At 38.3% G+C, this 57,671-nt stretch carries 61 protein-coding genes (2 of these 61 cut by a window edge); 9 read left to right on the forward strand and 52 right to left on the reverse strand.

Annotation, left to right across the window (positions count from 1 at the left end):
* From P7D84_RS03825 to thmT, 3 genes are all read right to left on the reverse strand, one after another.
* Positions 1–687 carry the start of a penicillin-binding transpeptidase domain-containing protein gene (locus P7D84_RS03825; protein WP_311800131.1) on the reverse strand. It extends 1,431 nt beyond the left edge of the window, so only the first 687 of its 2,118 coding nucleotides appear in the window; its start codon is at positions 685–687; its stop codon lies beyond the left edge, outside the window.
* Positions 688–1,043: 356 nt separating this feature from the next.
* Positions 1,044–2,981 (reverse strand): threonine--tRNA ligase, encoded by a 1,938-nt coding sequence (thrS, locus tag P7D84_RS03830; RefSeq protein WP_311805087.1) that lies wholly within the window; start codon positions 2,979–2,981, stop codon positions 1,044–1,046.
* A 315-nt stretch (positions 2,982–3,296) separates the two neighbouring features.
* Positions 3,297–3,473 (reverse strand): 2-hydroxymuconate tautomerase, encoded by a 177-nt coding sequence (gene thmT, locus P7D84_RS03835; protein ID WP_137609361.1) that lies wholly within the window; start codon positions 3,471–3,473, stop codon positions 3,297–3,299.
* A 195-nt stretch (positions 3,474–3,668) separates the two neighbouring features.
* Here thmT and P7D84_RS03840 point away from each other — a divergent pair, with 195 nt between their 5' ends.
* The 3 genes from P7D84_RS03840 to helD all read left to right on the forward strand — a co-directional run bounded on the left by P7D84_RS03840 (position 3,669) and on the right by helD (position 7,378).
* Positions 3,669–4,076, forward strand: a complete 408-nt coding sequence (locus P7D84_RS03840) for a VOC family protein (RefSeq protein ID WP_311800133.1) — start codon at positions 3,669–3,671, stop codon at positions 4,074–4,076.
* Between the two features lie 17 nt (positions 4,077–4,093).
* A complete protein-coding gene (locus tag P7D84_RS03845) occupies positions 4,094–4,969 on the forward strand; it encodes a VOC family protein (RefSeq protein ID WP_311800134.1) in 876 nt (291 codons plus the stop codon).
* 126 nt (positions 4,970–5,095) lie between these two features.
* Positions 5,096–7,378 carry an RNA polymerase recycling motor HelD gene (helD, locus tag P7D84_RS03850; RefSeq protein ID WP_311805089.1) on the forward strand — a complete coding sequence of 761 codons (2,283 nt, stop codon included), beginning with the start codon at positions 5,096–5,098 and terminating at the stop codon, positions 7,376–7,378.
* Between the two features lie 58 nt (positions 7,379–7,436).
* Here helD and P7D84_RS03855 read toward each other — a convergent pair whose 3' ends face one another.
* From P7D84_RS03855 to P7D84_RS04005, 31 genes are all read right to left on the reverse strand, one after another.
* On the reverse strand, positions 7,437–8,156 hold the full coding sequence (locus P7D84_RS03855; RefSeq protein WP_311800136.1) for a YebC/PmpR family DNA-binding transcriptional regulator: 720 nt from the start codon (positions 8,154–8,156) through the stop codon (positions 7,437–7,439).
* A 72-nt stretch (positions 8,157–8,228) separates the two neighbouring features.
* Complete coding sequence (locus tag P7D84_RS03860) at positions 8,229–9,368, reverse strand: nucleotidyltransferase (protein ID WP_311800137.1); 1,140 nt, start codon at positions 9,366–9,368, stop codon at positions 8,229–8,231.
* Positions 9,369–9,413: 45 nt separating this feature from the next.
* Entirely contained in the window at positions 9,414–10,142 is a 729-nt protein-coding gene (locus P7D84_RS03865) for a class I SAM-dependent DNA methyltransferase (protein WP_311805090.1), read from the reverse strand.
* Positions 10,142–10,498 (reverse strand): ribosome silencing factor, encoded by a 357-nt coding sequence (gene rsfS / locus P7D84_RS03870; protein ID WP_311800254.1) that lies wholly within the window; start codon positions 10,496–10,498, stop codon positions 10,142–10,144. Before rsfS ends, P7D84_RS03865 begins: the two co-directional genes overlap by 1 nt.
* An 81-nt stretch (positions 10,499–10,579) precedes the next feature.
* Positions 10,580–11,176 (reverse strand): bis(5'-nucleosyl)-tetraphosphatase (symmetrical) YqeK, encoded by a 597-nt coding sequence (yqeK, locus tag P7D84_RS03875; protein ID WP_311800255.1) that lies wholly within the window; start codon positions 11,174–11,176, stop codon positions 10,580–10,582.
* Positions 11,166–11,801 carry a nicotinate-nucleotide adenylyltransferase gene (locus P7D84_RS03880; RefSeq protein WP_376713392.1) on the reverse strand — a complete coding sequence of 212 codons (636 nt, stop codon included), beginning with the start codon at positions 11,799–11,801 and terminating at the stop codon, positions 11,166–11,168. The genes yqeK and P7D84_RS03880 overlap by 11 nt, the downstream gene beginning before the upstream one ends.
* Before the next feature lie 29 nt (positions 11,802–11,830).
* Positions 11,831–12,142, reverse strand: a complete 312-nt coding sequence (yhbY, locus tag P7D84_RS03885) for a ribosome assembly RNA-binding protein YhbY (RefSeq protein WP_311800139.1) — start codon at positions 12,140–12,142, stop codon at positions 11,831–11,833.
* A 28-nt stretch (positions 12,143–12,170) separates the two neighbouring features.
* Positions 12,171–13,280: a ribosome biogenesis GTPase YqeH gene (gene yqeH, locus P7D84_RS03890; RefSeq protein WP_311805092.1), complete on the reverse strand. Its 1,110-nt coding sequence runs from the start codon at positions 13,278–13,280 to the stop codon at positions 12,171–12,173.
* On the reverse strand, positions 13,281–13,805 hold the full coding sequence (locus P7D84_RS03895; RefSeq protein WP_311800141.1) for a YqeG family HAD IIIA-type phosphatase: 525 nt from the start codon (positions 13,803–13,805) through the stop codon (positions 13,281–13,283).
* A 127-nt stretch (positions 13,806–13,932) separates the two neighbouring features.
* Positions 13,933–14,667, reverse strand: coding sequence for an amino acid ABC transporter ATP-binding protein (locus tag P7D84_RS03900; protein WP_311800142.1), 735 nt, complete (start codon positions 14,665–14,667; stop codon positions 13,933–13,935).
* Between the two features lie 18 nt (positions 14,668–14,685).
* On the reverse strand, positions 14,686–15,375 hold the full coding sequence (locus P7D84_RS03905) for an amino acid ABC transporter permease (protein WP_311800143.1): 690 nt from the start codon (positions 15,373–15,375) through the stop codon (positions 14,686–14,688).
* Between the two features lie 12 nt (positions 15,376–15,387).
* Positions 15,388–16,227, reverse strand: coding sequence for a transporter substrate-binding domain-containing protein (locus P7D84_RS03910; protein WP_311800144.1), 840 nt, complete (start codon positions 16,225–16,227; stop codon positions 15,388–15,390).
* Between the two features lie 249 nt (positions 16,228–16,476).
* The gene (locus P7D84_RS03915; protein WP_311805094.1) at positions 16,477–17,268 is read right to left on the reverse strand and encodes a transporter substrate-binding domain-containing protein; all 792 of its coding nucleotides are present in this window, start codon (positions 17,266–17,268) and stop codon (positions 16,477–16,479) included.
* Between the two features lie 131 nt (positions 17,269–17,399).
* Positions 17,400–18,185 carry an acetyl-CoA carboxylase carboxyl transferase subunit alpha gene (locus P7D84_RS03920; protein WP_311805095.1) on the reverse strand — a complete coding sequence of 262 codons (786 nt, stop codon included), beginning with the start codon at positions 18,183–18,185 and terminating at the stop codon, positions 17,400–17,402.
* Complete coding sequence (gene accD / locus P7D84_RS03925; protein ID WP_311805096.1) at positions 18,185–19,051, reverse strand: acetyl-CoA carboxylase, carboxyltransferase subunit beta; 867 nt, start codon at positions 19,049–19,051, stop codon at positions 18,185–18,187. The genes P7D84_RS03920 and accD overlap by 1 nt, the downstream gene beginning before the upstream one ends.
* 11 nt (positions 19,052–19,062) lie before the next feature.
* Positions 19,063–20,427 carry an acetyl-CoA carboxylase biotin carboxylase subunit gene (locus P7D84_RS03930; protein WP_311805097.1) on the reverse strand — a complete coding sequence of 455 codons (1,365 nt, stop codon included), beginning with the start codon at positions 20,425–20,427 and terminating at the stop codon, positions 19,063–19,065.
* Between the two features lie 6 nt (positions 20,428–20,433).
* Positions 20,434–20,856 carry a 3-hydroxyacyl-ACP dehydratase FabZ gene (gene fabZ, locus P7D84_RS03935; RefSeq protein WP_311805098.1) on the reverse strand — a complete coding sequence of 141 codons (423 nt, stop codon included), beginning with the start codon at positions 20,854–20,856 and terminating at the stop codon, positions 20,434–20,436.
* Positions 20,857–20,900: 44 nt separating this feature from the next.
* Positions 20,901–21,365 (reverse strand): acetyl-CoA carboxylase biotin carboxyl carrier protein, encoded by a 465-nt coding sequence (accB, locus tag P7D84_RS03940; RefSeq protein ID WP_311805099.1) that lies wholly within the window; start codon positions 21,363–21,365, stop codon positions 20,901–20,903.
* Positions 21,366–21,367: 2 nt separating this feature from the next.
* The gene (gene fabF, locus P7D84_RS03945; protein WP_311805100.1) at positions 21,368–22,594 is read right to left on the reverse strand and encodes a beta-ketoacyl-ACP synthase II; all 1,227 of its coding nucleotides are present in this window, start codon (positions 22,592–22,594) and stop codon (positions 21,368–21,370) included.
* Positions 22,595–22,611: 17 nt separating this feature from the next.
* Entirely contained in the window at positions 22,612–23,343 is a 732-nt protein-coding gene (gene fabG / locus P7D84_RS03950) for a 3-oxoacyl-[acyl-carrier-protein] reductase (RefSeq protein ID WP_311805102.1), read from the reverse strand.
* A gap of 54 nt (positions 23,344–23,397) precedes the next feature.
* The gene (gene fabD, locus P7D84_RS03955) at positions 23,398–24,315 is read right to left on the reverse strand and encodes an ACP S-malonyltransferase (RefSeq protein WP_311805104.1); all 918 of its coding nucleotides are present in this window, start codon (positions 24,313–24,315) and stop codon (positions 23,398–23,400) included.
* A gap of 64 nt (positions 24,316–24,379) precedes the next feature.
* Positions 24,380–24,607: an acyl carrier protein gene (locus P7D84_RS03960; protein ID WP_311800155.1), complete on the reverse strand. Its 228-nt coding sequence runs from the start codon at positions 24,605–24,607 to the stop codon at positions 24,380–24,382.
* A 50-nt stretch (positions 24,608–24,657) separates the two neighbouring features.
* Complete coding sequence (locus tag P7D84_RS03965; RefSeq protein ID WP_311805106.1) at positions 24,658–25,620, reverse strand: beta-ketoacyl-ACP synthase III; 963 nt, start codon at positions 25,618–25,620, stop codon at positions 24,658–24,660.
* Positions 25,617–26,057, reverse strand: a complete 441-nt coding sequence (gene fabT, locus P7D84_RS03970; RefSeq protein ID WP_311800158.1) for a fatty acid biosynthesis transcriptional regulator FabT — start codon at positions 26,055–26,057, stop codon at positions 25,617–25,619. The genes P7D84_RS03965 and fabT overlap by 4 nt, the downstream gene beginning before the upstream one ends.
* Positions 26,058–26,255: 198 nt before the next feature.
* On the reverse strand, positions 26,256–27,419 hold the full coding sequence (locus tag P7D84_RS03975) for a class I SAM-dependent methyltransferase (protein WP_311805108.1): 1,164 nt from the start codon (positions 27,417–27,419) through the stop codon (positions 26,256–26,258).
* A gap of 161 nt (positions 27,420–27,580) precedes the next feature.
* On the reverse strand, positions 27,581–27,811 hold the full coding sequence (locus tag P7D84_RS03980; RefSeq protein WP_010740403.1) for a YkuJ family protein: 231 nt from the start codon (positions 27,809–27,811) through the stop codon (positions 27,581–27,583).
* 104 nt (positions 27,812–27,915) lie between these two features.
* Complete coding sequence (locus tag P7D84_RS03985; RefSeq protein WP_311805161.1) at positions 27,916–28,824, reverse strand: NAD(P)-dependent oxidoreductase; 909 nt, start codon at positions 28,822–28,824, stop codon at positions 27,916–27,918.
* Positions 28,825–28,843: 19 nt separating this feature from the next.
* Positions 28,844–30,082 (reverse strand): glycosyltransferase family 4 protein, encoded by a 1,239-nt coding sequence (locus tag P7D84_RS03990; RefSeq protein WP_311800160.1) that lies wholly within the window; start codon positions 30,080–30,082, stop codon positions 28,844–28,846.
* A gap of 15 nt (positions 30,083–30,097) precedes the next feature.
* Entirely contained in the window at positions 30,098–31,141 is a 1,044-nt protein-coding gene (locus P7D84_RS03995) for an LTA glycolipid anchor biosynthesis glycosyltransferase, IagA/BgsA family (RefSeq protein WP_311805109.1), read from the reverse strand.
* A 153-nt stretch (positions 31,142–31,294) separates the two neighbouring features.
* Entirely contained in the window at positions 31,295–33,022 is a 1,728-nt protein-coding gene (ptsP, locus tag P7D84_RS04000) for a phosphoenolpyruvate--protein phosphotransferase (protein ID WP_311800162.1), read from the reverse strand.
* Entirely contained in the window at positions 33,022–33,288 is a 267-nt protein-coding gene (locus tag P7D84_RS04005) for a phosphocarrier protein HPr (protein ID WP_137609395.1), read from the reverse strand. The genes ptsP and P7D84_RS04005 overlap by 1 nt, the downstream gene beginning before the upstream one ends.
* A 435-nt stretch (positions 33,289–33,723) precedes the next feature.
* Between P7D84_RS04005 and P7D84_RS04010 the strand changes: the two genes are divergently transcribed.
* Both P7D84_RS04010 and P7D84_RS04015 read left to right on the forward strand, forming a co-directional pair.
* Positions 33,724–35,949 (forward strand): ATP-dependent Clp protease ATP-binding subunit, encoded by a 2,226-nt coding sequence (locus tag P7D84_RS04010; protein ID WP_311805111.1) that lies wholly within the window; start codon positions 33,724–33,726, stop codon positions 35,947–35,949.
* 153 nt (positions 35,950–36,102) lie between these two features.
* Positions 36,103–36,399 (forward strand): DUF1827 family protein, encoded by a 297-nt coding sequence (locus P7D84_RS04015; protein WP_311805113.1) that lies wholly within the window; start codon positions 36,103–36,105, stop codon positions 36,397–36,399.
* A 73-nt stretch (positions 36,400–36,472) separates the two neighbouring features.
* On the opposite strand, the gene P7D84_RS04020 is transcribed toward P7D84_RS04015, so the two are convergent.
* The 3 genes from P7D84_RS04020 to P7D84_RS04030 all read right to left on the reverse strand — a co-directional run bounded on the left by P7D84_RS04020 (position 36,473) and on the right by P7D84_RS04030 (position 40,872).
* Positions 36,473–38,050, reverse strand: a complete 1,578-nt coding sequence (locus P7D84_RS04020; RefSeq protein WP_311800165.1) for a peptide chain release factor 3 — start codon at positions 38,048–38,050, stop codon at positions 36,473–36,475.
* Positions 38,051–38,259: 209 nt separating this feature from the next.
* On the reverse strand, positions 38,260–39,636 hold the full coding sequence (locus P7D84_RS04025; protein WP_311800166.1) for a hemolysin family protein: 1,377 nt from the start codon (positions 39,634–39,636) through the stop codon (positions 38,260–38,262).
* Positions 39,637–39,747: 111 nt separating this feature from the next.
* Positions 39,748–40,872 (reverse strand): AI-2E family transporter, encoded by a 1,125-nt coding sequence (locus P7D84_RS04030; protein WP_311800167.1) that lies wholly within the window; start codon positions 40,870–40,872, stop codon positions 39,748–39,750.
* A 76-nt stretch (positions 40,873–40,948) separates the two neighbouring features.
* On the opposite strand from P7D84_RS04030, the gene P7D84_RS04035 reads away from it, so the two are divergent.
* Complete coding sequence (locus P7D84_RS04035) at positions 40,949–41,383, forward strand: GNAT family N-acetyltransferase (RefSeq protein ID WP_311805115.1); 435 nt, start codon at positions 40,949–40,951, stop codon at positions 41,381–41,383.
* Between the two features lie 79 nt (positions 41,384–41,462).
* Here P7D84_RS04035 and ntdP read toward each other — a convergent pair whose 3' ends face one another.
* The 3 genes from ntdP to recX all read right to left on the reverse strand — a co-directional run bounded on the left by ntdP (position 41,463) and on the right by recX (position 44,036).
* Positions 41,463–41,996, reverse strand: coding sequence for a nucleoside tri-diphosphate phosphatase (gene ntdP, locus P7D84_RS04040; protein WP_311800169.1), 534 nt, complete (start codon positions 41,994–41,996; stop codon positions 41,463–41,465).
* A 98-nt stretch (positions 41,997–42,094) separates the two neighbouring features.
* On the reverse strand, positions 42,095–43,246 hold the full coding sequence (gene mutY, locus P7D84_RS04045) for an A/G-specific adenine glycosylase (RefSeq protein ID WP_311805117.1): 1,152 nt from the start codon (positions 43,244–43,246) through the stop codon (positions 42,095–42,097).
* On the reverse strand, positions 43,239–44,036 hold the full coding sequence (gene recX, locus P7D84_RS04050) for a recombination regulator RecX (protein WP_311805119.1): 798 nt from the start codon (positions 44,034–44,036) through the stop codon (positions 43,239–43,241). Before recX ends, mutY begins: the two co-directional genes overlap by 8 nt.
* A 143-nt stretch (positions 44,037–44,179) precedes the next feature.
* On the opposite strand from recX, the gene rlmD reads away from it, so the two are divergent.
* A complete protein-coding gene (gene rlmD, locus P7D84_RS04055; RefSeq protein ID WP_311805121.1) occupies positions 44,180–45,553 on the forward strand; it encodes a 23S rRNA (uracil(1939)-C(5))-methyltransferase RlmD in 1,374 nt (457 codons plus the stop codon).
* A gap of 108 nt (positions 45,554–45,661) precedes the next feature.
* On the opposite strand, the gene P7D84_RS04060 is transcribed toward rlmD, so the two are convergent.
* The 3 genes from P7D84_RS04060 to P7D84_RS04070 all read right to left on the reverse strand — a co-directional run bounded on the left by P7D84_RS04060 (position 45,662) and on the right by P7D84_RS04070 (position 48,225).
* On the reverse strand, positions 45,662–46,843 hold the full coding sequence (locus P7D84_RS04060; protein WP_311805123.1) for an LCP family glycopolymer transferase: 1,182 nt from the start codon (positions 46,841–46,843) through the stop codon (positions 45,662–45,664).
* A gap of 233 nt (positions 46,844–47,076) precedes the next feature.
* On the reverse strand, positions 47,077–47,685 hold the full coding sequence (locus tag P7D84_RS04065) for a superoxide dismutase (protein ID WP_311803213.1): 609 nt from the start codon (positions 47,683–47,685) through the stop codon (positions 47,077–47,079).
* 72 nt (positions 47,686–47,757) lie between these two features.
* On the reverse strand, positions 47,758–48,225 hold the full coding sequence (locus tag P7D84_RS04070; protein WP_311800176.1) for a GtrA family protein: 468 nt from the start codon (positions 48,223–48,225) through the stop codon (positions 47,758–47,760).
* Between the two features lie 162 nt (positions 48,226–48,387).
* Here P7D84_RS04070 and P7D84_RS04075 point away from each other — a divergent pair, with 162 nt between their 5' ends.
* Entirely contained in the window at positions 48,388–49,203 is an 816-nt protein-coding gene (locus P7D84_RS04075; RefSeq protein WP_311805125.1) for a DUF1189 domain-containing protein, read from the forward strand.
* 91 nt (positions 49,204–49,294) lie between these two features.
* Complete coding sequence (locus P7D84_RS04080; protein ID WP_311805127.1) at positions 49,295–50,242, forward strand: phosphoglycerate dehydrogenase; 948 nt, start codon at positions 49,295–49,297, stop codon at positions 50,240–50,242.
* 14 nt (positions 50,243–50,256) lie between these two features.
* Here P7D84_RS04080 and P7D84_RS04085 read toward each other — a convergent pair whose 3' ends face one another.
* The 9 genes from P7D84_RS04085 to P7D84_RS04125 all read right to left on the reverse strand — a co-directional run.
* Positions 50,257–51,189 (reverse strand): glycosyltransferase family 2 protein, encoded by a 933-nt coding sequence (locus P7D84_RS04085; RefSeq protein WP_311805129.1) that lies wholly within the window; start codon positions 51,187–51,189, stop codon positions 50,257–50,259.
* 11 nt (positions 51,190–51,200) lie between these two features.
* The gene (locus tag P7D84_RS04090) at positions 51,201–51,494 is read right to left on the reverse strand and encodes a HesB/YadR/YfhF family protein (protein WP_311805131.1); all 294 of its coding nucleotides are present in this window, start codon (positions 51,492–51,494) and stop codon (positions 51,201–51,203) included.
* Positions 51,495–51,505: 11 nt separating this feature from the next.
* A complete protein-coding gene (locus P7D84_RS04095) occupies positions 51,506–52,171 on the reverse strand; it encodes a potassium channel family protein (RefSeq protein ID WP_311800182.1) in 666 nt (221 codons plus the stop codon).
* A gap of 142 nt (positions 52,172–52,313) precedes the next feature.
* A complete protein-coding gene (locus tag P7D84_RS04100; protein ID WP_311800183.1) occupies positions 52,314–52,946 on the reverse strand; it encodes a response regulator transcription factor in 633 nt (210 codons plus the stop codon).
* A gap of 70 nt (positions 52,947–53,016) precedes the next feature.
* Positions 53,017–54,099, reverse strand: coding sequence for a sensor histidine kinase (locus P7D84_RS04105; RefSeq protein WP_311800184.1), 1,083 nt, complete (start codon positions 54,097–54,099; stop codon positions 53,017–53,019).
* The gene (gene liaF, locus P7D84_RS04110) at positions 54,096–54,818 is read right to left on the reverse strand and encodes a cell wall-active antibiotics response protein LiaF (protein WP_311805132.1); all 723 of its coding nucleotides are present in this window, start codon (positions 54,816–54,818) and stop codon (positions 54,096–54,098) included. The genes P7D84_RS04105 and liaF overlap by 4 nt, the downstream gene beginning before the upstream one ends.
* A gap of 162 nt (positions 54,819–54,980) precedes the next feature.
* Positions 54,981–55,460, reverse strand: coding sequence for a transcription elongation factor GreA (gene greA, locus P7D84_RS04115; protein ID WP_311800186.1), 480 nt, complete (start codon positions 55,458–55,460; stop codon positions 54,981–54,983).
* Between the two features lie 95 nt (positions 55,461–55,555).
* The gene (mltG, locus tag P7D84_RS04120) at positions 55,556–56,698 is read right to left on the reverse strand and encodes an endolytic transglycosylase MltG (protein WP_311800258.1); all 1,143 of its coding nucleotides are present in this window, start codon (positions 56,696–56,698) and stop codon (positions 55,556–55,558) included.
* A 651-nt stretch (positions 56,699–57,349) separates the two neighbouring features.
* A protein-coding gene (locus P7D84_RS04125; protein WP_311805134.1) for a DUF6020 family protein crosses the window boundary here: on the reverse strand, positions 57,350–57,671 show its 3' end. 1,454 nt of this gene lie beyond the right edge of the window; the window shows 322 of its 1,776 coding nt (coding positions 1,455–1,776); its start codon lies off the right edge, out of view; its stop codon occupies positions 57,350–57,352.

Consider the following 57,671-nt stretch of genomic DNA (forward strand, 5'->3'; position numbering starts at 1 on the left):
ACCCGGCAGATCAGAGGCATGTTCTGCAACTACAGCCAATTCTTCATCCGTCACGCCTTCATTTTTCACAAAAACAGTACTAAGCGCAGACGCTCCATTCATCCGTTTAAAGATTGTTGCCACTTTCAACTGATTTTCATCAAGTTGGATCTCACTATCTTTGACTTTATCGACTAATTTTTGATACTCATCTGTAGTATCTAGATTTTTCTCTTTAAAGGATAAACGATCTTCGGCTTCTTTCAAATGCTCTTTATCTGCTAACCAATAATCTTTTTTATCCCGTGTCGTCAGATTTTCATCTGCTGGGACATCGATCAACGTGTTGAGTTCATTTGCTAATTTCAAAATATCAGACGCTTCCATCGCATTTCCGCGGGTAAACGTGATAGCTGGATTCGCAACATTATTGACTAAAGCAGTTCCATCAGCATCATAAATGACTCCTCGAGGGGCATTCTCTTTTACAGTAATGACCGTTGAGGCCTTCATCTCTGCCTTCATTTTGTCCCCTTCAACGATTTGAAGATACCCCAATCGCGTGACTAAAATGACGAACAAACCAAAGATGACAAAAAATAAAAAGTTCAATCGAAATGGGACGTGACTTTTATTTTGATTGCGGCCATTTTCATCAGCCAGTCGTAATTTTTCAAAAAGTTTCTTAAATGGATTCGTTAGTTTCATTCATCTGTTCCTTCCACTTTGACAGTTACTTGTCTTATTGTAGCTGAAAAAGTGTTTTTTCAAAAGGATTATTCCTACTTCCTTTAACTTCGTTTAAAAACTTTAATTTTTTCTTTCTAAAAGTCTAAGTTGTTTCACGGCCATATGATAGAATTTTTAATTGACAGTTTTTTTCGTGTAAAATACGGATTGTTTATTAACAAAAGACTCATTTTCCGTGAAACATTCTGTCGCTTCTTTTTCTGTGGAAAACTTTACTACGACAAATATTACGTCATAGGCTTTTTCTTTAAAGAGTTTTCCACAAACGGCTGGATAAATTAAAAAAACCGGTGAGTACACTCACCGGAAATTTTTTAGCTGCGGCTCAAGTTGTCAATATCAGCTTTGATTGCTTCAATGAACATGTTCAAATCTTGTGCTTCTTGTTCTTCGCTACCGTAGCGGCGAACGTTTACTGAAACATCTTCGACTTCTTTATCACCGATTACTAATAGATAAGGAATTTTTTGTGTTTGAGCTTGACGAATCTTATAGCCAAGTTTTTCATTGCGATCATCTACTTCCACCCGAACACCTTCTCGGATCAAACGATCTTTGACCTCATAAGCATAATCTCCATGATGTTCTGGCGATACAGGTAAAATGGCTACTTGTTCTGGTGCTAACCATGTTGGGAAAGCTCCTTTGTATTGTTCAATCAAGTAAGCAGTAAAGCGTTCCATCGTTGAAACAACACTGCGGTGAACAACGACTGGACGATGATCTTTTCCATCTTCACCAACATAAGTCAAATCAAAACGTTCAGGCAACAAGAAGTCAAATTGGATTGTTGACAGTGTTTCTTCTGTTCCTAGAGCAGTCAACACTTGAACATCTAGTTTTGGTCCATAAAAGGCTGCTTCTCCATCTGCTTCAAAGTAATCGAAGCCTGATTCATCCATTACTTCTTTTAATAAGCTTTGAGAAGTTTCCCACATTTGATCATCATCAAAATATTTTTCTGTATTTTCAGGATCACGATAGCTTAAACGGAAACGATAATCATCAAAACCAAAGTCTCTGTACACTTCTAAAATCAAGTCTAATGTGCGGCGGAATTCTTCTTTGATTTGGTCAGGACGAACAAAGACATGGGCATCATTCATCGTCATTTCACGCACACGTTGCAAGCCAGATAATGCACCTGATTTTTCATAACGGTGATCCATACCAAGTTCTGCAATCCGAATTGGCAACTCACGGTATGAATGGATATGATTTTTATAAATCATCATGTGGTGTGGGCAGTTCATCGGACGTAAAACAAGTGATTCTTCACCGTCCCCCATATCCATGATTGGGAACATATCTTCTTTATAATGATCCCAGTGACCAGAAGTTTTGTATAGACTTGTGTCTGCCAAAACTGGTGTATACACATGTTCATATCCCATTGAGATCTCTTTATCCACAATGTAACGTTCGATAATGCGACGAATAGTTGCACCTTTTGGTAACCAGAACGGTAATCCTGAACCAACTTCTTGTGAGATCATGAATAAATCTAATTCTTTTCCTAGTTTCCGATGGTCACGTTCTTTTGCTTCTTCACGCATTTTCAAGAAATGATCTAAGTCTGCTTGATTGAAGAAAGCTGTTCCGTAAACCCGTTGCATCATTTGATTATCAGAATTTCCGCGCCAGTAAGCACCTGCAACTGATAATAATTTAAAGATTTTGATTTTTCCTGTTGATGGGACATGCGGGCCACGACATAAGTCAGTGAATTCCCCTTGAGTATAAGCTGTGATTACTTCGTCTTCGGGAAGATCCGAGATCAACTCTACTTTGTATGGATCATAGCTGAAGAAATCCAAGGCTTCTTGGCGACTCATCACTTTGCATTCAATTGGCAGATTTTCTTTTACGATTTTCTTCATTTCTTGTTCGATTGCTGGAAAATCATCTTCGCTGATTTGGTTTTCTCCGTTATCTGTATCATAATAAAAGCCTGAATCAATGGCAGGGCCAACGCCAAAATGCATATTTGGGAATAGGCGACGAACAGCTTGTGCCATTAAATGTGCACTTGAATGACGAACAAGTGGTAAAGCTTCTTCATCTTTTTCGGTCACGATTTTCAATTCCGCATCTTCTTCGATTGCACGATTCAAATCTTCTAACTCGCCGTTGACTACAACAGCTAATGCATTTTTTGCTAATGAATTAGAAATACTTTTTGCGATTTCTAAACCAGTAACACCATTGTCAAACTCTTTTATTGATCCATCTGGAAATGAAATTTTTACCATCTTGTAGTTCCCCCTTATGATTTTCGATTGATAAAAAAAAGTCCTAGTACCGAAAACGGTACTAGGACGAATAAACGTGGTTCCACCTAATCTTTGAGCAGAATATCTGCTCCTCACAAGCGATAACGGCGCTGTCCGCTTCTACATTTTTGTAGAAGTCTCTGAAAGTGGTCATCCCTTGCGCTTGTCTGGAAAAGTCTCAGCCGTGCTCTTCCTCTCTGATAAACAGCCTTCAAGTTCAGGTGTCTTTCTTCATCAATCATTTACATTGTCATTATAAACACTTATTGATTTGAAATGCAAGTATAATATTTATTATTTCCATTTGCCGCCTTGTGCGTACTTGCCTTTTTGCATCTCATTGATGATTACATGGATATTTTCTTTTGGGGCACCAACATTTTTTGAAATCGCTTCCGTTACTTCTTCCACCATCTTTGTTAATTGTTCTTCTGTTCTTCCTTCGACTAACTCAATGTGCACAAATGGCATAATGAACCGCTCCTTTATTTTATATTTCGACTGTTTCATTTTATCACATCCACTACCAAAATGAGGAAATAAATTTTATCTATAAGAACTTCTGCTTTTATAAAAAGAGAGAAATGATCTTCTGTTCGGAGTCAAATCGTTATTGATAGCCCTTTCTTCATGTTAAAGTAGAGATACAAAATAGGAGGTTAGACTATGGATATCTATTTACACTTTAATGGCCAAGCCGCTGAAGTTCTCGCATTTTATGAAGACGTATTCAAAACTTCTGCTCAGATCATGACTTTTGGACAAATGCCTCATGATGACAACTTCCCGATAGATGATGCAATCAAAGATCTAATAGTGAACTCAAACCTGAAAATCAATGAGACGAATGTCATGATTGCCGATAGTCCTGAAAGTTTAGCACCGCCGCTAGTTGTTGGAAATAACATGGCTTTAGTATTCAATGCAAAAACCGCTGAGGAAGCTTTAGATATTTTTCAGCGCCTAGCAGAAAATGGAACAATTTTATTGCCGCTTGAAAAAACTTTTTGGGCAGAACAATACGGTATGGTCAAAGATCAATATGACATCATTTGGCACATCAATCTTTATTAAAGAAAGGATGGATTTCCATGGAACAGCAATTTGGTTGTTGTTTATGGTTTGATGGACAACTGCCTGAAGCTGCAGAGTTTTATCTGTCTATTTTTGAAGATAGTCACAAAAAAAATGAAACTTATTTTATGACCGATGACCATGGAAAAATCGGTGATCACTTAACTATCACGTTAGAATTAGCCGGCTGTGAATTTCTTTTACTAAACGGCGGCGATTTATTTAAACCAACACCGTCTATCTCCTATGTCGTTAACTGTGAAAACGAAGAACAACTCCATTATGTTTGGGAGCGATTGAATCAACAAGGTGAGACCTTAATGCCTTTAACCGATTATCCAGAGTTGGGTAAATACGGCTGGACCAACGATCGTTATGGTTTTTCATGGCAAGTTCGCTTAGGTGATAGTTTACAAACGATTGTTCCTTGTATCATGTTTGCCAATGAAAACTTTGGTTTGGCCCAAGCGGCGATCGACGAATGGATCAATGTCTTTGGCGGCAAACAAACTTTTGTCATCAAAGGCAAAGAAGAGCGGCTGCGTGCCTCTGGATTCCAATTGCGCGGGCATGATTTAATCATCATGGACAGTCCTGAAAAACATGCGTTTAGTTTTTCAATGGCAAATTCTTTTTATTTCTACTTTAAAGATCAAGCAGACATCGATCAAGTTTGGGGTGCTCTCACCGATGCTGGAAAAGAATGGCCTTGCGGTTGGATGGAAGATCGTTACGGTGTCTATTGGCAAACAATGAACAGACAGCTCCTCGATTGGACCAACGACCCTGATGTTGCAAAAGCCAAACGGGCCACGAAAGAATTGTATAAAATGAAACGAATTGATCTTGCTCAGATAAAACGAGCACATGACAATAACTCTGACTCTTTCTAAAAAGAAGCTGTGACGCTGGTCACAGCTTCTTTTGCATAAACTCAACTTTTTGCTTCTCCTCCTTCTTATATGCTATACTGTTATGCTGTTATAAACAGTCGATGGAAAAATAGAGGGGGATGCTCAATGAACGCAAGAGAATACGAACAAGAGCACGTCCAACAGACAAGCGCTTTGATCCAACAGGAACTAGCCTTTTTGGACAACCAAAAAAAAGAAACGAAAGCCAAATTTGATACCGACATGCTAACAAATGCCGATCAACGAGTTCAAGGGGGTTCCTTCGAGGCTTTAGCTGAAACAATGGCAGATACACGACAACACGAAGCTGAATTACTTTTACGTTATCAAACACTGGCTTCTCAGGAAAAACGGCAAAGAGTCCTTAAATTGATGGGCGAGAATCCTTATTTTGCTCGAATTGATTTTAAAGAAGATCAAGAAACTGAGACCCTTTATTTAGGAATCGCTTCGTTGCGAGACACACAAGAAGAAACTGTTGTAATCGACTGGCGTGCACCGATCGCTAACCTTTATTACGAAGGAACGTTAGGCCAAACACAATATGAAGCACACGATGCGATCATTCCCATCGAACTTCAATTAAAACGCCAATTTAAAATCCGCGAAGGTCAAATTTTATCAATGGTAGATACTTCTGAAGCAATCAATGATGATTTTCTCTTAGAGATTTTAGATGAAGCTTCTTCTAACCATATGAAAAACATCGTCGCTACAATCCAACGCTCCCAAAACGAAATCATTCGTGATGCAAGAAGTAAAGTTTTGGTAGTAGAAGGCATCGCCGGCAGCGGCAAGACTTCTGCTTTGCTCCAACGAGTCGCCTATTTGCTGTATCATAATCGCAAATGGTTAGACAATGAACAAGTCCTTTTGTTTTCTCCTAATCACATTTTCTCAGACTATATCTCGACTGTTTTGCCCTCTTTAGGTGAAAGCGGCATACCTACTGAGACATTCAAAACTTTTTTGAGTGCTTTATTGCCTACTTATCAGATTCATACTGAAGAAAGTCATGAAGAAGTCTTTCTTTCTGGACAAGATGATCGGATTTTACGCGCTAAAAGCAGTTTTGCTATCGTACAAGAATTGTATGATTACGTTGCTCGCATCGCGGCGTTTGGTCCTTTATTCCGTGATCTCAAACTGAAACAGGACGTGTTGATCTCAAAAAAACAAATTCGTGCTTGGTATCAAGAAGCCAATCCCGAATTGCCGATGTATCAGCGGATGCAGTTATTGCAAACAAAACTTTTGAAAAAACTAGGCGGTTTAGAAAAAGACGAAATGAAGAAAGATTGGGCCAAAGAAGCCGCCGATGAATTGGTGGAAGCGGCGTTTGCCAATAATCCCAATATGGAAGATTCAGAAAAGGCTGAACGCCGTTTGCGTCGTCAGATGACACAAAAAGTCGTTCGAAAAAAACTGCGGCCTCTGAGAAGACAGATTACTCGTTTTGGTTTTATCAATTATGCCAAACAATATCTTCATTTCTTACAAAACATCCCCAATCAACTGCTCACTCGTTACCATTTGAACCAAGCTGATTGGAAATTAATGCTTGAAGAATTATTGGGCGATTTCAAACAAAAAGATCTTAGTTTAGAAGATGGAACATTGTTATTTCTATTAATGAAATCCATCCACCCATTAGATGTGAAGCAAAAGGCCCGTTTCATTTTTATCGATGAGATGCAAGATTTTTCTCCAGCACAAGTTGCTTTATTACGCCATCTGTATCCAAAAGCTACTTATACTTTATGTGGTGACTTGAACCAAAAAGTCTTTGGGAATGAAAGTATGGTCCACTCATTAGAACAGATTTTCCCTGATCAAACGTTGACTCATTTTGAATTGACGACCAGCTATCGTTCAACTGAAGAGATCACTAATTTTGCCAATCAATTCTTGACCCAAGAAAACCGAGTAGAATTGACAGCTCGTGTAGGTGATCGGCCGAAAGTTTATTATGCCAATGATTCTCGTCAAATGATTGACAGCTTGGTCCATCAGATTGAAGCAACTGCTGAAGCTGCAAAATACTGGCGAACTGCTATCATCGCAAAAACAGTCGAGGAATGTCAGGCACTTTATAATCAATTGACAGCTGAACAAAAAAAACAAGTACAGCTGTTGACTGACGAAGAAGATTTCATGAAAAAAAATCTGATTATCATTCCGACTTATTTAGCCAAAGGATTGGAATTCGATCGAGTATTTGCTTGGAATGTCTCGCCAGAAAATTACCATACTGAACAAGATAAGCTGATTCTTTATACTGTTTGTACCCGCGCAATGCACGAATTGAATCTATTAGTAATTGGTAGAAAGAGTCCTCTACTAGAAATGATTCCAGAAACGCTTTATATTCAAAAAGCATTAAACTAAAAAAATAAGTATCCATAAAGCGAAAGACCGAAAAGAGCTGAGCCCTTTCCGGTCTTTTTTAATCGTCTAATTCGACGTTGTGATAAATCTGTTGGACATCTTCTAATTCATCCAACACATCGATCATTTTTTCAAATTTTTCTAAATCTTCACCTGTCAATGTGACTTCATTTTGTGGAATCATCTGCATCTCTGCAACAGTGAAGTCTGTGATACCTTTTTCTTTTAACGCTTCTTGGATCGCATTGAAATCTTCTGGTTCGCCATAAACAATGACCTGACCTTCTTCATCGACTACATCACGCACATCGATGTCTTTATCCATCAGATATTCCAAAATTTCATCTGCATCTTCTCCTGCAAAACCAAACAGTGCCGTGTTATCGAACATATACGCAACTGCACCAGAAACACCCATGTTCCCGCCATTTTTACCAAAAGCCGCACGAACATCTGAAGCTGTTCGGTTAACGTTGTTTGTTAAGGCATCAACGATCACCATTGAACCATTCGGCCCGAAACCTTCATAACGTAGCTCTTGGAAATCCTCATCGCCAGAACCTTTAGCTTTTTCAATTGCTCGATCAATGATATGTTTTGGAACATTATACGTTTTTGCCCGTTCAATAACGAAACGTAATTTTTGATTAGCATGCGGATCAGGTTCACCTGATTTTGCTGCTGCATAAATTTCAATCCCAAATTTAGCGTAAATTTTACTGTTGTTTGCATCCTTCGCGGTCTTTTTAGCCACGATATTCGCCCATTTACGTCCCATATTTTCACTTCTCTTTCGTTAATTTCATACTTTCTCATTATAACGACTCCCATACGCTTTGGAAAGTATTTTTTATGCTCGAAGCGGAAATCGCCCGATTGTTTGTTCTTCTGGATGGATCAATTGGTAGATTTGATCGGCACGATAGGTCAAAAAATGATTTTTCTTTTCCTTTTGTCCAATCTTTGCCGCTATTGGCAGCGGAACTTGTTTTTTTATCTGATTCAAATATTTTTTCCCTTGATCAGTAAAACCTAAAACATGCAGCATCGTATGTTCTTGCTCTGCTTTTATTTCAGCTGTTTTAACTTGCAATAAGACATAGGTCAAAAGCCGTTGCAAACGTGGCTGTGTGTAACGTTTTGTACGGATGGCTTGCAAAAATTCAGGAAAATTTTTCGCTCCTTGTTCAACTAATCGATGTTCCAGCCCTTCATTCATCTGATAAATTTCTTGAAGAGTCGTTAGAGAACTTGCCCGCAGTTGATAATCTAAATACGGCCAAAAGTCAGTCCATGAAATATGGGTATGTCTGAGGGTATCCAACGTTTCAACCGGCACAAAATCAGCAAAATCTCCACCTGCTAAAACAGCTTGACGGATTCCAGTAGCGCTGGCAAACTGATCAGTCACTAATGAAGCATCATGGTATCCTTGATCTTTTCGCGGCAGTGGAAAAATCTCCATTGGTTGATTATATGTCGCATTTTCTTTTGCATAACTCAAGCCTAAGAGATGGTTCGGTGGAAAATCTTGTGCCTTAGGATATAATTGCGACACAACTTCTGCCATTTTTTCAGGATAACTCCAACCAATCGGCAATTCATGGAAGAGTTGGTCAATCGCTGATTTTTCTTCAATAAAAAAGCGGCCATAACCAGCATAATCAAATGCAGCGGTACTGTCTGTACCAAAACATAAGGCCTCACACTTCAATGCTTGCAATAGCTTGATGCTGCCTTTGGCAAAATAATCCGCCGATTGGACGGCCCAAGCAAAAGGCAATTCGACGACAAGATCGACCCCATTTTTCAAAGCGGCCTGTGTGCGTGACCATTTATCAATGATTGCTGGCTCCCCACGCTGCAAAAAATTCCCGCTCATCACCGCCACGATGACTTCAGCACCACTTAATTCTCGGGCTTGCTGTGCATGGTAGCGATGCCCGTTATGAAAAGGATTATATTCCACCACAATTCCGCAACTACGCATCTTCTCACTCCTTTCTCGTAACAAAAAAACCGAGATTGCTCTCGGCTATTTTTGGCAGACAAAAAACCAGCGTTTACTTGTCTTATTAGGACTCTCATCTGTGAAATCTGCAAAAACTTCAACTTTGAAGCCAATTTCAGTCAACATTTTTTGATATTTATCTAATGGATAAGTCCGCTCTTTGTGTAATTCATCAAAGCGTTCAAATTGCGTGCCTGCTTTTTTTACAAAGAAAGTCAAAAAATGCTCAATACTGTGTTCTACCTCTCCAGAATAACTATCCCATAAAAAAGCAAAGTCTTCTGTTTGATCGTGAAAACTATATTCGGGAAAGACTTCATCAATCTGATACGTCGAATGAACATCAAAAATAAATGTTCCAGAATCTTTTAATAATTGATAGACCCCGGCAAAAACTTGTTTGACTTGAGTCGCGTTTTGCATATAGCAAAGCGAATCAGAAAAACAAGTCACTGCTTGATAGGTGCCGATATCAGTCAGATCCAACATATCTCCGGCAACCCAATTGATGGAAACTTCTTCTTGGATAGCACGATCACTCGCCAATGTCAGCATTTCTTCTGACAGATCTAAGCCAGTGACTTCAAATCCATTTTTAGCAAATTCTACGGCTAACGCACCTGTTCCGCAAGCCAGTTCTAAAATTTGGTTGGTCGTCTGTGGTAAACGGCGCAAAGAAAAATCTAGCCATTGCTGATACAATGATTCATCCATCACTTCGTCATAAACAAAGGCAAACGTCTCATAGGCCATTAATCTAACCAAGCCTCGATGTTTTCAAGCGGAGCATCTGACCATAATTTCTCTAAATTATAAAATTCGCGTTCAGAAGCACTGAAGACATGAACGATGACATCTCCTAAGTCGATCAAGACCCATTTTCCACCATCTTTTCCTTCAACTCGTTTAACCTCTACTTGCGCTTCTTCTTCTTTATCAATGATCGCCTCTACGATTGCATTAATTTGACGATCAGAATTAGCTGAACAAATCATAAAATAATCGGCCAATAATGAAACTTCTGAAACATTCAACGCTACGATATCCGTCGCTCGTTTTGAATCGGCTGCCTTCACGGCGATTTCTAACATATTTTTACTATCTATGATAATTCTCCTCCTTATTATGTGAAACTATACTTGCTTGTTCAGATCATCTTCCAATGAAAAGAACGCCTCTAACAAAAAATTCTATTCTAACCCGCACACCCAACGATTATACGTTTCAAGTGTCTTGGGGTAAATGAGGTTCTCCCCTTCAATCAAATGAAGAAGTGTGTGTTTGGTTTCGAATGCAACTGCTTGATCCAAATCATTAAATGCGATCACCCGTGCATCCTCGACACCAGGAAACTTTCTACCAGGTTCGATATAATCTGCTACATAAATGATCTTGGCCAATAAAGACATCTCCGCTGCTCCAGTAGTATGTAAACGAATAGCGTCTAAGATTTCCTCATCGGTAATAGTTAACTCCTGTGCGACAAAGTATGCCCCAACAAGTCCGTGCCAGATGGCATTGCCGTATTTTAATAATTCTGTTTTATTTTCATAAGGACCTTGCTCGATAGCTAACTGAAATTCTTCATCCGTACGCTCTTTTGCATAATCATGGACCAACGCAGCAATGCTTGCTTTTTCTATAGATCCTCCAAAACGTTTTGCTAAAGCAACCGCCGTTTCTTCCACCCCTAAAACATGGGTAAAGCGTCGCTCACTCATACGCATCTGAACAGCTTGCATCAAAGCTTCACGATCCATTGCCGTATAATCAGCACTATAATTCATCAAGATACAATCCTTCTTCCGCAATATATTCTCGTACCCGCTCAGGCACAAGATAACGAATGGAACATCCTTGTTTGACTTGTTTACGAATATAAGAAGATGACAATTGGATTTCCGGAACATCTACCCAAATAATCGGATAAGGACTTTCCAATGTATAGCCGGCTCGTTTAACCCCTACAAAATTAACGATACGAATCAATTCATCAATTCGATGCCATTTTGGCAGATAAGCAACTTCATCTCCGCCGATAATAAAATAGTATTCTATCTCAGGGTTTTCTGCTGTCATCTCCAACAGCGTGTCAATTGTATAACTTTTTCCTTTGCGAGCAAGTTCTCTTGTATCAACTGATAAAAAAGAATTGTCTTCAATCGCCAGTTTGACCATCGCTAAACGATGTGTGCTGTCGATTGTCTTCTTTTCATCTACATGCGGCGGTAAATAACTTGGCAACAGATGTACTTCATCTAATCCCATTTTTTGTCCCACCTGTTCTGCAATCATTAGATGAGCTTGATGAATTGGATTAAAATTTCCTCCTAGCAATCCTACTTGCTTTTTCGGCATGGTAGTTGCGGTTAGCGGATCGACTTTAGGAATCGTTAAGACATCTTGGTACACTCGTTATTCCTCCTCATTTTTAATCAAGATTAAATACTGCGAACCTCTTTTGATATTTTCTGATACTTTTCTTTACTTGATGCTTTGTACAAAACTAACACTCGCCCAATGATTTGAACGACTTTGCACGTAGTTTTTTCTTCTAAAATATGAGCTACGTCTTCTGCGATCTCATCAGTATTTTGTAATAAACTGATTTTGATCAATTCTCTTTTTTCCAATGCTTCAGCGATTTGAACGATCATCGCTTCATTTACTCCATGTTTGCCAATTTGAAAGATTGGTTGTAAATGATGTGCTTGACTCCGTAAAAACCGTTTTTGCTTTCCTCTTAATTCCATTGATACACCCCTTATTTGGATAATTTCTTTAAACTAATGCTTTGCGAGTCAGAACATCGACTCCTTTAGGTGCCCAGCCGGCTACAACTGCCGGTTTGGTTATAGTTACCCAACCTAATCCAGCAAAGACGATATCTGTCTTTTCTTTGATTGAAAATTCAAAGCGAACCAACTCTGGAAAATCGGCTACTTCATCTGGTCGTGGCGGCTGTAATAAACCACCGACATGTTTTTCATAAAAAGCATCGGCTTTTTCTAGTTTTGTCCGATGGGGTTCAATGTCATTTGAAACATATGCGACAAAAGAGGCACGATCGCCTTGAATGAAATCAAAACGAGCTAAACCGCCTAAGAACAATGTTTGACCCGCATTCAATTGATAAACTTTTGGTTTGATTTCTTTATGCGGTGCAATGATTTTTAGGTCTTTTTTTCCAAGATAATGAGCCATTTGATGACGGTGGATAATCCCAGGTGTGTCAAAGAGATAGTGCCCATCATCCAACGGAATCTCAATCTTATCTAACGTAGTTCCTGGAAATTGCGAAGTCGTGATCAAATCTTGCACACCAGCTGTTTGTTTAATAATCTGATTGATTAATGTTGATTTTCCGACATTGGTCACACCAACGACATAAACATCCCGACCATCTCGATATTCTTCGATTTTTTCTAATAGCTCACTCATTTCATGTGATTTACGTGCACTAGCCAACAAAATATCGACTGGTCGTAAGCCTTCTTCGTGTGCACGTTCTCTCATCCACTGAGTCAAGCGCCCTCTTTTTAATGATTTCGGCAACAAATCCACTTTGTTACCGACTAATAATACAGGGTTGTCACCGACAAACCGATGCAAGCCAGGAATCAATGAACCATTGAAATCAAAAATATCAACGACATTGACAATCAATGCATCTGCTTTGCCTAGTTCATTCAATAAGCGTAAAAAATCATCGTCTGTCAACGAAACATCTTGAATCTCGTTATAGTGTCGTAAGCGAAAACAGCGTTGACAATATACTTCTCCATTTGCTAATCCTTTTTCTAAAGCTGATTGCGGAGTATACCCCAATTTATCCGGTTGCTCTGTTTGAATTTTAGCGCCACAGCCGATACAAAATAATTCTTCTTCCATTTATAATTCACTCTTCCATTTCATCTCAGGATCTTTGCGCAGTAAAATATGCATCACACGACGTTCAAAAAAGCGATTGATTCTTGTGTTCCAACCATCTGTATCAACGATTGGCTGGACAAGAATGCTACGGATACCTGCCGCACTCGCGCCACGAATATCTGTCATCAGTTGATCACCAATCATGACGATCTCCTCTTGGGTCATTCCCAGTTGTTCTTGAGCATTTTTTATCCCCACTGAAAAAGGTTTCATTGCCCGTGAGACGAAATCTAATTGGAAACTTTCTAACGCTTGCGCCACACGACTGGCTTTGTTATTTGAAACGACGACTACAGGAATACCCGCTTCATCCATCATTTTTAACCAATCAAGCAGCTCTTTTGTACCGTTAGGATTGTTCCAAGCAATCAGCGTATTGTCTAAATCCGTCAAGACCGCTTTGAATCCATGAGCTTTTAATTGTTCCGGGGTTATTTGATAAATGGCTTCGACCATCCACGTTGGTTTGAATTTATCTAACATGGCAACTCCTATAACTTTATTTATACTTCTACAAAACCTGATTATAACGCAATTTTTTTGAAAACTCTACATTTGACTCTAAAGGTTTAAAAAAAGACTAGGCTTTCTTTGCCTAGTCTCATCTATTTTATAATACTTTTGATAGAAAATCGATTGTTCGTGCATTTTTTGTTTGATCAAACACTTCTTCAGGCGTACCTTCTTCGACAATCACGCCACCGTCCATGAAGATCACACGATCCCCAACTTCTTTAGCAAAGCCCATTTCATGGGTTACAATCATCATAGTCATGCCTTCTTTAGCTAATTGCTGCATTACCTGCAAGACATCGCCGACCATTTCTGGATCCAGCGCTGAAGTCGGTTCATCAAAGAGCATTACATCTGGTTGCATCGCTAACGCACGGGCGATTGCAATCCGTTGTTGTTGCCCACCTGATAAAGATTGTGGATAGGCATCGGCTTTTTCAGACAAGCCAACTTTTTCCAACAGTTCTTTGGCAATTTTTTCCGCAGCCGCTTTTGTCAATCCTTTAACTTTGATTGGTGATAACGTGATATTGTCTAAAACTGTCATATTTGGGAACAAATTAAATTGTTGGAAAACCATGCCCATTTTTTCCCGCGTTTTGAAAATGTCGGTCTTTTTATCTGTGATATCAATTCCTTCAAATCTGATTGAACCAGATGTTGGAACTTCTAACAGATTGACACATCGTAAAAATGTACTTTTTCCCGAACCCGACGGTCCAATAATTACGACCACTTCGCCTGGAACAATCTCTGCTGATATATCTTTCAGAACTTCATTATCGCCAAATTTTTTATTTAAATGTTCGATTTGAATCAATGCTTCTGTCATTATTTTTCACCTCTCACGTTATCTTTGATATCCTTTTCCAAGTTTTTTCTCCCATAAATTAAGCAGCCGAGAAGTGACAAACGTCATCACAAAATAAAGCGCAGCGGCGATAAAATAAGGTTCTAATGGAATGTAAGAATTTGAGATAACGATTTGAGCAGAACCCATCAATTCATTGATCCCGATTGCCGTCAATAATGAAGAATCTTTGATCAATGTAATAAATTCATTCCCTAAAGGCGGTAAAATATTGCGCAAAGCCTGGGGCAAAATAACATAACGCATCGTTTGTGCTGGTCGTAAGCCTAATGAATGAGCCGCTTCTGTTTGACCATAATTTACAGCAGTGATACCACCACGAATGATTTCTGCCACATAGGCACCTGAATTTAGTGACAATACAATCATCCCTGGAAATAAACGTCCCAAATCAACAGTTAATACACCTACAGCCAAATCTTTTGATGGAAACAATCCTTGTAAAACCAAAAAACCGATCATGATTTGCAATAACATCGGAGTGCCGCGAAGCACTTCGATGTAGATATTGGCCAACCAATTTAACGGTTTGTGTTTAGAAAGCTTTAACAGAGCCATCGCTAATCCAATCAATGTCCCTAATATAACTGTAACCAGTGAGATGATCACCGTGATACCAGCACCTGAAGCAAAGTAAGATAAGTATTTATCTAAAAATGAAAAGTTCAATGCTTATTCCCTCTATTCTGCTGATTTTTCGGCTATCTCATGATTTTTTTGTACATATTCATCGATCTTGCCTTCATCACTTAGCTTTTTGATGATTTTGTTTAATTCTGTTTGTAATTCATCACTGCCTTTTGGCAACGCAATAGCAAAAGCTTCATCTTCTGATGGTTCCAATTCAATGTCTGCAATCATCAATTCTGGATTTTGTTCTACATACGATTCAGCGATTGTTTTTTCTACAACCATTGCATCTAAAGAACCGCTGTTCACTTCAACTACCATATTAGGTACTTTTTCGATTGAAACAAGTTTAGCATTTTTGATTTGTGTTTTTACGATACCTTCTTGAATCGATCCTTTTTGTGCACCAACATTTTTATCTTTTAAAGTAGCTAAGCTAGTGAATGCACCTTGATTTTTTTTGTTGATAATCAAAACTTGTGGTGGGTTGTAATAGTTATCAGTAAAGTTGAATTGTTCTTTACGTTCTTTTGTTGCTGAAATTGCTGAGATCGCAATGTCAGATTCACCTTTTTTCAATGAAGCCAAAACCGTATTGAAACTCATGTCAGATATTTCTGCTTTAACACCTAATTCTTTGGCGATTTCATTCACTAAATCAATATCTGCTCCAACAATTTTATCTTTGCCATCTACCATTGTATGGAACTCAAATGGTGCATAGTCAGCTGAAGTCGCTACTTTTAACACGCCTGCTTTTTTGATTGCTGCTAATTGATCTTCAGTTTTTTCTTTTGATGATGAATCTGCTGATTTATCATTGCCTCCACCACACGCTGCTAAAGTAACTAGTGCTACTAATGTCATAACTAAGCCGGTAATCTTTTTCATCCTGTTTCCTCCTAATTGTTTTACACATTTATTCAAAAATAATGAGCTATCTATTAGTTTACTTGCTCTTTTGTCAGACCGAAAACTAATCGCTTATTTTTGAAAACTTTTTTTGATGAATTCATTATAGCATGGAATTTTCATAAAACAAGCAATTTGTTGCATAAATATTGGATTTTTTTTGAATTTCCCATTATATATTGTATATATTCAGTTTTATGATGTATAAATATTTCAACAAGGTAGATCTCATTTCAATTGGTTATTCGCTTTGACCATTTTTTCAATGGCCCCAGCTTCTTTTAGTTCGTTAATTTGTTTATTTAACTCTTTCACTAATTTTTTATTCCCTTTTGGCACGGCAATACGTAATGAATCTTCTTTCATACTTTTCAAGGGAACATTTGCAATCATCAGTTCTGGATTCTTGTTAACATAAGCATCTGCCACTGTTTTTTCAACGACCAATCCATCTAACGATCCATTTTTTACTTCTACAAAAATATTTGGTAATTTTTCAATCGATACTAATTTTGCTTTCTTCAGTTGATCTTTCACAATATTTTCTTGAATAGTTCCCTTTTGTGCACCAACTTGTTTATTAGTGAATTGATCAATCGAAGTAAGTGTATCCGCGTTTTGTTTATTAATGACGATAACTTGCGGAGTCGTATAATAATCCGCAGTAAAATCAAAGCTCTTTTCACGCTCACTCGTAGCAGAAATCGCTGAAACCGCAATATCTGCTTTGCCTTCTTTGGCAGCTGCTAAAACTGCATTAAAACTCATATCTACCCAATCAACTTTTACATTCATTTTTTTTGCGATTGCTTCTGTCATCTCAATATCTGCACCAACTATTTTGTCTTTTCCATCAATTGTTGTGTGAAACCCAAATGGTGCATAGTCTGGTGAAGTTGCCACCTTAATGACTCCTTTTTCTTTAATCGTGTCTAATTTATCCGCTTCTTCTTTGTTACCACATGCTGTTAATACAACTAAAGCCAGTCCCGCTAAAACAACCTTCATTCCTTTTTTCATAGTCCTACCTCCAAATACTTTTTTCTAGTATAGCATATTATTTCATATTTTCTATATTTTTATGTATAATTATTAATTATTATGTGAAATAAGAGTATAAAAAAACGACGGCAAAAGCCGTCGCTAGATCTTCAGAACTTGCGAAAACGTTGGTATCTTTTTTCAATTAGTTCTTCAGTAGAATAGTTCGTTAGTTCATTGAGTTTCTCAATCAGTGCTTTTTTCATCATATGAATCATCTTATCTTCACTGAGTTTTTTTCCATTCAGCATTTCTGGGATCACGCGGTCAATAACTGTCAATTCCAATAGTTCGGCTGCTGTGATTTTCATCAACTCCGCCGCTTCATCCGCTCGTTTGCCATCTTTCCAAAGAATCGAAGCAAATCCTTCTGGCGAAAGAATCGCATAGATGCTATATTCCATCATCCAAACTTCATCGGCCAAAGCTAAGGCTAAAGCACCGCCACTGCCGCCTTCGCCTGTAATAATCGAAATGATTGGAACTTTTAGATCAGACATTTCCAACAGGTTCCGGGCGATTGCTTCTCCTTCGCCTCGTTCTTCTGCTTCAACTCCACAGAATGCTCCTGGGGTATTTACTAGACAGATCACTGGTCGATTGAATTTTTCGGCTTGTTTCATTAAACGCAAGGCTTTGCGGTAGCCTTCTGGATTCGGTTGACCAAAATGACGGTGCATATTTTCTTTTAGATCAGTCCCTTTTTGGATTCCGATAACTGTGACGGGCTTTCCAGCAAGTTTTGCGATACCGCCAACAATCGCTGGATCATCTCCGAATAAACGATCGCCATGAAATTCTTGAAAATCAGTAAAGATCTTTTCGAAATAATCCAGGCTGGTCAAACGATCTTGATGTCTTGCTAATTTTACAATTTCTCCAGCAGTTAGGCTCATTATTCACACCAGCCTTTCTGTTGATGTAATGCAACCAATTGTGTCAATCGTGAACGTAGATCCGTTCGCGGAACAATTTGATCGATAAATCCATGGTGCAACAAAAATTCAGCTTTCTGAAAATCATCTGGTAATTGCTGGTGAATCGTCTGTTCAATCACTCGGCGTCCAGCAAAACCTACTAACGATTGCGGTTCTGCTAAGATGATATCCCCTTCCATTGCAAAACTGGCTGTGACACCACCAGTCGTCGGATCAGTCAAAACTGTGATGTAGAGTAGACCAGCATTGCTATGACGTTTGACTGCTGCAGAAATTTTTGCCATTTGCATCAATGAAAAAATCCCTTCTTGCATTCGTGCTCCACCTGAAGCGGTAAAAAGAATCACAGGTAGTTTTTCAAGCGTGGCTTTTTCAAAAAGCCGAGTAATTTTTTCACCAACAACTGTCCCCATGCTTCCCATAATAAAATTAGCATCCATTACACCGATTCCAACCGCATGATCGTTGATGGCCGCTTTTCCAGTCAATACTGCTTCATCTAATCCTGTTTTTTCTTTAGTAACAGTAATTTTTGCTGAATAATCAGGAAAATCAATTGGATTTTTCTGTTCTAACTGGTTATCCCAATCAACAAAACTTTTTTCATCGATCGTCAGTGCTAAACGTTCCCATGCACTGATCCGAAAACTGTAGCTGCAATGCGGACAAACTTTCTCGGCACGTATTTCTTTTTTATATAAGGTACGTTTACAGTTTGGACACTTTGCCCACATATCATCAGGCACCGTTGGTTTGGTTGTCGGTGCACTGTCGCGGTTAGGATTGATCCGAATGTAGTTTTTTTTCTTATTAAAAAGGCCCACCTAAATTCCTCCTACTCGCTTTGTTGCCACTCTGGTAAAAATGTTTTTTGTAAAAAACTTGTATCATAATCGCCAAACAAAACACTGGGGTGACTGATCAGATCCATTTGGAATTCCACATTGGTGATAACACCCTCTGATACAAATTCACCTAAAGCCCGCTGCATCTTCATTAGCGCATCAAAACGATCTTCACCATGAACGATGATCTTTGCAATCATTGAATCATAATAAGGCGGGATCGTTACACCGCTATACATCGCACTATCTACTCGTAGGCCTAAGCCGCCACTTGGTAATAGCAGAGTGTTAATTTTTCCCGGTGAAGGTGCGAAATTAAAGGCGGGATTTTCAGCATTGATTCGACACTCGATGGAATGGCCTTGAAATTCTACATCGGATTGCTTTAAGCCTAAAGGTTCTCCAGCGGCAATCTTGATTTGTTTTTTTACAATATCTATTCCTGTAATCATCTCTGTGATGGGATGTTCTACTTGAATACGGGTATTCATTTCCATAAAGTAGAAATCTCCTGCTTCATCGCGTAAAAACTCGATTGTTCCGGCACTTTCATAGTTCACCGCTTTTCCCGCTTTCACGGCGATTTCCCCCAACATTTTGCGAGTCTCTTCGCCAATCACTACAGAAGGTGCTTCTTCTAAAACTTTTTGATTGTTTCGTTGCAGCGAACAATCTCGTTCTCCTAAATGGATCACGTTTCCTTGTTGATCCCCTAGAATTTGTACTTCAATATGGCGAGCTGGATAAATAATTTTTTCCATATACATCGCGTCATCACCAAAAGCCGCCATGGCTTCAGATTTAGCCGATAAAAAATGCTGCTCAAGTTCACTTTTGTTTGGCACTTTGCGGATTCCCTTGCCGCCACCGCCGGCTGCAGCTTTTAACATCACCGGATAACCAATCGTATCTGCTAACTTTTCTGCTTCTTCTAGCGTCGCGATTGCGCCATCACTGCCTGGAATGACTGGAACTCCCGCTTGTTTCATCAATTGGCGGGCATGGATTTTATTGCCCATCGAATCGATTGTTTTTTCACTTGGTCCAATAAACTTGATGTTGCATTCCGTACACATCGTCGCAAATAAACTGTTTTCTGATAAAAAACCAAATCCTGGATGAATCGCTTCAGCATTTGTCACGATTGCTGCGCTTAAAATTTCTTGCATATTCAAATAAGACTCACTTGAACGAGCTGGACCGATACAAATTGCTTCATCCGCCATTTCTGTGTGCAGTGCTTCTTTATCTGCTTCAGAATAAACCGCCACTGTCTGAATTCCTAATTCACGACACGCCCGGATGATTCTTACCGCAATCTCGCCACGATTGGCAATCAAAATTTTTGAAAACATAGACATCTATCCAATCATAAAGGTTAGTTCTGCTTCGGCTACTTTTTTGCCATCGACATAGACGATTCCTTTGCCGCAACCAGCTGATGAACGAACTTTTGTTAATTCTACTTCTAAAATTAACGTATCTCCTGGAACAACTTTCTTACGGAATTTTGCTTTGTCGATACCGCCAAAGTAAGCCGTTTTCCCTTTAAATTCATCCATTGATAATAATGCGACAGCTCCAGCTTGAGCCATGGCCTCAACGATTAATACGCCAGGCATTACTGGTTCGTGAGGAAAATGTCCTTGGAAAAATGGTTCATTCACAGAAACATTTTTTTTGGCTTTAATGCTTTTTCCAGCGTCTAATTCTTCTACTCGGTCGATCAACAACATCGGATAACGATGTGGGATGATTTCTTTGATTTCTTCGATTGTTAACATTGTTTCCTCCTGATTTTACTAATAAGTTTTCTCACACAATGGTACTAGTCAATTCGAAACAATGGCTGACCATATTCAACGACTTCTTCGTTTTCTACTAAAATCTCAGTGACCGTACCGTCAAAATCACTAGTAATCTCATTTAATAGCTTCATTGCTTCAATGATACAGACCGTCTCACCTTTTTTTACTGAATCACCGACTGATTTATAAGCATCTTGTTCTGGTGAAGGTTGTAAATAGACGATTCCGACGATTGGAGATGTAATGACTTGGCCTTTATTTTCAACGACTGAAGTCTTCTCTACTTCCAAAGGCTGGTCACTTGCTGTGTTGGACTCAACAGCTGCTGTTTTTACAACTGATTCAGCTTGAGTCGAAGTTGCCACTTGACGGCTCGTCTGATTTTTATTCATGTATAATTCAAAACTGCCTTCTTTTAAATCAAATTCAGTTAATGTGGAATCGTTGAATTGATTCAGCAGTTCTTTGACTTCCTTGATTTCCATGGTTAATCCTCCCAGCGTTTCAAACAGATCACCGCATTGTGACCGCCAAAACCTAAAGAATTACTTACTGCGTAATTGACTGGCGTTTCTTTTGCTTCGTTCACAACGATATTGGCTTTGATCTCTGGATCTACTTCTTGAATATTGGCAGTTGGCGGAATAAATTGGTGTTGGATCGCTAATAAAGATGCAATAGCTTCTACACCGCCAGCCCCGCCTAGTAGATGACCAGTCAATGACTTGGTACTGCTGACATAGGCATTTTTAGTTAACGCTGTTTCAATTGCCTGGCTTTCTGCTTTATCATTGGCCTGTGTACTCGTTCCATGAGCATTCACATAATTCACGTCAGCCGGTGTAATTCCAGCTTCTTTGATGGCTTCTTTGATGGCACGAGCCGCGCCTTCGCCGTCTGGTGATGGGGCCGTCATATGGTATGCATCACACGTAGCTCCATAGCCCACGATTTCACCGAGAATCTTCGCTCCACGTTTTTGTGCATGTTCCAGCGATTCTAAAACTAAGACACCTGCTCCTTCTCCCATAACGAATCCATCACGCTTAGTATCAAATGGAATAGATGCTCGTTGAGGATCTTCTGAGGTACTTAACGCCGTCAAGGCCGCAAATCCTGAGATGCCGATTTTGTTGATACATGATTCCGCTCCACCTGCAATGATTACATCTGAATAGCCATGTTTGATGTTGCGAAAAGCTTCACCGATTGAGTGCGTTCCGCTAGCACAAGCTGTTACTGTGCTGGTACAAATACCTTTTGCTCCAATTCGCAATGCTACATTTCCTGCTGCCATATTGACGATTGCTAAGGGAACAAACATCGGAGAAACTCGGGCCGGACCTTTTGCGTCCATTTTCAAGACTTGATCTTGGATCGTTCCAAGACCACCCACACCTGAGCCAATCATTACACCAAAACGTTCCATATCCTCTTGTTCGGTATCAATTCCACTCATCTTTAATGCTTCAAACGCTGAATAGATCGCATACAGTGAGTAAGTTTCCATTCGTTTCGTATCTTTTTTTATAAAATATTTTTCTAAAGGGAAATCTTTGACTTCTGCAGCCAATGTGATTCCCGTTTGACTGGCATCAAATCGTGTAATCGGACCAAAGCCATGATTTCCTTCTTTTAAATTTTTCAAAAATGTTTCTTCATCATTACCAATCGGTGAGGCAACGCCAAATCCTGTAATTACGACACGATTCATTTTTATCCGTCCTTTCTTTACATGACCATTCCGCCATCAACATTTAGTACTTGTCCTGTAATGTAGCCATTTTGTGCTAAAAATAGGGCAGCATTTGCCACATCAGCCACACTGCCAAAACATTTCAGCGGAATCTGGCCTTCCATCTGTTCTTTGACGTTCTCTTTTAACCCGTTTGTCATATCTGTTTTGATAAAACCTGGAGCGATCGCATTGCAAGTAATTCCTCGCGGAGCAACTTCTTTTGCTACAGCTTTAGTGAATCCGATCACACCTGCTTTACTTGCCGCGTAATTGCTTTGTCCAACATTTCCGATCACACCTACTACACTGGAAAGGTTGATAATAGCTCCTACCCGTTTTTTCATCATTTTTTTTAATACTTGCTGAGTCATATTGAAGGTTCCCTTCAAATTGACCGCCATAACAGCATCAAAATCCTCGGGTTTCATTCGTAAAAGCAGTTGATCTTTAGTAATACCGGCATTATTGATTAAAATATCGATCGAACCAATCGTCTCTTCACATTCTTTAATCATTTTTCCTGCTTCATCAAACGAACTGATATCTCCACAAATGCTGACGCATTTTACGCCAAAAGCTTCAATCTCAGCAATTTTATCTGTCGATATCGCTTTTCGTCCATTTAACACGATGTTTGCGCCTGCTTGTGCAAATGCTTGCGCAATGCCCCATCCAATGCCCCGACTACTACCGGTAATAAATACTGTTTTATTCGTTAATTCCATCCGGACCCCCTGTGATTTTACATTTCTTTCCAAGAAAATAATGAGATTTCTAATTTAAAAAAGGAGCGTATCAGCTAAAGATTTCACATCTTCTACGTGACTGGTAGCTAATGAGCGGTCAATTTTTTTCATGAAGCCCGTCAGCGTTTTGCCTGGACCAATTTCGATTACTCGTGAGATACCTAATTCTTTTAACGTAGCAATGCTGTCACTAAAACGAACAGGCGACATTACTTGTTTGGTCAATAACGAGACGATTTCATCTTGTGGCATGACTTTAGCCGTCGTATTAGAAATCACCGGTATTTGCATTTTAGCAAACGCAATTGTTTCCAATACTTCTTTCAAACGTCGACTGGCAGGTTCTAATAACGCCGTATGGAATGGCCCGCTGACATTCAATGGAATCAGTCGTTTTGTTCCAGCTGCTTGTAATAACTCTTCCGCTTTTTCGACTGCAGCGACTTCACCGCCAATCACGATCTGTTGCGGAGTATTATAGTTTGCTGGTGAAACAATCCCGATTTCAGCGGCTTGTTGGCAACAATCTTCAATCACTTCGGCTGCAGTGTTCATCACTGCCACCATTTTCCCGCTACCTGTTGGTGCCGCCTCACTCATAAACTGCCCGCGCTGATGAACAAGTGGGACCGCCTCGTTAAATGGCAATGCACCAGAAGCGACTAAGGCTGTATATTCACCTAGACTTAATCCAGCGACTGCATCTGGGGAATACCCTTTTTCAGTTAACACTCGAAAAAAAGCCGTACTAACTGTTAAAATGGCAGGCTGAGTATATTTCGTTTCGTTTAATCGCTCATTGTCTTCAAAACATAGCTCTTCCATCGAAAAACCTAGCAGATCACTGGCCTCTTCAAATGTTTCTCTCACAATTTTTTCTTGCTGGTACAATTCTTTGCCCATTCCATTATATTGAGCGCCTTGACCGCTGAACAAGAATGCTGTTTTCATGATCGTCTCCTAATAGCAGGAAAGGCCAGGCCTTATGCCTAGCCATTCCCAAAAATTTTATTTATTAAGCGTTTTGTTGTTTCTCAACATATTCAACTAAATCTTTCACGGTTGTGATGCCATCTTCTGTTTCAATTTTCACATCAAATTCGTCTTCGATTTCGTTGATGATTTGGAATAAATCCAAGCTATCTGCTTCTAAATCTTCTTGGATGTTCGTGTCTAATTTTACTTCGTCTTTTTCTACTCCTAGTTCTTCTACGATGATGTCTTGAATTTTTTCGAATGTCATAAGTTGGTTCCTCCGATAGTTTAAGTTTTAATTTTATATTTTTAACAAACTTACAGTTGGATCAGCAGGTTGCCCCATGCCAAACCACCGCCATAGCCTGTCAATACTATTTTTTGTTTTCCATTTAAGGATAACTGTTTTGTTTCAACAAGTTCATCCAATAAAATTGGAATGCTCGCTGCTGAGGTATTTCCGTAGTTCATCAAATTCATAGGGAATTTTTCAAGGGGTTCACTCATTTTGCGTGCAATTTTTTCAATGATTCGTTTATTTGCTTGATGGAGCAGGTAATAATCGACTGATTCCTCTCCAACAAATTCTTTCAAACTTTTGGTGACATCATTTAAGGCAAAGTTCCAGATACCGCGACCATCCATTGTAAGTGCTGGGCTAGTCTCAGTTTCCTCATGAAAAATATTTTTGTTTGCATGATACCCGGCAGTCAAAGCCTGGGATTGCTTACCATCCGCTCGCAGCATTTGCTTTATAATAGAAGGTTCTTCTGTTGCTTCTAATAAAACACCCGCTGCACCATCGCCGAAAAGAACGGCTGATGAACGATCGTGCCAATCTAATAGTTTTGAAGTCTTCTCTCCACCAATGACGATTCCACGTCGCATACCTCCGCGGATGAAATTTTCTGCTGTGGCCAAGGCATAAACAAATCCTGCACAAGCAGCTGTTACATCAAAAGCCATTGCTTGCGTTGCACCGATTTGTCCTTGAACTTGACAGGCAACAGAAGGTGAAGTGTAATCTGGTGACATTGTAGCAACGATAATAAAGTCTAGGCTCAATGGATCAATCGTGGTATGATCAACCAATTTTTTAGCTACTTGACTACACATATCTGAAGTATTTTCTGCCTCTGCAATGTGTCGCTGTTTGATTCCTGTCCGTGATTGAATCCATTCGTCTGAAGTATCCAACCATTCGGCTAAGTCATCATTAGTCACGATTTTTTCAGGCAAGTAACGAGCTGTCGCAATGATTTTTCCGAAACTCATACTCATTTAATCCCTTCTAAGTAACTATAGAGATTCACTAGTGCTTTTAAGAATACTTCTTGTTCTTCTTCATTCAAATCTTTAATCGCACTTTTGACCATTTCATGATGAAAATGCTGATGGATTCGAAAGACCAATCGCCCTTTTTTAGTCAAGCCAAGTTTGACTACCCGACGATCATCTTCACTGCGAATACGTTCTACGTAGCCTTTTTTCACTAACCGATTAATCGAGGTCGTCAGTGTGCCGACAGTTACTAGCAGTTCTCTTGCGACTTCTGTCGTCGTTTTTTTCTTATACATCCCAATGGCATCAATAGTATGCATCTCTGTGATTGTTAAATCACTAAATTGTGACTTCTTTAGTTCATTTTCTTCAATCGACAATACGTCATTGAAAATTGAAACTAAATAGGTATTTAATTCTTCCCAGTTTTTTTCCATGTCCTCACCTAATTAGTTTGATTATCAAATCATTTGATGTTCAAACTATATCTTATTTTTTTTTTGAATGCAACAACATTTTTTTAATTAACTAAAAATTAATCATTATTATCGAATTCATCTGACTTATTCTACTATAAAATTACTTTGGTAATCAAATGAATTTTTCAACAAAAAAAGAAACGGCATTGCCGTTTCTTAAACATTCCGATGCATCGGAATCGTATTGTTATTCGGATGAACCAATAAATATTGAATGACATCGATATTACTTGCTTGGAACGATGCCGCACATGCTTGCAGATATAAATCCCACATACGATAAAAGGCTTCATCTTTTTGTTCGATAACTTTATCAGCTACTTGATGAAAATTCTTTGTCCAATGTTCTAATGTATATTGATAATCACGGCGCAAACTTTCAAGATCAAGTAATTGTAAATCATTTTCAGTAATATGTCCGACTAATTCTGTTACTCCTGGAATATATCCACCTGGGAAAATATATTGATTGATCCAGGCATTTTTTGCACCACCTTGTTGGCGACTGATTCCATGGATCAATGCTGTTCCATTCGGTGCTAAATGCTGACTGACGATATTGAAGTACTCTTGTAGATTTTCATTACCCACATGTTCAAACATCCCAACACTTGTGATATGATCAAACGTTCCTTTTAAATCACGATAATCCATCAATTCAACTGAAACAATCTCTTCTAAATGTTCTTTTGCAATAACTTCTTGGATATGTTGGTATTGTTCTTCACTCAAAGTAATTCCTTTAGCTTTTACATGGTATTCCTTTGCTGCAGTCAAAATCAATGTTCCCCAGCCGCATCCGATATCTAATAAAGTCTCATTAGGCTGAATGAACAGTTTATCTAAAATATGATGGACTTTATTGATTTGTGCCTGTTCCAAAGTGTCTTCTGGCGTTTTGAAATACGCACAAGAGTAAGTCAGCGTACGATCTAACCACATTTCATAAAAATCATTTCCTAGATCATAGTGACTATGGATGTCATGGGCTGATTGTTTTTTCGTGTGTTTTTCCTTTGGCATCCATTTTTTAAAATTATTATTATGGAAAAAACCATTTGCTTGATTATACACATCATAGATCAATGCTTGTACATTACCTTTGATCTCAATCTTCTTGTCCATATATGCTTCACCTAATGCCAACGAAGCATTGCTGATTAATTCCTTCACTGGAATCTTTTCATTAAAAATGATCTCAAAGATCACTTCACCCTCTGTATTCCCATACTCCTTGACAGAACCATCCCAAAAAGTTACTTGCGTTTTTTGAGAAAAAGATGGTTTAAATAATTGATTGTATACTTCTTTATCTAACATAGCATTGCCCCCTCATGATATTTTCTGACTAAAATCTAATAAATTCAAAAGATTTGTCCGAAATTTTCAGAAAAAAGAGAGCATTATCATGAAAATTTAATCAAAAATCATATGAAACCCTTTTACTTTAAAAAGAGTATAAAAAAAACGGGTTTCCCCGTTTATTGAATCAAATCATAAATTTCCATCGCAACGATGTCAATATTATCAAATTGGTAAGATTGTTTGCTGTCGCTTTCGGTTAGCTCAAATGTCTCTGTTGTATTATCATAAGTTACAGTACATTTTTCCACGCCTTCTTTTTCAAAACGTCGTAATTGTACTTCATTATCAGTCGATTCAGTCATTGCTTCTAAGCGTTTAATAATGGCAACTAATTGTGAATGTTTCATCTAGATGCCCCCCTTCTTCTCAATTCTGTCTTATTGTATCAAATCCAATCGTATCTTGCATTGATTTTTACCAATTAATTTATGATTTTTTTTCTAAATCTAACTTAAGATTCGGACCACCATAATTTGATCAGTGCTTGTGTCCCGTCATTTTCAAAGCCTTCACTAGCCAAGCGCTCATAAAGTGTGGCTGCTAGTTTTGTCGCAGGTAACTCAAGTTGCATTTTCTCAGCTTCATCAAGAGCTATTTTTAGATCCTTAATAAAGTGTTTAACAAAAAATCCTGGCGTGTAATCTTCTTTTAAAATTCGCGGAGCATAATTTGCCATCGACCAGTTTTGAGCTGCACCGCCAGCTAATGTGTCTAACACTTTCGGTACATCTAAATTCGCTGCTTTCGCATAAACTAACATCTCAGTCATCCCAGTCATCGTTCCAGCAATCATGATTTGATTGGCCATCTTAGTATGTTGACCGGCACCTGCTGCACCTTGCAATGAATAACTTTTTCCCATGATTTCAAATAATGGGACTACTTGGTCATAAGTCAGTTGATCGCCGCCGACCATAATCGTCAACGTCCCATTTTGTGCGCCTAAATCGCCACCAGAAACTGGGGCATCTAGTGCAGCAGCGCCTTTTTCTTTAGCCGTTTGATAAATTTTTTCTGCAAGAGTTGGTGTCGAAGTCGTCAGATCTACAAAGATCTTTGCTGTAATATCTACAGAGAAAATCCCATTTATTCCATAATAGATTTCTTCAACATCGCTTGGATAGCCGACCATTGAAAAGACTATCTCACTGGCTGCAGTGATCTCTGCCGGTGTTTCATGCCAAACAGCACCATTAGCCACTAATTCATCTGTTTTACTCTTTGTACGATTGTACACTGTCACTTCATGACCTGCAGTTAAAAAATGCTGAACGATCGATTTTCCCATAACGCCTGTACCGATGAATCCAATTTTCATATTGTCTACCTCCCAAAAAAATAATCCATCTCCAGTATACATGAAGAGATGGATTTCGGCTTTATTTATCTTCGCCATTTCTAAACGAATTGATTCTAACACGCATTTTTTGGACAGTTCGAGTCGGTACTCTTCCTTCACTGTGGTGTTCAGCATAATAAACAAGCATTTCTTGATAAAATTTCAATACCTCGTTGCCAAATCGTTCCGCAGAGATCTCAATCAACTTATTTTGACGAATTTGTGGATCTAAAGGGATCTGTTGCTGAACATAACGGATAAAACTATCACTGAAGTCTTCATCCTTTTCAAAAGTGGTTCCTAAAGAATCATCATCTAATAACTGATTTAAATAGTCATTACCTTCAACAACACATTGAGTTCCTGAAGCAATCGCTTCGGCATAGGTCAATCCTTGTGTTTCTGAAGTTGATGCACTGACAAAGTAATCTGCTGCATGATAATAATACGCTACGTCTTCATGGGAAACTTCTCCAGTAAATTGAACATATTCATCGATACCCAATTCATGGGTCATTTCTTCCAATTCTTCTCGATAAGGCCCTTTCCCCACGATTACAAGTCGCGCTGTTGGATAACTCATCAGGATGTCTGAAAACTGCTGAACGATAATATGGATATTTTTTTCATAAGAAATACGGCTCAATGAGAGAATCATCAATTCATCTTTTTGGATGCCTAACTTCTCTCTTAAATGATCAGTATCTTCTTTGGTAATCTCTGGACGAATAAATTTTGCGACTTCAATGCCTGTCGGGATAATCCGCATTGGGATATCTACTTCATAACGTTTTAATGTATCTACTACACGTTTACTCGGACAGACGACTCCTGTTGAATGATTGATAAACATTTTAATGAAATGTTTAACGTGAGTAGGTCTAACAACTTTTCCATTGGCAATATAATGCAGATAATCTTCATACATCGTGTGATACGTATGCACCACCGGGATTCGTAAGCGATTGGCGACCATTTTCCCTAAAAAACCGGCACCAAATTCTGTATGAGTATGGATAATTTCTAATTCTAATTCTTTGGCGATTCGATAAGCAAACCAAATTCCTCGTACGACGATCCGACGATCTGTGAAAGAAACAAAAGGAACACTGGGCATTCGAACAATGTCTTTTTCAAACTCATCTGCCTCTGGATCTGTTGTTGTAAAGATATATACTTCATGACCTTGTTTTTCAAGTTCATTTTTTAATGTTCTGATTGACGTTGCTACCCCACTGACTTGAGGGAAATAAGTATCTGTAAAAAAACCGATTCGCACGTCTATTCCTCCAAACTATCTCGTGACTTTTGCATAAATCTGATGATCATAAGGTTGTTCTAAGACTGCTTGATAAACAGCTTTCAACTCTTCACCAATTTGCGTGATACTTTTTTCTTGCGCGGTTTTGAAACCAGCCATCGAAAGATTTGGCAACTGATGCTCAACCAATTGATGGATCAAGTGTTCAAATTCTTGATTGTTATTTCCCATGTAACAATTTTTATGATCCTCCATCCACCCATCATAGACTGGAATATTTCTCAACAAAACTTGCTGTTGACTTGCTAAAGCTTCCAAGACCACGATTCCTTCTGTTTCTTCATAAGAAGGAAAGAAGAACAAGTCTGCACCTGAATAGGCTCCTTCAATCAAATCCCCGTTGATATAGCCTGGGAAAAGTACATTTTTAGGATGATCTTTTTTTACAACTTTACGAATATTCGCTGGGATTGAAGCCATCGGTACATCACCAAACCAAATAAACGTATAGTCAGGCATTTTTTTCGCCAGCTCAACAAAATCCAAGATCCCTTTCCGCTCAAAAAACAACCCAACACAAATAATCACTTTTTGTGTTGCTGTTAAATTAAAATACTTACGAAAAGCTGCTTCTTTTTTTTCATCAGGATAATATTTTTTTAAATCAATGCCATTTGAAATCGCTGAAATTGGCTGAGTCAAGCCATAACTGCGCAATAATTTTTTTGAATAAGGAGTCGGAGTGATCAAGTGATCTGCTTGTTGATACAATCCAACTAACCATTTTTTCACTAAAGGAGCCAACTGGTTCGAACCGATAAATGAATTACGAAAATCTTCTTCTGTCGAATGCGCATGAAAAATGACTTTTTTTCCCATTTTTTTCGCCTTTCTCACTAGGTGTAAACTTTTGGGTCCATACGTATTAATATGTAACAGATCATAATCTGTCGCTTTAGGATCAAGTGTATATTCAATGCCTACAGAAGATAGGGCTCTTTTTTGATGGCTTAAAGCACGACCAATGCCCGATTTTCCAATCATATTTTGGCCTTCAAAGTAAAGTAATATTTTCATATGCTGCCTCCTTAAAAACAAATCAATTATATCATAAGGTTTTGAGCTTTATCTCAACCTATGGTCTGATTTTAATGTGAAAAAGAACCTCTTTTTATGTATGAATACAAAAAAACCGTTGCCTAAAATAGACAACGGTTGATGTTTCTTGGTTTATTTTACGTATTGCTTAACTAATTCTTCGACTTCTTCCATCGTATCGCATTCTTTCAATGCCTTGTCAGCTAATTCAGCCATATCAGTTGTTGATAGACGTTTCATCAAGCTACGAGTTCTAAGAACAGATGTCGCACTCATAGAGAACTCATCTAATCCCATACCCATTAATAATGGAACAGCCGTTTGGTCGCCGGCCATCTCGCCGCACATACCAGCCCACTTACCTTCAGCATGAGCTGCATCAATTACGTTTTTAATCAAACGTAAGATAGATGGATTGTAAGGTTGATACAGGTATGATACGCGTTCATTCATCCGGTCAGCTGCCATTGTATATTGGATCAAATCATTGGTTCCAATACTGAAGAAGTCTACTTCTTTGGCAAACTTGTCAGCCAATACAGCTGCAGCAGGAATTTCGATCATGATTCCGACTTGGATCGTGTCAGAAACTTTCACGCCTTCTTTAACAAGTTTTTCTTTTTCTTCATTGAACAATTTCTTCGCTGCACGGAATTCTTTTAACGTAGCAACCATTGGGAACATAATCCGTAGATTACCATAAACAGATGCGCGTAATAATGCACGTAATTGTGTACGGAACATATCATCGCCTAGTTCAGATAAACTAATACGTAATGCACGATAACCCAAGAATGGATTCATTTCGTGAGGTAACGTCAAATATGGTAACTCTTTATCGCCACCGATATCCATTGTACGAACGACTACTGGTTTGTCACCCATGCCTTCTAAAACAGCTTTATAGGCTTCAAATTGATCATCTTCTGTTGGGAAATCTGAAGAATCCATGTACAAGAACTCAGTACGATACAAACCAATCGCTTCTGCGCCATTGTTATGAACACCTTCAAGATCTTTTGGTGTACCGATATTGGCAGCTAGTTCAAAATGTTTGCCGTCAGCAGTAACAGTTTCAGCATCTTTCAGCTTATCCCATTCTGCTTTTTGCGTTGCGTATTCTTCACCAGCTTTTTTGTATTCAGCTGCTTGTTCATCTGTAGGGTTCACGATTGTTTCACCAGTAATCCCGTTAACTGCAAGCAAATCACCATCTTTAGCTTTAGCGGTGATTTCTTTTGTTCCAACGATCGCTGGAATCTCTAAAGAACGAGCCATGATTGCTGAATGAGAGGTACGACCTCCGATATCAGTAACAAAAGCCTTTACAAAATTTTTATCTAATTGGGCAGTATCACTTGGAGTCAAGTCATGTGCCACAACGACAACTTCTTCATCGATCATCGATGGATCTGGCAACGTCACGCCTAGCAAATGTGCCAATACACGTTTTGTAACGTCACGAATATCTGCCGCACGTTCTTGCATATAAGCGTTATCATCCATCGCCTCGAACATGCCGATATACATATCAGTTACTTCTTTAAGAGAGCTTTCAGCATTTACTTTGTTGTCTTGAATATGTTGTTTGATTTGGCCAATCATTTCTGGATCTGAAAGAACCATTAAATGGGCATCAAAAACTTGTGCTTCTTCTTCACCTAAGCTCTTTGCTGCTTTATCCCGAATTTTTTCTAATTCAGCAGAAGAAGCTGCCAAAGCGTCGTCTAAACGCTTTTCTTCGGCAGCAGTGTCTTCCACATTATTTTGTTTGAAAGATAAATCCGGTTGTACTAGCAGATAAGCTTTCGCAACGGCAACGCCATCACTTGCGGCAATACCTTTTAGTAATTCAACCATTATTCGGATAATCCTTCCTTTTTCATTGTTTCTACGATTGCTTCGATTGCTTCTTTTTCGTCAGCACCTTCAGCAGTGATAGTAACATCAGAACCTTGGCCAACACCTAGAGACATAACTCCCATGATTGATTTAAGGTTAACTGATTTTCCTTTATACTCTAAGTTAATGTCAGAGTTAAATTTGCTTGCAGCTTGCACTAATAAAGTTGCAGGACGTGCATGAATCCCTGTTTCTGCTACTACGTGAAAATCTTTTTTTTCCATATTGACCGTTCTCCTTTATAAGAAAAAATCTTTTTTATGTTAGGGCTTTAATGATAACAACAATCATTTCGGGCCCTTCATTTCCTTAGATTACCATTTTTTTGCGGTGGATACAACAATTTTAGACGATTTATTCCAACCAGATGTATCCCCTTTCTTTAAAAAATCGTACTAAACGTCTTACACCTTGATTTATTCCGTTTTCATATTTATTCCATAACAAACCTAAGGAATAAACGGGAAAAATTGGTTTTTTAGCACTCTCATACATCGAATGCTAAATTTAAAAGCAAACTGTTTGCTTTTATCAAAAATCTCGTTATAATTATTTTTAAGGTCAGCAATGGTCAAAAAATACTCAGCGTATCTTTTTACTAGATTCGCTTACTCGATGTACAATGGAAGAAACAATCAACTATTGAAAGGGTGAAAAAAATGCTTTGCCAAAATTGTCATGAAAATGAAGCAACCATTCATTTATATGCAAATGTCAATGGTCAGCGAAAACAGCTGGACTATTGTCAAAGTTGTTATCAAAAATTGAAAAATCAAGCTGGAGGTGCGCCCCAAATGGCAGGAAATGATCCTTTTGGTTTTGGAAGTTTAGATGATTTATTCCGTTCGATGTCTCAACAAATGCAGCAGCGACAAGGCGCTGCTGATCAAACTCCACCAACCCAATTTGGCGGTGGCAACGGAATGAACAATCAACCTCCCCGCGGCAATGGCGGTGGCGGTCTATTAGATGAATATGGTATCAATATCACTGGTCAAGCACGTGAAGGAAATATTGATCCTGTTGTTGGACGTGATGAAGAAATCCAACGTGTGATTGAGATTTTAAATCGCCGTACAAAAAACAATCCTGTTCTGATCGGAGAACCTGGTGTCGGTAAAACAGCAGTCGTGGAAGGCTTAGCCCAAAAAATCGTTGATGGTGACGTACCACAAAAATTGATGGACAAAGAAGTGATTCGTTTAGATGTCGCTTCACTTGTGCAAGGCACAGGAATTCGCGGACAATTTGAAGAACGGATGCAAAAGTTGATCGAAGAAATTCGTCAAGCTGAAAATATTATCCTTTTCATCGATGAAGTCCATGAAATTGTAGGTGCTGGTGCAGCAGGTGATGGCAATATGGATGCTGGCAATCTGTTAAAACCCGCACTGGCACGTGGCGAGTTACAAATGGTCGGTGCTACGACATTAAATGAATACCGTATCATTGAAAAAGATGCTGCATTAGAACGTCGGATGCAACCAGTTCGTGTTGAAGAGCCTTCTGTCCAAGAAACAGTGGAAATCTTGAAAGGACTGCAACCACGTTACGAAGATTATCATCATGTGAAATATACAGAAGAAGCAATCAAAGCAGCGGCAGAATTATCCAATCGTTATATTCAAGACCGCTTCTTACCGGATAAAGCAATCGACTTATTGGATGAAACTGGCTCGAAGAAAAACTTGACGATCCAAATCGTCGATCCAAAAACAATCGATAAAAAATTAGCAGAAGCAGAACAACAAAAATCACAAGCATCACAAGAAGAAGATTTTGAAAAAGCAGCCTATTACCGAGATCAAATCAATAAGTTACAAAAGATGAAAGAACGTCAATTAACTGATGAAGAAACGCCGGTCATCACTGAAAAAGATATGGAGAAAATCGTTGAAAAACGTACAGGAATCCCTGTCGGTGAATTAAAAGAAAAAGAACAGACTCAATTGAAAAATCTTGCTACCGACTTAAAACAGCATGTCATCGGACAAGATGAAGCTGTTGATAAAGTCGCAAAAGCAATTCGCCGTAACCGTGTCGGTCTAAACAAGAAAAATCGCCCAATCGGCTCGTTCTTATTTGTTGGTCCAACTGGTGTAGGTAAAACTGAACTTGCGCGACAATTAGCAGAAGAATTATTCGGCTCAAGTGAATCGATGATTCGTTTTGATATGAGTGAGTATATGGAAAAACACAGTGTTTCTAAATTAATCGGTTCTCCTCCAGGTTATGTAGGTTATGAAGAAGCTGGTCAATTAACCGAACAAGTTCGCCGTCATCCCTACAGCTTGATTTTGCTAGATGAAATTGAAAAAGCTCATCCAGATGTGTTGCATATGTTCTTGCAAATTCTTGACGATGGTCGTTTGACCGATTCACAAGGTCGAACAGTCAGCTTTAAAGATACCATCATTATTATGACTAGCAATGCAGGAACAGGTAAAATTGAAGCAAACGTTGGTTTTGGTGCTGCAAGAGAAGGAATCACTCGTTCTGTCTTAGGACAATTAAAAGATTTCTTTGCTCCAGAATTCTTGAACCGTTTTGACGGTATTATCGAATTCAGCCCATTAACAAAAGAAAACTTAATGAAGATTGTTTCCTTGATGTTGAACGATGTGAACGAAATGTTAGCTGCACAAAAACTTCACATTGATGTTCCTGATATTGTCAAAGAAAAATTAGTCGATCTTGGTTATGATCCTGCAATGGGTGCCCGCCCTCTACGCCGGACAATCCAAGAAAATATCGAAGATGGGATTGCTGAATTTTATTTGGATCATCCAACAATCACTGATCTGAAAGCAAAATTGGATAAAGAAGACCACATCATCATCACTTCAAGACCAGAGCGTTTAGTTAAAGAAGAAAAAAATAAATAGTAGATAAATGGAGGGGCAACTTAACTGTTGTCCCTCCATTTCTTAGTAAATTCTTTAATTATTCTCATCGGAATGAGCATCCCTCTTCTTTTTTGCTAATCTTTCTTATATAATTACTTTATAAAATAGGACTTAGAAAGAAGGTGTTTCGGAATGAAACTTGTCAATGTAACAAATAGTCATTCAAAAATGGTTTATAATCAACTGGAAAATACAGATGCCAACATGATAAAAGTCTATACAATTGGGAATACTACCGTCATTTATACTGATGCCTACAAACACGCAGAGATTGTTTTGAAAAATAGTAAACGAAACATCCAGCCATCAGAAATTGATTTTGTACATAAATATTTCAAAAAGAAATTGGATCAAAGATCTTATGACTTTGCAAATATCTCTTATTTAGAAGCGCCTGGTCTGATTGAAATGTCAATAACTAAAAAATAGTTGCGGCTAAAAGTCGCAACTATTTTTTTGATCCATATAATGACTGTTTTCTTACAAGTCTTGTTTTACAGATTTACATTAAGCTCTTCAATTCCACATCGGGATACTTGTCCGCAAACCAACGCATCGCAAATTGATTTTCAAATAAAAACAGCGGTTGATCAAAACGATCTTTGGCCAAGATATTTCGACTTGAACTCATCCGTTCGTCTAATTGTTCTGGATCGATCCAGCGTGCAATTTTGTGTCCCATCGGTGTCATCACGACTTCAGCGTTATATTCATTTAACATACGATGTTGAAAGACTTCAAACTGCAACTGCCCTACCGCACCAATGATGTATTCATCTGTCAAGTAAGTTTTATATAATTGGATTGCGCCTTCTTGGACCAATTGATAGATTCCTTTATGGAATGATTTTTGCTTCATCACATTTTTTGCAGTGACTTTCATAAATAGTTCTGGGGTAAATGACGGAAGTTCTTCATACGCGACATTTAATTTTCCTTCGTATAAAGTATCCCCAATTTGATAATTCCCCGTATCGTAGACCCCAATGATATCTCCTGCGACCGCTTCTTCAACATTTTCTCGCGTGTCTGCCATAAATTGAGTAACATTGCTCAATTTCATTTTTTTCCCAGTGCGTCCCAATGTAACATCCATTCCTCGTTCAAATGTTCCTGAACATACCCGAACAAATGCAATTCGATCACGGTGATTTGGATTCATATTGGCTTGAATCTTAAAGACAAATCCTGAGAATTCTTCTTCATAAGGAGAGATTGGTTCGTCTGCATCTGTTTTATGCGCATGGGGTTTTGGCGCTAGTTGAACAAATGTTTCTAAAAAGGTCTCAACACCAAAATTGGTCAAAGCTGAGCCAAAGAAGACTGGTGTTTGATCTCCCCGTTCAATTTTTTCAAGATCAAATTGATCACCTGCTTCACGGACTAATTCAACTTCGCCTAAAACATCTTCATAAATTGATTTTTCTTTCAAGGGATGATCTTCTGCAATCTCGCCATCGGTCAACTTTATAAAACGTTCGCCTTCATATCGCTCTGGGCGATAGAATTCAATCCGTTCATTATGAATATCATAGAGTCCTTCCAATCCTTTTCCCATACCGATTGGCCAATTCATTGGATATGATTCGATATCTAATAACTCTTCCAACTCTTCTAGCAATTCTAGCGGTTCCCGTCCATCACGGTCCAGTTTGTTAATAAATGTAAAGATCGGGATTCCACGGCGTTTGACAACTTGGAAAAGTTTTTTCGTTTGTGCCTCGATCCCTTTAGCACTATCGATTACCATTACAGCACTATCGACAGCCATCAATGTCCGATAGGTATCTTCAGAAAAATCTTCGTGTCCTGGCGTATCCAAAATGTTTACTCGTTTGCCAGCAAAATCAAATTGCATCACAGAACTAGTAACTGAGATGCCCCGTTGTTTTTCAATATCCATCCAGTCAGATTTTGCAAAGTTGCCAGTTTTTTTCCCTTTAACGGTCCCTGCTTGACGGATTGCTCCACCAAATAAGAGTAATTGCTCAGTGATTGTCGTTTTACCCGCATCCGGATGGGAAATGATCGCAAATGTCCGGCGACTGTCCACTTGTTGTTTTAAATTAGGATTGTTCATTCTATTGCTCCATTCATTTATCTAAAATATCTTTCAAATTTCAACCCAATCAGTATAGCATGGATTTTACTCTGTTGGAAAGTTGAAACGCTCTTTGATTTGGTTCATTTTGCTTAAAACATACCGTTATCAACGTCTTTTTCTTACTAGTAGCTAAGCGACAAAAAGAAAACATTCTGCCACGCAGAATGTTTTCTCTATCTCTTCGATTAACGACGTGGTTCATCATCTTCAAAATCTTTTGTGAAAAAGCGGCGCTCTTCTTCGGGTTCAACATTTTCATGATCATCAGGATGAAAAATCGCTCGCAGTGTCAAAACCCGTGAGCCTTCCATTTCTTCAGAGATCAATGTCAAATCCTCTACATCAAAGGAAAGTTTCTCCCCTTCATCAGGGATCGTCCCTAAAGCAGTAATTAGATAACCTGCCATCGTATCCACGTCACTCATATGCAGATTCAAATCAAATTCTTCATTGAATTCATCAATCAGCATCTTCCCATTAATCAAGTATTCATTGTCAGCGACTTTTTCATAAAGCTTTTCAACTTCATCTGATTCATCGTCGATTTCTCCTACGATTTCTTCTAACAAGTCTTCTAAAGTGACCAAACCAACCATACCGCCATATTCATCAAGTAAAATCGACATTTGATTTTGAGTCTTCTTCAGCTCATAAAGCAAATCGTCAATAAAGATTGTTTCTGGCACGAACAACGGTTCTTGTAAAATCTTACGCAATTCAACATTTTCAAAACCAAATTGACGAGCGGCTTTTAATAATGTTTTAGTGTGCAGGATTCCTACGATTTTATCTTTGTCTTCATTATAGACCGGAATTCGAGAGTAGCTTTCATTCAAGATTTCATCAATATTTTCTAAAACAGGATCATTGATATCGATCATGAAAGAATCAGTCCGCGGAACCATTACTTCCCGAGCTACTTTAGTATCCAACGAGAAAACGCCTTGTAACATTTCGATTTCTTCGTTGTCCAATACACCTTCATTTTCTAACATATATCGCATTTCGTCTCGGGTCATTTTCGTGTCTTCATCATCAAACGTCATTGGAGTCAACTTAGCCAATGTGTTGGTGGAAGCCGTCAATAACCAAACGAAAGGTTTTGTGATCATTCCTAATTTACGAACAACACCAGAAGTAAGTTGTGCGACTTCTTCGGTTTTGGTCATGGCAATTCGCTTGGGATATAATTCTCCAAATACAATCGAAACATAAGTCAATAAAAGCATGACGATCACTGTAGCAAGTGTCCGTGCAGCTGCGCTCCCACCTAATAGAGGGGCTAAACGAGTAGACAAACTATCTGCCAAAGAGGCCCCTGACAAGATGTTGACTAACGTAATCCCAACTTGAATCGTTGATAAGAAATTATTCGGACTTTGAATAATCTCTAGTAATTTTTTCGATTTTAAGTTGCCTTCTTCTGCTTTTTGTTCTACTCGGTTTTTATTGACCGATATCACCGCAATTTCAGCCGCAGATAAAAATCCGTTGAATAACGTTAAAACGACTAATAAACTTAGTTGTAAGATTAACGACTGACTATCGGGGTCAGCATTCATAATTGCATTCGCTCCTTAGTTTAAAGTGTAAAAAAAGTGGCACAAGGCCACAGTAAAATCGTATCACATCGCTTGTTTTTATGCAATCTTTTCCAAACGAAGAGTCTGTTACTAATGTAAAAATTCTTGCTCCCGTTCTTCTTGTTTGCTTTGTTTTACGATCTTCACGATAAAAACGATGACTGTTCGTAAAATAGCATACACTGGAACTCCTAAAAAGACACCTAATAATCCAGCAAGTTTTCCCGCGACTAATAAAATTAAAATAATAGTTAATGGATGGATGTTCAATGTTTTTCCGATTACATTTGGATAGATCACATTGCCATCTACTTGTTGAACGATTAACACGATCAAGATACATAATAACGCTTTGTAAGGAGAATCAAAAAAAGTATAGACTAATGCTGGCGCCAAACCGAGATAAGGACCTAAGTAAGGGATCAGATTGGTCAACCCCGCAATCACACCGAACAAGAACGCATAATCTACACCAATCAATAAGTAACCTAAAAAGGTAAAGGTGCCGACAAATACACATTCAATCGCCTGTCCACTGATGTAATTTGATAATGTCTTGTTTAATTGTTGCAGCAAGCCCTTAACATTTTTTTGCTGTTTTTCAGGAAAAAGTCGTTCGATATTTGGAACAAGCTTTTCTCCATCTTTTAACATATAAAATAAAATAAACGGCACCGTAATTAATAATAAGACTACTGTAGTGATCTTTCCTATGATTGAGCCTAACCCGTTGGTCACGCTGGTTAATGATTGTTGGATAATACTGCTAGCTGAGACATCAAAATTGCTGATATAGTTATCCACATCCAACTCTTTAAACAATGGAAAGCGCGTCGCACTATTTGCCATTTCTTGCAGCCACGTTTGCATGTTTTCAACAAATCCTGGAATATTCTTAGCTAATGAGATTAATTGCTCCACCAAATTCGGAATCATACTCAGAAAGATCAAGACAATCAGCCCGATTAATAAAACAAAGATCAACGCAATGGCGACCAATCGTTTGACGCCTAATTTTACTAATAGATTCACTAAGGGATTCAATAAATAATACAAGAAGCCGGCAATTAAAATCGGTGAAAACAACGTGGTGAAAAATGTACCGATCGGTTGAAAGACAAAATCGATTTTTGATGAGACCAAGATTACTGTTACGATGATCAACACCTCAATAGACCAAAACATCAATTTTGAATTTTTTATTTTTTCAAACATCCATCTACTCCTTTTTTTAGATTTAGTTTATAGTATACATCATGTAATGCAAAATCCGCTTGAAGAAGGTGTCATTATGAAAATTTTAATTACTAAAGATACAATGAGTGAGATCTATCTCGATGCTGTTCGGATTCGCCAAAAAGTATTTGTGCAAGAACAAGGAGTTCCTACTAATTTGGAGATCGATAAAAATGAAGCTTATTCCGTTCATTTTGTTCTTTATACCGCTGATAATAAACCAGCAGCAATTGTTCGCTTATTACCGTTAGATGAACAAACATTCAAATTACAGCGCATGGCCGTCTTAAAAGAATACCGTGGGAAAAAACTAGGGGCTAAGATTATCGCTGAAGCAGAGTCATTCGCCCAAAAACAAGCATTCAAAAAGATCGAACTAGGTGCCCAACTGACTGCTGAACCTTTTTATCAAAAATTAGGCTATACCGCTTATGGCGAGATTTTTCAAGATGCGGGCATCGATCATATTCATATGAAAAAAGAATTTTAAGAAAGTATTTTACTTTGATTTTTTACAATCACCGCAGCAAAAAAGGCTATACCAAGTTGTTTGGTATAGCCTTTTCTTTCTACTTTCGCGACAATTGCTTATAACGATCATACCAAATATCAATATAGCCTTGGGAAAATGGCCCCTTTTCATTGTTAATCCAGTCTACTAAGATTTTGACATTTTCCTTGAGGATGTAATCAATTTCTTTAGAATAATGCATCTGCTGACTATGGGCTTCGTATTCATCTACGTCTAATAACCGTTTTTCACCATCTGGAAAAACTTTGACATCTAAATCATAATCAATGTACTTAAGTGCCTCGTCATCTAATACATAAGGTGATGCTAGATTACAATAATAAGAAACTCCCTTCTCTCGAATCATTGCTATTATGTTGAACCAGTATTTTTGATGAAAATAAACGATCGCTGGTTCACGAGTGACCCATCTTCTGCCATCAGATTCTGTGACCAACGTATGGTCATTCAGGCCGATCAGTGAACACTCGCTTGTTTTCAATACCATGGTATCACGCCACGTTCGATGCAAACTGCCGTCGTGTTTGTAACTTTTGATCGTTACAAACTCTCCTTCTTTTGGTACTTTCATAGCTACCCTTCCCTCAGCGAAACGATCATTTCGCATTTGTTTGGGTGTTATCACACCGACATCAGAATTATTATAGCAATAAAATGTAAGATTGCCTACTAATCTTTGTCGTCTGCTAGATTATTTTCAAAAACTTCCAACATTTTTTGCTGTGGTTTTGGGAAAACATAGTTCGAAAATCTATTTGGACGTACCCATTGACCTTCAAGTGTCAGCGGAGCAGTGTTTCGCCCATAAAAAATAATGATATGCCACCGCAAATGACTGAAAACATGCGTTACTTCTCCCAGAATTTTTTTTTGCCAAACGACTGCTTCTGTTGAAAATAATTCTGGACTATCTTCGGCAATCAATGCATCAGAAAACAAATCCCAACGATTCGAATCATATCGTTCTTGAAGTTCTTCGAAACGTGCCGCACTGATTTCTTCTAATGGGAACAACCACATACTAGCTAACAATCCACTTTCCGGTCGTTGCTGCAGAAATATTTCTTGCTGATTATTTTCGATGATCCCTGCAATATAATAAACATCTTTAGGCTTTTGTTTTTTCGATTTGACTGGAAAATCTGTCTGACGTTTTTCTTGATATGCTTGGCAAAAATTTTGGATTGGACAGAGTTCACATTGTGGTTTTGTTGGTGTACAGATACTAGAACCTAGATCCATCATCGCTTGATTGAACTCTCCTGGTTGATCGTAGCTGATGATTTTACGCATCGCCTCATCAAAAACCTTGCGACTGCTTGCTTTGGCGATATCGGCTTCTATGCAAAACAATCGACTGACTACACGCATCACATTGCCATCAATCGCAGGCTCAGGAAGATCAAACGCGATGCTGCTGATCGCCCCAGCTGTGTAAGGACCAATTCCTTTTAACGAACGAATATCCTCAACCGTTGTGGGAAATTCTCCCTCAAATTCTTCCATAATCTGTTTTGCAGCAGTTTGTAAATTTCGGGCACGGGAATAATAGCCTAACCCTTCCCAGACTTTCAATAGTTTATCTTCTGGTGCATTGGCTAAATCTTGAATCGTTGGGAATGTTTCCATAAATCGATAAAAATAATCAATCACCGTGTCGACCCGCGTTTGCTGCAACATGATTTCTGAAATCCAGATACGATAAGGATCTTGATTATAACGCCAAGGAAGATTGCGTTTTTCTTGTTGGTACCAAGTAAGAAAAGCCTGTTGAAAATCGGTGGTCTCTTGCGCAGTCCAATCCTCCCATCTCTTACTCATCACTTTCCTCTTTTCTACGAATAAAGGCATCAATCTGATCGAACTGAAACCCTTTTTGATACAAGCTCTGTTTCACTTTTTGACGTCGTTTTGCAGGTTCAAACCGCTGATTTTTTCGCCACAATTTCTCTCCTTGTACTTCTAAAGCATCGCCTTCTTGTTCTTGAATGTCTGAAAAATCGACCTCAGCCAACACACTTTTACTGATATCACTGTCAAACCCTTTCGTTATCAGTAATTTTTGGAGTTTTTGCCGCGTTTCACGCTGACTGTTATGATGAAATTTTTTCAAGGCTTTTTGAGCAGTATGAAAGGCTACTTGAAATTGTTCATCGGCTTCATATAGATAAAGAGCTTGTTGGATTGTAAGATCATTTACACCTTTTTGTTTTAGTTTTTGTTGCAAAACTCGTGGACCTTTATCACCTAATCGCATCTGTGTACGAACATAACTTTCACTGTAAACAAGATCATCCACTAAATGCATTTCTTTGAGTCGTTTGAGGATTTTCTGCCGATCAGATTGTTCGATCTCATTATCTTTTAAATACGTATGGATTTCTTTTTCTGTCCGTAATTGATAACTCAAGTAATTCAAAGCTAGTTGGAAGCCTAAATCTTCTCGCCCTTCTTGTTTGATTGCTGTCAATAGTTTTTCAGACAATTCTTGCCCTTTGAGCAAGCGGTGACGTACGACCGTGTCTTCTGACAATCGTAATTTTTCTCCATTGGAAAATTCTACTTTATAATAAGGTCCCCGACCTTGACTGACCTTCACTACCGTCAACATCTTGTATCCTCCTATTTTTCCATTTTACCGGATCTTCCTCACAAAAATTAATTCTATCATAGATGAACAACCAGTCACTAAAAATATGCTAAAATGAATTGCACAGAAAAACTGTACTTATCAATTCCAGAAAGAGGCTCATTATGGCTGTTCAACTTAAAACAAATCAAACATTGACCTTAAAAATAAAACGTCTTGGTATCAATGGTGAAGGCATCGCCTATTACAAACGTCTCATTATTTTTGTAACAGGAGCGTTGCCTAATGAGACCGTCGTTGCCCGTATCAGCAAAGCCACTCCGCGCTTTGCGGAAGCTGATCTAGTTAAGATCATAAAAAAAAGTCCTGATCGGATTATTCCGCCTTGTCCAGTCTACGAAGAATGCGGCGGCTGTCAACTGCAGCATCTTGCTTACAACAAACAATTAGACTTCAAAAAAGATTTATTGCGGCAAGCTTTAGAAAAATACAAACCAGACGGATACCAAGATTTTGAATTGCGGGACACGCTCGGGATGGAAAATCCTTGGCATTATCGTAACAAAGCTCAATTTCAATTACGTAAAAATAAACAAACCAATCAAGTAGAAGCTGGTCTCTATCGCGCAGACTCTCACCAATTAGTTCCGCTTAAAGACTGTCTCGTACAAGAGGAAACGACGCAAAAAGTGATTAATACCGTGACCAATTTATTGACGAAATACGATGTGCCCATCTATGATGAACGAATCAATGCCGGAATCTTACGGACGTTAATGGTTCGAATCGGTATCGAAACAGGTGAGGTTCAGGTAGTCTTAATCACTAAAACAAAAAAAATACCAAAGGTGAATCCATTAATCCGTGAGATCACTCAGCGTCTGCCAGAAGTGGTCTCTATTATGCAAAACATCCAAGATAAAAAAACTTCGGTCATCATGGGAGATGAAACGATCCATTTATGGGGAAAAGAAGTCATTAATGAAAAGATCGATGAAGTAAGTTTTGAACTTTCTCCGCGAGCTTTCTTCCAGTTAAATCCTCAACAAACCAAAGTACTTTATCAAGAAGCGGTTAATGCGTTAGATCTGTCAACGCCTAAAACAATTGTCGATGCGTATTGCGGAGTTGGGACAATCGGGCTGTCATTAGCAAAACAAGCAAAAGAAGTCCGCGGGATGGACATCATTTCTCAAGCAATCGATGATGCGAAAAAAAATGCTGAAGCGATGAATCTGACCAATACCCACTACGAAGTTGGAACCGCAGAAAGTATCTTACCTAAATGGTTGAAAGAAGGATTTTCTCCTGATGCGATTGTTGTTGATCCGCCCAGAACGGGATTGGATGATCAACTATTAAAAGCAATCCAAGCATCACCTAGTCCACAAATGGTCTATATTTCTTGCAACGTATCCACATTGGCGCGTGATCTTGTTAGTCTTAGCAAAATCTATCACGTAGATTACCTGCAATCTGTTGATATGTTTCCTCAGACAGCTCGTTGTGAAGTAGTCGTAAAATTATCCAAAAAATAAGCTAAGGGGTGTGACAAAATTATTGTCACACCCCTTTTTCAGTCTATTTTAAAATTATGTTCTTTAATGGGAAATCAGAAATTTATTTACAGTATCACACAGCGTTGATTAATATCCTGCTGCCGGTTGCCCGTATTGGGCATTAGGATCATCATATCCTTGATTGGTTTGCGCAGAATCGTCATATTGTGAATAGTCATCATCTACACTGGAAGATTCTTCGTAACCATTGCTATTGTCATAGTTACTAGGATCATCATATCCTGGGGCAAATTGACTAGTATCTTCACTGGCTTTTCCATCTGAGTCATCGTAGAACAAGCTATAAGCATCGTCATCTTCCAAATTTGGCAAAGTTTCAGCAGGTGTTTGTCCTAATTGTTTTTTCAACGTATTTTGGATTTCTAATAATTCGTTGGTACCTAGAATCTGATAATACACTTCATCAATCATCTGGCTTTTTCCAACTAATTGTTTTTGTTTGATTGTATCAAATGCGGATAAATAATTTGTCCCAACATCCATCATATCTTCCCACGTTAAATCGGTCTTCATATTTTTTTCGACCGCTTTTAAAATTTTTCGGTAATTTCCTACTCCGTTAATCGACATGGCTTTACGTAAGATTTTGGTCACAACTTCACGCTGACGTTTTTGGCGACCAACATCACCTTCTGGATCTTCATACCGCATGCGCGCATATGCCAATCCTTTTTCACCGTCTAGAGTTTGTTTCCCTTTTTTGACATGGATACCATCCAATGTAAAATCGATCTTATTATTTACTTCGATCCCACCAACTGCATCGATCAAATCTTTCAAGCCGCGCATATTGATGGAAACATAATGATCTAACGGAATGTCTAAAAGTGTTTCTATGGTGTCCATGGACATCTCCACACCACCAAAGGCATAGGCATGGTTCAGTTTATCGTTGCTTCCATAACCTACAATCTTGGCTAAGATATCTCGATCAAGACTAACAATCGTTGATTTTTTTTGTTTAGGATTAATGGTGACTACCATCATACTATCTGATCGACCTTGATCTGATCGGCCCAGATCTCCTGTATCTACCCCCGCAAGCAAAATCGAAAAAGGTTCTGCATTGTCGATATTGGGTTTTTCGCCGCCTTCTCTTTTCAAACTCGTTCGTTTGACTGTTTGACGAATATTATCAACCATTTTACTTGCATCTGCAGTTACTTGAACTGCATAATATGTAATGCCTCCTACAACTAAGTTCAGTAGGACAAGCAATCCTATAACAATTTTTTTCCAACGACTCATGGTACACCTCTATCAACGATTTTTACGTTTCATTTTCTCATAGATTTGCCGACGGTTCAACCATCAAAAAAAATAATCCATTTGAACGAACAAAACTTAAAAAATAATAAGACTTTTGCTCTACATCTTTGATTTATACCATAAGTTTATGAAGATTTTAGGAACAATCGAATTATTCAGAGCAAAAAAATCGAAAAGACCAGTATCCTGTCTTTCCGATTTTTTAATTGGCATTATTTAGCTGCTGCTAAGTTTTGGTTTGCTTGTTCCCAGTTTACTACATCCCAAAAGGCCGCGATGTAATCTGGACGAACATTTTTATATTTTAAATAGTAAGCATGTTCCCAAACGTCTAAACCAATAATAGGTGTTTTGCCATCCGTTAATGGGCTGTCTTGATTGGCAGTCGATGTAATTTCTAACTTGCCGTTGTTCCATACTAACCAAGCCCAACCAGAGCCAAAACGGCCTGTTGCTGCTGTTTTGAATTCTTCTTTCATTTTTTCAAAACTACCAAATGTTTCTTCAATCGCTGTTTTAATTTCACCTGTTGGTTCGCCGCCAGCATTTGGTGCCATGATTTTCCAGAAAAAACTATGGTTAGCGTGTCCGCCACCGTTGTTCCGAACTGCTGTACGGATATCTTCTGGTACATCATTTAAATGAGTCACTAATTCTTCTATCGTTTGCTCCGCTAATTCAGGATGTTTTTCGATTGCGGCATTTAAGTTGGTTACATACGTATTGTGGTGCTTGTCATGATGCAAATGCATCGTTTCAACATCAATGTAAGGTTCTAACGCATCGTATTCATAAGGTAGATCTGGTAAAGTATAAGCCATTCTTCAATTCCTCCTTAAAATATCTTACACATTGACTGTATCAAATAACGCTCTGTTCTTCAAAGTATATGCTTAACGTGAGGAAGAATTAGTTTTCTCATCCTCAATGATCTCAACTTTTTTAAATATGAATACTTTGCTGAAAATATAATTCGCAATAACAACAATAATTTGTGTGATGAGTTTTGCAATCAGATTCCCTGTATGAAGCAAATCGATAAAAAGATACATCGTAGCCATATCCATCCCAAAAGAAATCACCCGAGCAAAAACAAATTTGCTAAACTCCCATACCAGTTCTTTGAAATTTTCCGTTTTTGATTGAAAGACCCATACCTTATTAGTCACAAAGGCAAACAGGACCGAGAAAATCCAAGAGATCGTATTAGAGATGGGCCAATTCAAATGGAAAACCTGATAAGCTAAGGCAAATGTCACAATATTTACCACAGTCGCTAATCCGCCAAAAAACAAATAAATAAAGACTTCCCACAACCTTTTTGCTACTAAATATTCTTTAACCATGTGATAGATTTTCATAATTTCTCACTTTCTTATTCTTCTCTTCTTAAAATAAGATAGCGAAGCTGAAAATATTAGTCAATTCTTTCTTGATTTCTTTTTACATTTTTACAGATCAGCTTGTTATTTCAACTTTACTTCGCTACAATGGCATTTGTATATAAAGATTGGAGCGATCACATGACTTTTCGTCAATTAATCAAAGGATCTCTTTTTCGTTTCGAAGATCTAAAAAACGCCAAAAATACCTCCTTTTGGAAGGCAATCGTTTATTTATTAGGCTTGAGTCTGATTCTGGCAATTCCAAGTGTCTATCAAGCCCTTCAAGTAATGGACCAGATCAAAACCGATAGTCTGACAATTGTGGAGAAGATTCCTGATTTTCAAATTGAAAATGGGTCGATTAAAACCGATGGGCCAGAAAAAGGATTCATTTATCAAACAGACTCCATCATCTTAACCTTTGATCCTGAAGGCAAACGCACACAACAAGATGTTGAAAAAGACCTTGTTGGAAATTACTTTAGTATCGGGCTATTAAAAAAACAAGCATTAGTCGTCTTGCCGGATTATGGCGGTGTCAGTTCAGCACTGTTTGGTGACAACGTTTTAAAATTTTCTTACACCCAAGATCCACTGAAAAATATGACTGGTGATAGCTTAAGAAGTGAATTAAAAGATCTGAAGTTGCCGGTTTGGGCACCGCTTGTGATGTTACTAGCGGGAATCTACCCTTCTTTTATTAATTTATTCGTAACCTTAGTCTTTGCCGGATTTGCCGGAATGATCGTCGCAAAATTAAGATTGCGGCGTGTGAAATTTTTTGATTGCTTTAAAACGATTATTTTTTGTGCTACGATTCCAACGATCTTAGCAACGATTATCTTATTATTCCAACCAAGTTTTGATTCCAGCATCTTGATCACGCTTATCAGTCTGTTCATCTTTTTCCGCATCATCAATTATTTACCTAAAATCGAATTACCGACCAATTAACTGCTTGCGATTCTGTAAGCAGTTTTTTTTCAAGATTTTTGATAAAATGAAAGCGAGTTTTCCAGTTAGAAAAATGAAATGAGGGAGCATAATGACAAAACCTATTATTTTTTTACAACGTGCATTTCGTGAAGAATTTATCGACAAGATCCATGCCATCGCACCTGATTATCAAGTAAAAACAGAGATAACATCTGAAGAAGCAGCAGCAGTGGAAATATCTGTTGGCTGGTCAGAAAAGTTTAATGAACTTTTGCTTTCAACGAATCAACTAAAGTGGGTCCAATCCATCTCAGCGGGGATTGATTCTCTCCCTCTGGCTGAATTTTCGACACAAAACATTTTATTATCAAACGGTAGCGGAATCCATGCACTTTCTATCAGTGAACATATCATCGGCGTTTTACTTGGTTATTACCGCGGCTTAAATCAATCCGTAAAAAATCAAGAACAACAACTATGGGGACAAAACACCATTCACTATGACCAGCTTGCTGGAAAAAACCTCTTAGTCGTCGGCACTGGTCATATCGGTCAACAACTATCACGTTCTATTCATAGTTTGGGCGTAAATGTTTATGGGATTAATACTACTGGTCATCCTGTTGAAGGATTCACCGAGACCTATTCCATCAAAAACTTAGCAAAAATTGTTTCTGGAATGGATATCGTTGTAGGAATCTTGCCAGGAACACAAGAAACTTACCATATCTTCAATAGTGATATTTTTGAGAAAATGAAACAAGATGCGGTCTTTATCAATGTCGGTCGCGGCGATACTGTCCACACGAAAGAATTAATAACAGCATTGACAGAGAAATCTTTCGCCTTTGCTGCTCTGGATGTTTTTGAAGAAGAACCTTTATCTAGCGATAATCCGCTATGGACATTACCGAATGTTTTGATTACGCCTCATATCTCAGGACTGACAGTAGATTTCCAAAACAAATTCATGCAGATTTTCCTAGCAAATCTTAAAGCTTATGTGACGACTAATGCACTTTCTCGCAATCAAGTCCGATTAGATCGTGGCTACTAAAAAAAAAGTTGGAGCTATTGCTTCAACTTTTTTTCAGTCTCTTTCACGATGTAGACGGGGCGTTTTTTTGTTTCCATAAAAATTTTACCGATATACTTTCCGATGATTCCAATACATAATAATTGAATACCACCAATGAAAAGAATAATCGTCACTAACGATGGCCAACCAGATGTTGGATCACCAAAAAGCAAGGCTCGAACAATAATGAATACCATCGCAATCGCTGAAGCAACACAAGAAAAGGCACCCACAAAAGAAGCAATATTCAATGGCGCATCAGAAAAATTGATAATACCATCAAGGGAATAATTAAATAATTTCCAAAAAGACCACGAAGTTTCGCCAACCGTTCGTTCGTGATTTTCAAATGTAAGATATTCTGTCTTGAAACCGACCCAGCTGAACAATCCTTTAGAAAACCGATTGTGCTCAGTCAATTCCAGGATTGCATCAACCATTTGTCTGGTCATCAAGCGGTAATCTCTTGCCCCATCGACCATTTCAGTATCACTTATCTTATTAATTAATTGATAGAATTTTTTAGCAAAAAAACTTCTTATTAATGGTTCACCTTTTCGGTCAGTTCTGCGAGTCCCGACACAATCAATATCCGTTGTTTCAATCATCTCTACCATTCTTGGCAACAATTCTGGTGGATCTTGCAAGTCCACATCCATCACAGTCACTAATTCCCCACTAGCCGCTTGTAATCCAGCATATAAAGCCGCTTCTTTGCCAAAATTACGAGAAAAAGAAAGGTAGCGCACAAATTTATGCTTACGAGCTAAATTACGCAAAACTTCCAGTGTGTGATCACTGGAGCCATCATTGATAAAAATATATTCAAATTCATGAGCAATGTTTGCTTTTGTTTTTTCCATCTCCACGAAAAAAAGAGGAATCGCTTCCTCTTCATTAAAGCAAGGAACAATCACTGATAACATTTAAGTCACTCCTAAGCCTGACTAAAATCATATTTAGGTTCATCTAGCTTCTCATCGTAATCGACCACTAGATCAAAGCCTTCAAAAAACCATTCATCTGTCGCTTCAATATAAAACAATTGCTCGCCAATCGTCGTTGTGAGAAGTGGATCTTCTGGAGTATCTACGCCCATCCCTACTGAAAAACCTTCATGAACTTGTGTTTTACCATAAACTTTTCCATAAAACTTGATTCCTTGACCCTTAGCAGGTGCTAGTTCTTTTTTGAACCAGTTTTGAGCTTGGGGAGTTATCGTTAATTTCATTTAAAAATCACCTATCCATTCATTTTTTCATCTAAATAATCTACATCTTCATCGCGGCCAATCACAACTAAATGATCATCTTTTTGCACGACTTCTTCCGCAGCAGGAGTGACGATAGGATCTTGTTTTCCTCGGCGAATCGCTACGACATTTAGTCCAAAACGCTGGCGGAAGTCTAATTCATCTAAGGTCTTCCCATAAAATTTCCGATTGGATACATTGATCTCAGCTAGTGAAAATTCGTCGGATAGCTCTAAATAATCCAAAATATTTTTTGAAATAAGATTATGGGCGATTCGTTGCCCCATATCGCGTTCAGGATGGACTACTCGATCAGCACCGATTTTTTCTAGTACGCGGGCATGGTACTCATTTTGTGCTTTTGCTAAAATATCAGGCACACCCATTTCTTTGACCATCAGCGTCACTAAAATACTAGCTTGGATGTCTTCGCCGATTGCCACGATTACATGATCAAAATTACGAATACCTAATGAGCGTAGTGTCATCTCATCTTGCGCATTCGCAACGACTGCATGAGTCGCAATATTCATATATTCATTTACCCGGTCTTCACTACTATCGATGGCCAGAACTTCTTGCCCTGATTCAACTAATGTCCGACAAATACTTCCGCCAAATCTTCCTAAACCAATAATAACAAAACTTTGTTTCATGTTATCTCCTCGTTATAATCATTTATTCAATTCATCTTTGTTAGACCAACTATAAAATCTGTCAAAGAATTTGTAGTTGAGAATTTTTTTATTTCTTCTTAAGTATAACAAAGAGCGGGTCAATAAAACAGAGAGGAACTCTCTATTTTATCAACCCGTGTTTGAAGGCATAAATCGCTGCTTGAGTCCGATCTTCGACTTCTAATTTTGCCAAAATATTTGAAACATGTGTTTTGACTGTTTTTAAGGTGATAAATAATTCATCTGCAATCTCTTGGTTGCTCATTCCTTGGGCAATCAAGAGCAAAATCTCTTGCTCACGATTTGTTAATTCTTCATGAAGGACATGGCGATGACGATTGGAAAGTTGTTCCATCATTTTCGTCGTGACTTCTGGTTCTAACACGCGCTCGCCATTATATGTTTTGCGAATGGCATTGGCGATTTCATGAGCGGTCGATGTTTTCAACAAATACCCTGATGCGCCTGCTTCGATGGCTGGATAGACCTTTTCATCATCAATAAAACTAGTGACGATCAAAATTTTTGCTTCCGGCCAATCTTTCAAAATTTTCTTGGTCGACTCGATGCCGTCCATGACTTCCATTACTAAATCCATCAGAATTACATCCGGACGAAGTTCCATCGCTTTTTCATATCCCTCTTCGCCGTTTTCAGCTTCTCCGACGACTTCTACATCTGCTTGGATCGATAAATAAGAAGAAACACCCAAACGAACCATTTCATGATCGTCAACTAATAGCACTCGTATCATCTTTTGCCTCCTAGTTCCTGTTCATAAATTTTTTCAGTATTTTTTTCTAACATCTTCTATCATTTGAACATTATTTTTCCTTTGAATCGATTGGACTAGCCTCATTCACAACCGGGATTTTGATTTCGATACTTGTTCCTTGTCCTTTGAAACTAATTATTTTCGTTGAACCGCCGACACCTGCGATACGTTCACGGATATTTCGCAGGCCGTAGCTTCCTGCATGCTCATCTTTTGCTTCAAATCCGACACCGTCATCGATGACACGCAATAAAATATTTTGGCCAACGATTTTTAGATAGACTTCCAATTCACCCGCTTTTGCATGGCGCAATGTATTGGAAAGCAATTCTTGGATCACTCGGAATAGTTGATCTTCGATACTAGCAGAAACATGGATATCTTGTACATCCCACTTCAATTTAATTTGGATCTTCGTCTGCAATTCTTTTAATAATTGTTCGATTCCTTGTCGTAAACTTTTTCCTTCCAAATTAATTGGACGTAAATGGAGCAACAAGGCGCGCATTTCTGATTGTGCAGCATTAATAATGTCTGCGACCATAGCCAATTGTTTCTTATAAGGTTCCAATTCTTCCGAATACTGTGATTGTTCATTTAATGCCGACATCATCATCATCGCCGCAAAAAGCTGCTGAGAAACAGAGTCATGCAGTTCACGCGCTAAGCGATGCCGTTCTTCTTCTAAGATCTTTTCTTTAGTCGTACCATCCACCATCTGCGGCTGGCTGCTCAGCTGCTGTAGTTCACGCGACATACTGACCAGCTTTTCTTTGATTCGTTTGATATCATGATCCACCAGCAACATCTCTTTATTTTGGGCGATAGTAACATCTAATGACGGCTGATCATAATTCCCTGAAGCCAAATGTTGCAGTTTCCCCTCAAGTTTTCCTAGTTGGCGTTTTTCTAAAAACGTTACAAAAAAATATATAGCAACACTTATCGTCAATGCGATAAAAAGAATATGGATAAATAATGGCATATAGAAGATCCGCGCAATAAAAAGTTGTGCAAATAATTGTTTTTTCCCAATCGCATACATATATAAAAATAAGGTGGTCAAGAACAATAAAAAGGAGATCAGCCCAGAATAAAGGGCGATCTGTAAACGAGAAGATTTCCCCATCATACGCGGATCACCTCAATATCACCAACCAATGTATTGGTTACTATTTTTAATCTGCGGGGACTTTTATCGTAATCCTCACTATAAATTTTAATTGTCTCATTTCGAAGAACTTGTGATTCTTCATCAAATAGAACTTTTCCGTATAAAGTCGCGTGCTCAAAAAGAATTCCGATTCCATACGGCACTAAGATCCGCGTCCGACCAAACCCTTTACGAACGATCACGACACTGTCTTCTTTTGGCAATAAGGTATTGCCTAAATCGACGATGGTATCCCCCGCTAAAATAGCGACATTGATATCGTCCCATTCAAAGACTTGGGTGCCAATTCGATCATTGCCAAACCAATTTTGTTTCTTTTTTTCCCCATTATGATTAACCGGATCCGTCGTTTCCACCATTGTGATACTCTTTTTCGTCTTCAGTGAACGGCTTGGCATGGAGATACCAGCAATTTCGAACCCTTTTAGACCAAGAAAAATCACTGCAAAAATCAACATCAGCCAAGTTGCCGGACTATTTACAAGGCAGATGACCAAAATCACTGAACCTAAAATCAATTGGAATTTTCCACGGTGGTGTTTTCGCATCGCCCAATAGATATTTAATATGCCAAAGATCAATAAGATCAACATCGCAGGATTTGAAGATAACTGCCATAATAAGAAAATCGCAAGCAAGGCTTCAATTACAATAAAAAAGCGCCATGGACTTTTCATTTTATCTTTTTCCCCCAACTTTTTTATTTATATCTTATTCTACTTTTTTTACTTTCTAAATACTATCGGTCTAAAGTCGCAAACTCAGCGCTAAAATACTTCGCCATAGTATCGAATAGTAAATTTAGCTAAAAGAAAAGAGACGACCAGCGCCTCTTTTGCTTAATTTTGTGTCACTTTAGTGATTTTTACTTCCATGTTCCCACCTGGTGTTGCGATCGTTACGACATCTCCGACGCTTTTACCGATCAAGGCTTGAGCGATAGGAGAATCATTGGAGATCTTACCAGAAAACGGATCCGCTTCAGCTTTTCCGACGATTGTATATTCTTCTTCTTCATCATCTGGCAATTCAACGAACGTAACCGTTTTACCAATCGAAATTTCATCAGAATCAACATTTTCATTATCGATGATTTGAGCAAAACGAATCATGTTCTCTAATGTATTGATTCGACCCTCAACAAAGGCCTGCTCATCTTTTGCAGATTCATATTCAGAGTTCTCAGATAAATCGCCAAAGCTACGAGCGATTTTGATTCGTTCAATGATTTCTCCACGTTTAACTGTTTTTAGTTCTTCTAATTCCTGCTCTAGTTTTTCTTTTCCTTCTAGAGTCATTGGATATATTTTTTCTGCCATTCTTATTCTCCTTCAATCAAAAAAATTACGAAAGGTAATCCTTTATAGATTTAATCCACAAAAGATTACCACGTAATTCTTATAATGTAAATTGTTTATTTCTCTTTATTAACATATTTTTCAACTAGTTCCATATGCTCTTCGTATGTCTTCGCATAATATACTTTACCCGTTGAGATATCTGCAACAAAATAATATGCTTCTGTTTCTGTCGGATCGAGTACTGCCAAGATTGCTTCCTGACTTGGATTATCAAACGGTCCTGGTCCATAACCTGAATTGGTGTACAAGTTATATGGCGAATCCACTTCCGTATCTTTATAAGTCACAAGTTCTTTGTGTTCTCCTAACGCATAAAGAATCGAAATATCTGATTGCAACGGCATTTGTGCTTCTATTCGATTAAAGAAGACTTGCGCAATTTTCTTACGATCTGATTGCGTGACCCCTTCTTTTTCTACTAATGAAGCTAATGTCATCACTTCTTGAACATTTAAGCCTTTTTCTTTGATTTGACTGTAATAAGGCGTCAAGATTTGATTTGTTGTGTCGACCATTTGAGTAACTAAGTCTTCCAAACTTCTATTTTTGTGAACATTGTAAGTAGCCGGGAATAAATACCCCTCTAGACGATAACGAACATCTTTAGCATTTCCAGCATCTGTCAGCAGATCCGAATACTGCGACTTCAATTGATCAAAGAATTTTTCATCTTTCATTACTTTAATGAAGTCTTCTTTCTTAAAGTCTGTTTTCTTCGCTATCAAGCTGGCGATTTGATCCACATCATAACCTTCTGGAATCGTTAACTTCGATGCGTCATCTAATGGTTCTGCGCTGCCGCCTTGTTGCAATTCCTTACTGATCTGATCTAATGTCATATTAGGCGAGAACTGATAATAACCCGCTTGAAAATTCGTCAAATTTTTAAATTTTGTATAGAAATTAAAGACCATTCCATCACGAATAACTTCTTCTTCTTCTAAAATATCTCCGATTTGACGATTGGATGACCCGCTTGGTACTTCTACTTGTACTAATTTTTTATCGTTTCTATCTAACGGTTTCAAGCCAGCATTCACATAATTATATCCTGAAATGGCTAAGATCCCGGCGATGATCAAAATCCCGATTGTCAAGATGTAGACAATCTTACGAACGACTCGATCCTCTTTGCGACGTTCTGCTCGTTTCAAATTGCTCTCCTCACTTAAATCCTCTTCAAATTCTTCTTCCATATGACGAAGCTCATCAAATTTCTCGCTGATTCGATGAAAAATCGATGGTTCTGCTTCAGTACTTGTCTCATTCGGCGATTCATTTTTGTCTGCGATTGTTGTTTCTTCTACCGAAACAACAGGTTCTTTAGCCTTTGAACGTCGAATGTTCGCTCGTTTTTCTAATTTTTTTGAAGGTTCACTCTCTTGTTCATCTTTACTTACGGTCTCTTTTTCAGCAACGACTATCTCTTTAGGAGGTAACTTGTCAGTAGCTGATTCGAGACTGCTATTAGGAACTTCTTTTTTTATGGCATCTTTACTTAACGATCCATCTTCTATTTTTTCAGTTGATTTCGATTTTTGCTCAGAGTCCGTTGTGTCTTGCTTATTTTGTCTATTACCAAATAAACGCTCATAAGACGAAGCTAAGTCGTCGTCATCGCTAATCTTCTTTTTTTCTTTGGACGCTCCACGGTATGTAGAAGTTTTTTTAGCAGCTTCTACTTCACGACTTTTTTTCCCTTCTTCTAAAGCACGCATAATCTGCTCTTTAAAAGACCCTTCTTCTGAGTGTTGGTTTTGATCCTCAGACAAAAAACAACTCCCCCTTACTTCATGTCATAACTTTAACCATTATACATGAAATAAAAGAGGAGTGAAACGCAAAATTTATTTAGTTAAGGAAATTATATTTTTTTCATTTGCCTTAATAATTACGAAAACTGTTAGAATAGGCCACACTAACATGTATGGATATACATATCTAACTAATGTTACCGGTCCTAATAGCAGAGTACCATAATACAAAATAAGAAAAACAAATATAAAATAGAAGTCCCTTAAATCGTTATAAATTGAATACAAACAAGTAACTAAAAGAATCCATATTACAAAACCTGAAGAAAACAATAATGAAAAGAGAGGTATTTTTTTATAACTATTTTCTGTATAGAATCTATCAATTATTTTTTTCCTTATATTTGGTAATTTG

The sequence above is a fragment of the Enterococcus dongliensis genome (assembly GCF_031927985.1).
Classification (GTDB): Bacteria; Bacillota; Bacilli; order Lactobacillales; family Enterococcaceae; genus Enterococcus_A; species Enterococcus_A dongliensis.

Excerpts from the sequence above, each read along its gene's own strand:
- yqeK (WP_311800255.1), bottom strand. The coding sequence starts at position 11,176 with ATGAATTATAGTGCTGATTATACGGCAATGGATCGTGAAGCTTTGATG.
- P7D84_RS04010 (WP_311805111.1), top strand. The coding sequence starts at position 33,724 with ATGCTTTGCCAAAATTGTCATGAAAATGAAGCAACCATTCATTTATAT.
- fabT (WP_311800158.1), bottom strand. The coding sequence starts at position 26,057 with ATGGAAAAAAACTGGGAAGAATTAAATACCTATTTAGTTTCAATTTTC.
- mutY (WP_311805117.1), bottom strand. The coding sequence starts at position 43,246 with ATGAGTAAGAGATGGGAGGATTGGACTGCGCAAGAGACCACCGATTTT.
- P7D84_RS04080 (WP_311805127.1), top strand. The coding sequence starts at position 49,295 with ATGACAAAACCTATTATTTTTTTACAACGTGCATTTCGTGAAGAATTT.
- P7D84_RS03960 (WP_311800155.1), bottom strand. The coding sequence starts at position 24,607 with ATGACATTCGAAAAAATTCAAGACATCATCGTAGAAGAACTAGGAGTA.
- P7D84_RS04100 (WP_311800183.1), bottom strand. The coding sequence starts at position 52,946 with ATGATACGAGTGCTATTAGTTGACGATCATGAAATGGTTCGTTTGGGT.
- P7D84_RS03845 (WP_311800134.1), top strand. The coding sequence starts at position 4,094 with ATGGAACAGCAATTTGGTTGTTGTTTATGGTTTGATGGACAACTGCCT.
- fabD (WP_311805104.1), bottom strand. The coding sequence starts at position 24,315 with ATGAAAACAGCATTCTTGTTCAGCGGTCAAGGCGCTCAATATAATGGA.
- P7D84_RS04020 (WP_311800165.1), bottom strand. The coding sequence starts at position 38,050 with ATGAACAATCCTAATTTAAAACAACAAGTGGACAGTCGCCGGACATTT.
- P7D84_RS03930 (WP_311805097.1), bottom strand. The coding sequence starts at position 20,427 with ATGTTTTCAAAAATTTTGATTGCCAATCGTGGCGAGATTGCGGTAAGA.
- P7D84_RS04035 (WP_311805115.1), top strand. The coding sequence starts at position 40,949 with ATGAAAATTTTAATTACTAAAGATACAATGAGTGAGATCTATCTCGAT.
- thmT (WP_137609361.1), bottom strand. The coding sequence starts at position 3,473 with ATGCCATTTGTGCACATTGAGTTAGTCGAAGGAAGAACAGAAGAACAA.
- P7D84_RS04015 (WP_311805113.1), top strand. The coding sequence starts at position 36,103 with ATGAAACTTGTCAATGTAACAAATAGTCATTCAAAAATGGTTTATAAT.
- P7D84_RS04030 (WP_311800167.1), bottom strand. The coding sequence starts at position 40,872 with ATGTTTGAAAAAATAAAAAATTCAAAATTGATGTTTTGGTCTATTGAG.
- P7D84_RS03865 (WP_311805090.1), bottom strand. The coding sequence starts at position 10,142 with ATGGCCTATGAGACGTTTGCCTTTGTTTATGACGAAGTGATGGATGAA.
- P7D84_RS03840 (WP_311800133.1), top strand. The coding sequence starts at position 3,669 with ATGGATATCTATTTACACTTTAATGGCCAAGCCGCTGAAGTTCTCGCA.
- ptsP (WP_311800162.1), bottom strand. The coding sequence starts at position 33,022 with ATGGTTGAATTACTAAAAGGTATTGCCGCAAGTGATGGCGTTGCCGTT.
- P7D84_RS04025 (WP_311800166.1), bottom strand. The coding sequence starts at position 39,636 with ATGAATGCTGACCCCGATAGTCAGTCGTTAATCTTACAACTAAGTTTA.
- accB (WP_311805099.1), bottom strand. The coding sequence starts at position 21,365 with ATGGAAATCAAGGAAGTCAAAGAACTGCTGAATCAATTCAACGATTCC.
- P7D84_RS03915 (WP_311805094.1), bottom strand. The coding sequence starts at position 17,268 with ATGAAAAAAGGAATGAAGGTTGTTTTAGCGGGACTGGCTTTAGTTGTA.
- mltG (WP_311800258.1), bottom strand. The coding sequence starts at position 56,698 with ATGGAAGAAGAATTTGAAGAGGATTTAAGTGAGGAGAGCAATTTGAAA.
- P7D84_RS04090 (WP_311805131.1), bottom strand. The coding sequence starts at position 51,494 with ATGAAATTAACGATAACTCCCCAAGCTCAAAACTGGTTCAAAAAAGAA.
- fabG (WP_311805102.1), bottom strand. The coding sequence starts at position 23,343 with ATGGAATTAACGAATAAAACAGTATTTATTACCGGTAGTAGTCGGGGC.
- P7D84_RS03860 (WP_311800137.1), bottom strand. The coding sequence starts at position 9,368 with ATGCGTAGTTGCGGAATTGTGGTGGAATATAATCCTTTTCATAACGGG.
- recX (WP_311805119.1), bottom strand. The coding sequence starts at position 44,036 with ATGTTGACGGTAGTGAAGGTCAGTCAAGGTCGGGGACCTTATTATAAA.
- ntdP (WP_311800169.1), bottom strand. The coding sequence starts at position 41,996 with ATGAAAGTACCAAAAGAAGGAGAGTTTGTAACGATCAAAAGTTACAAA.
- fabZ (WP_311805098.1), bottom strand. The coding sequence starts at position 20,856 with ATGTTAACAATCGAAGAAATCAAAGAAATCATCCCACATCGTTATCCG.
- P7D84_RS04005 (WP_137609395.1), bottom strand. The coding sequence starts at position 33,288 with ATGGAAAAAAAAGATTTTCACGTAGTAGCAGAAACAGGGATTCATGCA.
- P7D84_RS03895 (WP_311800141.1), bottom strand. The coding sequence starts at position 13,805 with ATGTTAGATAAATTCAAACCAACGTGGATGGTCGAAGCCATTTATCAA.
- fabF (WP_311805100.1), bottom strand. The coding sequence starts at position 22,594 with ATGAATCGTGTCGTAATTACAGGATTTGGCGTTGCCTCACCGATTGGT.
- P7D84_RS03910 (WP_311800144.1), bottom strand. The coding sequence starts at position 16,227 with ATGAAAAAGATTACCGGCTTAGTTATGACATTAGTAGCACTAGTTACT.
- P7D84_RS04095 (WP_311800182.1), bottom strand. The coding sequence starts at position 52,171 with ATGAAACAAAGTTTTGTTATTATTGGTTTAGGAAGATTTGGCGGAAGT.
- P7D84_RS04105 (WP_311800184.1), bottom strand. The coding sequence starts at position 54,099 with ATGATGGGGAAATCTTCTCGTTTACAGATCGCCCTTTATTCTGGGCTG.
- greA (WP_311800186.1), bottom strand. The coding sequence starts at position 55,460 with ATGGCAGAAAAAATATATCCAATGACTCTAGAAGGAAAAGAAAAACTA.
- rlmD (WP_311805121.1), top strand. The coding sequence starts at position 44,180 with ATGGCTGTTCAACTTAAAACAAATCAAACATTGACCTTAAAAATAAAA.
- P7D84_RS03920 (WP_311805095.1), bottom strand. The coding sequence starts at position 18,185 with ATGAGCCTAACTGCTGGAGAAATTGTAAAATTAGCAAGACATCAAGAT.
- P7D84_RS03975 (WP_311805108.1), bottom strand. The coding sequence starts at position 27,419 with ATGTTAGATAAAGAAGTATACAATCAATTATTTAAACCATCTTTTTCT.
- helD (WP_311805089.1), top strand. The coding sequence starts at position 5,096 with ATGAACGCAAGAGAATACGAACAAGAGCACGTCCAACAGACAAGCGCT.
- P7D84_RS03900 (WP_311800142.1), bottom strand. The coding sequence starts at position 14,667 with ATGACAGAAGCATTGATTCAAATCGAACATTTAAATAAAAAATTTGGC.
- P7D84_RS04070 (WP_311800176.1), bottom strand. The coding sequence starts at position 48,225 with ATGAAAATCTATCACATGGTTAAAGAATATTTAGTAGCAAAAAGGTTG.
- P7D84_RS04075 (WP_311805125.1), top strand. The coding sequence starts at position 48,388 with ATGACTTTTCGTCAATTAATCAAAGGATCTCTTTTTCGTTTCGAAGAT.
- P7D84_RS03965 (WP_311805106.1), bottom strand. The coding sequence starts at position 25,620 with ATGAGTATGAGTTTCGGAAAAATCATTGCGACAGCTCGTTACTTGCCT.
- P7D84_RS04085 (WP_311805129.1), bottom strand. The coding sequence starts at position 51,189 with ATGTTATCAGTGATTGTTCCTTGCTTTAATGAAGAGGAAGCGATTCCT.
- P7D84_RS03855 (WP_311800136.1), bottom strand. The coding sequence starts at position 8,156 with ATGGGACGTAAATGGGCGAATATCGTGGCTAAAAAGACCGCGAAGGAT.
- liaF (WP_311805132.1), bottom strand. The coding sequence starts at position 54,818 with ATGAAAAGTCCATGGCGCTTTTTTATTGTAATTGAAGCCTTGCTTGCG.
- P7D84_RS03985 (WP_311805161.1), bottom strand. The coding sequence starts at position 28,824 with ATGTATACTGGAGATGGATTATTTTTTTGGGAGGTAGACAATATGAAA.
- P7D84_RS04060 (WP_311805123.1), bottom strand. The coding sequence starts at position 46,843 with ATGAGTCGTTGGAAAAAAATTGTTATAGGATTGCTTGTCCTACTGAAC.
- P7D84_RS03995 (WP_311805109.1), bottom strand. The coding sequence starts at position 31,141 with ATGAAAATATTACTTTACTTTGAAGGCCAAAATATGATTGGAAAATCG.
- yhbY (WP_311800139.1), bottom strand. The coding sequence starts at position 12,142 with ATGGAATTAAGAGGAAAGCAAAAACGGTTTTTACGGAGTCAAGCACAT.
- P7D84_RS04065 (WP_311803213.1), bottom strand. The coding sequence starts at position 47,685 with ATGGCTTATACTTTACCAGATCTACCTTATGAATACGATGCGTTAGAA.
- thrS (WP_311805087.1), bottom strand. The coding sequence starts at position 2,981 with ATGGTAAAAATTTCATTTCCAGATGGATCAATAAAAGAGTTTGACAAT.
- P7D84_RS03980 (WP_010740403.1), bottom strand. The coding sequence starts at position 27,811 with ATGAAACATTCACAATTAGTTGCCATTATTAAACGCTTAGAAGCAATG.
- yqeH (WP_311805092.1), bottom strand. The coding sequence starts at position 13,280 with ATGGAAGAAGAATTATTTTGTATCGGCTGTGGCGCTAAAATTCAAACA.